Below are 56,819 nucleotides of genomic sequence, written 5' to 3' on the forward strand. Positions count from 1 at the left end.
AGCTCGATCAGCGACGTGCGGTCCTCCGCGACCTGGTGCGTCAGGTGCAGCCACCGCAGCCACATGCGCAACGCGACCACCCGCCGGGCGAGCGTCGTCTCCTTGTGCCCCAGCTCGCTCTGCTCGACGAGGTATTCCTGAACTAGCTCCGGGGTCAGTCTCGCCCAGTCGTCGATTTGCCGGCGGTGCAGGAATTCGCCGAAGCGCAGCAGGTCGCGGCGGTAGGCTTCGACGGTGTTCGCGGACAGGCCGAGTTCGACGTTCTGGTAGACGCGGAAGCCGTCGAGCGCGTGGGCGAAGGCCGCCGAGCAGATCGGCGTCTCTCCCCGGCGGCGGTGATTGGCTGGATGGGAACCGGCGTCCACGACTGGCCTCGCTTCCATGCGAGCGGGTATTCGCGTTCCACGCGCCGCGCAGTGTATCCGGCCCGGCGGGGGCGAGCAAAGCTCCAACCCGGGAGGGCGAAGCCCAGATTGGGGAGGGCGAAGCTCCTGCTGAGCCGGGGGAGAGCCAAGCTCCTGCTTTGCTGCCCGTGACACCGGCGTCTCGCCGACGCATTCTCCGCATAAGACCGGGCTTCTGGTGCTGCCCGCCCAAGGGTGCCAAGCGGTTTTTTTCGCGCGTCCTATTTCGCACACTTCGTTATTGGGACGTTGAAGCGGTCAGCGTTCAGCACTCGGCGATCAGCCAGACGCGCGTCCGCAGCTCCGAGTTTAGAATAACCGCCGAGGACGCAGAGGTCGTGAAGGAGTACTAGGATTGCTAGATTCTGGCGGCCTGGGCGTGGGAAAGTGGACACGTGGGGAAAAGGGAAAGCGGGCGGCGGAGCACGGTCCGAGCCGCGAACGGCAGTGAGCGAACGTTCGGCACGCCGTCGCGTACGCGAATGCCGTCGCAACATGGTTCTGGCCCACGGCTTGCGGCTTGTGCCTCACGGCTCAGTGGCCACGGATTGACACAGACAGCCACGGATCAGAAGCGGATGTTGAGGAGAACGCGGGCGGGTAAAGTAGAGCGTATGGCGGAGAGCGAGTACAAGCACTGCCTGCGCTGCGGGTACATCCTGGATCACCTGCCCGCGCCGCGCTGCCCGGAATGCGGCCTGGAATTCGATCCGAATCAACCGGAAACGTACAGGTGTCCACAGCCCCGCCAGTCCGCGCGGCCATATTTCATCGTGGCGTGCACCGGCGGTTTGATGCTGTTGGCTGCGTATTTCGTCACGCGCATATCGGAATACAGCTGGGCGTGGGTTCCAGACTGGGTCGCCTGGACCCTCTACTTGGTGCCGGTTGTCGGTTGGGTCCTGTTGTGGTGGATATTCCTCCGCGGCGTATATCTCCTCTTTCAACGTCAGCGATTCCGCAGGTTCGGCCTGTTCATAGTAGCGCTGGTGATCAGCGCCATCGGCGGTCCTGGAACGTGCTTGCTCACCGCGTTGGGCGGGCCGTGAGGCCCGTGGCAAAGCCGCGAAGGGGGCGAGAAATGGCGGGACGATAGGAGACAGAAGAGCGACGCAGCGACGGAGGGCACACAAGTCGAGCCCGAAGCGCGCGAGGGCCCCACGCCGGCGTCCCATCAGAGCCCCGAGCGCGAGCGAGCGGGCGCCGCGCAGCGCGATTCGAGCAGCGAGCGAACCGTGGGCGCTACGCCGGCGCAGTTCGGCCCGGCGCCCCGTTGGGGCTTATGGGAATCATGCGGGCGAACGGGCTGCGGTCCCCAGGGTTGCACCCTGGGCTACAGCCGCGCGCCCCTGCGGGGCGATACACGCGGGTCCGGTGGAGCGTGACTGGGGCTAACCGCGCGGGTCTACCACGCGCCCCAGGAACAGAATTGTCCCGGTCTGCGTGTCGCGGATGACGAACAGAAACGGGCGATCGATCTTCAGTTCCAGGACGCCACGGGGCTCCTCCGATTTCGCCTCGGGCAACGCTGTCGCCGCCGCTGCCTCCGTGCCCTCCTCATCCACCCGCACGAACGCCTCATGCAACGCCGCGCCGATCCAGAGGTTCTGCGGGCTCATGCCGGTGAAGTCCGCGCAGGCGGGATCGAACGCCGCCGGCATGCCCAGCGTGCTGAGCGCGTCATTCAGACGGAATTTTGCGCGGACGGTCCACTTGGGCACGCTCAGCCGGAGCGCTTTCTGCTTCAACTGGTCAACCAGACTCTGGATCGCGTTGGGCGTGAGGCGCTGCTCAAAGGAGGTGAACTGGCCCGCGTCGGGCACGAGCAGCAACATGGCCAGCGACGACCGGGCGTAAAGCAGCTCGACGGCCTGCACAGCGTCCCCGGCCGCGTGGCGGAATGTCGCGGTTTGCGACATGGTGGGCACGGAGACTTCACTGCCGTCCAGCGGCTTGAAGGGCTGGGCGCGCGTCGCGCCTTTCGCAAACGGCAAGTTCCATTTCGCCTTGAAGTAGATGGCGTTAGCCAGCGTCAGCGACGCCGCGCGCACATCGGCGGGCGACACGAGGTTCTGAATGCGCTTTTCCGTCCGCTGGCTGATCCAGTCGTTGATGGCCTGGGCCGCGGCGTCTGCCTGGCGGAAGTCCAGCAGCCGCACGCCGGCCCCATAGTCGCGGGCCAACGATTCGAGAAACGGAGCCTCGAACGAGTCACCTTCCTGGGCAAAGAGCTGGTTGACGATGTCCAGTCGCGGAGGCTTCGGTCTCGGGTCGCCGGGCTCCACGCCAGGGGGAGTCGCCAGCAAGCGCTGCACGAGCGTGTTCATCGCCGCGTGCGGGTCTTCGGCCGGCAAATGCAGCGTGCGCTGCATCTGAGTCGCCGTTTCGCCGCGCGCCCCGGCGTACGTCATCGCCAGCGCGACCGAGATGCTCAGCGGCGAGACGGCCAGGTTGCCCGGCTGGCCGCGTACCTGGGCGTAAAGCTCCAGCCCGAATGCGGTGTTGCCCTGCGCAAGCTCCTGGAGAGCGGGCCTGCCGACCTCCGGCGCCGCCCGCGGTACATCGGCCTTGACCAGCTTGCCCGGAGGCTCGGCCGTCACAGCCGCGGAGCAGCCGCAAAAGGCAACCGTCAGCCCGAAGAACGTCACAACGGGACTTCTACGCGTGCTCATGGCTCATCTCCCGACCCAAGCCCCTGTCTCCCGTGAGAATCACCGCGTCGGAGCGATCGACGTCTCTCGTTTGGTCTTGCGCGGCTTTATGGCGGATCTTTGTGAAGCCATTCTACTGCACCCCGGGAGTAGGTACACGTCGCAGGATTCCTTCTGTCTGCGCGCATCCGTGCCCTGCCGTGCGCGGCGTCGCCGCGCTGCGCGGAGTTGTTCGCTGCCGCTGTGCACTCACAGGTGCTTTGGGTCGCCGGGGGACGATTCCGCGCCTATGCTATGCTGCTATGTCAGTTTTGGCGGCGATATCCATCTTCCGACTCATCGTGTTCGGCCTGCCCGTGCTCGCCGTCATCTGGTGGTTCTGGGCGGATCGGCGGCTGCGGCGGCTGCCCCGCGGTGGACGCTGGCGCATCGCTCTGGCGGCCTTTGTCGGCGGCAACCTCGTGGTGTATGCCTGGGTGATCCTCTCGCGGTTCACCGGGCACGGGGCCGCCATACCCGGCTTGCTGCTCGAAATCTGCTACCTCTGGCACCTGCTGATCCTGCCGCTCACGATCATCGTGCTGACCGGCGGCACCGCGCTCGGCGCCGCCGTGCGCGGCGGCGCGTGGCTGCGGCGGTCGCTGCGCGCGCGGCGTATGCCGAACGTCGGGGCCGAAATCGCTGACGATCCCGCCGATCGGCCGGCCGCCGAGGACAGGCCACCCCGCCCCACGCGGCGACAGATTCTGGTTGCCGGCCTGACCGCCCTGCCAGTGCTGGCAACCGGAGCCGCGCAGGCGAAGGCCATGTCGCAGCTCAGCACGTTCCGAATCCGCCGACTGGATGTTGGGTTGCCGACGCTGCCGGCGGCGCTGGACGGGCTGACGATCGCACATTTGAGCGACCTGCACGTGGGCCGGTTCACGAACGGGCCGATTCTCGATGACGTCGTAACGCGCACGAATGCCCTGGGCGCCGACCTGGTGCTGTTCACCGGCGATCTGATCGATCATGCCCTCGCCGACCTGCCCGCCGGTCTGGACGTGCTGCGCCGCATTGCGCCCGCCGAGCGGCTGTTCATGTGCGAGGGCAACCACGATTTGTTCGAGGGGCGCACCGAGTTTGAGGGACGCGTTCGCCGGGCGGGCGTGCCGCTGCTGGTGAACGAGGCCGCCATGCTGGAGATTCGCGGGGAGCGCGTACAGGTGCTCGGGCTGCGCTGGAGCGGATACGGAGGCTCCATCGACGACGACGTGGATCATCTGTTCGCGCTGCGGCAGCCGGATGCCTTCACCATTCTGCTCGCCCATCACCCGCACGCGTTCGACCGGGCGGCGGCGGCCGGCATCCCGCTGACACTCGCCGGCCACACGCACGGCGGACAGCTCATGCTGACCAGCGACATCGGCGCGGGGCCGGTCCTATTCAAGTACTGGTCCGGGCTGTATCGCCAGGGGGCGGCGGCACTCGTCGTGTCGAACGGCGTGGGGAACTGGTTCCCGCTGCGCGTCAATGCGCCGGCGGAAATACTGCACCTGAGGCTGCGCAGCCGTAAGCCGTGAGCCAGGCAGCACGAGCCATCAGCCGTCAGCCTTCAGCTACCGGAAATCCTGACATTGGCGAAACGGCGGTGGCACGAAGTCCGGCTTCGTAGCTGCGTGGCTTCGTCGCTCTCCACCTTCGTGTCTTTGCGCCTTGGTGGTGCTCTTGACCGCGGGGTCCGTGGTCAGAATTTCGAGCCGGTAAAGTTGGGGGCGAGGTCTTCGTTGGTCGTCTGCGCGTTGCGGAATTCGACCTGCAGATCGCGATTCAGCACGTTGATGCCGCCGCGGTGCGGGCCGATGACCTGGCTGCCTTCCCACACGATCAGGTCGCGTACGTACGTGCCGCGCAGGATGACGATCCGCTGGGCGTCCTCCGCCGGGTTGCCGGTCAGTTCCAGCTTCAGCTTGCACAGCATGCGGCCGTCGAGAAACCCGAAGTGCTCGCGGAAATACCAGTACGCCTTCGCATCCAGCACGATTCCGTTCGGCTGGTTCGCCGCCGCCGGGCGATACGTGTAGCGGTATGCACCGCCGTGACGCGGCCAGCCGGTCAACGCGGACGGGCACACGAAGACGCCCGGCTCCGCGCCGAGATACTTTGGCATCAGCACGTTTGGCAGCGACATGGGCCAATTCGTGCGGTCGAACGGATCGAGATCGGCGTCGCTCCATTGGCCGCTGCCGAAGCCGGGGACGTTATACGGGCTGCGCGGCGGGCGACCGGTGCCGTTCGTCATGGGCGATTCGACGTACGGCACGCGGCCGTTCCACTCGGACCAGTATTCATAGATCGCCGTGCCGAGCTGGTAGAGGTGTGAGGCGCAGACGGTCGTCTTCGCCGCCGCCCGCGCCCGCCCGAGCGCGGGCAGGAGGATCGATATCAGGATCGCCAGGATGGCGACCACCACGAGCAGTTCGATCAGCGTAAACGCACGCTTGCACATCGTTCGGCCTCCGGCCGGAGTGGCCGGCGTTCTGCCCCCACCCTGCCCTCCCCCTGAAAGGGGGAGGGATCATCGGCGCGCCGATTACGGTTGGCTTGTCAGCAGCAGCACGAAGGGGTTGATGTCACCGAAGTCCACCGCGTCGTCGCCATTCACGTCGTTTACACACGCGAACGTGCAATCTTCGGACTGGATGCCGCTGGCTGCCCAGGCTGCTTCTCCTCCAGAGAGCGCCGCCACGAACGGATTGATATCGCCGAAGCCGAGCACGCCATCGCAGTTGACGTCACCGTGCCGAAAACCACCGCACACCGACGCTGCTCCGATCAGCACGAGGTCATAGCCCACTGTGTCGGTGTACACGGGATCCATGCTGTTGTTGATGCCAAAGCCGGCCGACTCCAAGTAGACATAGCGATCTGCCATCGCCGGCACGCGCGGCAGGACCACGGCGTCGAGATACGCGCCGAGGTCGCCGCTGTAGTCGGTCAGCGGCAGGCCGCCGTTGCCATCCAGGTTGCCGTTGCCGGGGTTCATGTAGGTGTAGACGTCCGCGCCGACGCCGGCCGCGATCGTGGCCGTGCCGCTGCCAAGGCCGTTTGCCGTGTTGAACGTCTGGCCAATGTGCGCCGTATCCACCGCGGGCCACGCGGTCGGGCCGAGGCCCTGCCCGGCCAGCAGTGGGAATTCATCGCTCAGTGCGTCGCGCAGCACCAGCCATCCGCGCAGCGAACCCAGAAACTGCATCGTCCCGAGCACGTCCGGCGACGACGTGTACGGGTCAATCGAATCCTCCCACAGCTCGAACCCGAGGTCTTCCACGCGATACACGCCGGTGAGTGTGCCGCCGGTGCCCGCGAACGGCGTAAGCGTCCCGCTGCGCGTGTCGATGCCCGCGTTGATGGGCCCGGTCTTGGTGCCGTCCGCCTGCGTGCCGGCGATGGTCACGAGGATCGTGCAGATGTCCGGACCGATGTTGGGACCGCCCTCGTTGCAGCCGGTCGCGTCGACGTCGGCCAGGGCGATCGTCTGCGCCGCCCGATCCGGCAGCAGTTCGATGAAACTGTCGGTCCCCGTAATCTCGGCCGGCGTCGCTGGCGGCATCGGAACCAGGCTGCGGGTTGCGTCGTTCGGATCGCCGTCGAGGTCCAGCAGCGGGCCGCCGAGGAACTCGATGCCGAGAATCGGCACGCCGCCGGCATAGGGAATCGTTCCCCGGCGATAGAGCATACTGAGTGAGCCGAGGTGGTTCGGATCGTACATGGGGTAGGTGCCGGTCGCGCCGACGTACGGCACGAGCGGCCCGACATCGGCCGTCCCAGCGAGGCGGTCGCCGTCATAGACCGGCCCGGGAATGCCGCCCGGAATGCTGAGGTTGCGCTGGGGGCCGGGATAGTGCCGGGCGTCGGCGCCGACCAGCAGGTAGTATTTTTCCGCGTGCGCCGACCCACCGCAGGCCAGCGCGACGAGTACGGGTATCGTCAGACGAGTCATCTTCAGTCAACCTCCGTTGTGGGAGACGTTGCCAGGCCGGGCGCACGCGCGCGTGCGACGCGAGCCGGCACGGACCATCGCCGCGGCGACGGCCAGTCAGGTGCCTGCGTGAACGAATGCTCCCCGTTGTGCGGTCAGGCCGGCGGCGCGCGGTTGATGTGTCCGGCGCAGACGGCCAGCAGATAGCGCGGGCGAGGCACGCGCTGCTCCACGTGCGCCAGGAGGCGATTGCGACAGTCGCCCATGCGATGACGCAAGGCACGCGGCCGGCCGGCGCGCGATTCCGGTAAGCGCGTGTCGAGCGGAGCACGCAGCACGGTCGCGACGCTGCCCACGACCAGCGCTGGCATGAAGGATGCGTCGAGGGTCTCGCCGCCGATGAACAGACGGCGCGCGGCGCCGGCATGCAGCAGCGCGATCACGCACGCCGCCGCCAGCCACGCCCGCCGACCCCGCGGCAGACGCAGCCAGTGCACGTCCAGCAGCTTGAACAGGAAGAAGAGCTGGGTGGCGGTCAGGAGGACCGCCCGGCCGAGATCGAGCCGCGCGCCTCCGGCGCCGTCGACGCCGAGCGTGGCGCACCAGCCCGGCAGGTGCGCCAGGATCATGAGCGCCCAAAACGCGCGCTGCAGCCCGACACGTGCGCGGTGCGCGTCACGGCGACAAGAGTGCGCTGCCCCTCCCGGCCCGATGGCAGTGAAACCGCTGGCGGCCCGCATCATGGCAGTATGTTAACGAATGGCAGGCAGGACGGCAACGCCGTCGCGGCGTGGGCCGCACGACTGAATTCAACGTGGCGGGTGACGCTGCATGCGGACGCTTACGTCGTCTCGGCACTCGCGACCGGCACGTCGGGCTTGGCCCCGCCCTTCGGCGGCGCGTCGACGCCCTCGAAAACGAAGTGCCGGCCCTCGGACCCGGTCTCACCGGTGACCGAGACGCGGATGATGCCCTTGCCGGCGTACTTGTTGCGCAGGATGTCCTCGCTGAGCGGGTCTTCGATCATCGTGGAGATGGTCCGCCGCAGCGGCCGCGCGCCGAATTTCTCGTCGGTGCCCTTCTCGACGAGGTATTCCTTCGCTTCCGGCGTGAGCTCGAGCGTGAGGCTGCGTTCCTTGAGTCGCTTGGCGACCTTGCCCAGTTCGAGGTCGACGATGTTGAGCATGTCGGCGTGCGTGAGCTTGTGGAAGACGACGACCTCGTCGATGCGGTTGATAAACTCGGGGCGGAAGTTCCGCTCGAGTTCGTTGACGAGCATGTCCTTCATCTTCTGGTAGTTGATGTCCTCGTCGCGCTTCATGAACCCGAACGGATCGGAGCTCATGATGCGGTCGGCGCCGATGTTGCTGGTCATGATCAGAATCACGTTGCGGAAGTCCACGTGGCGGCCGAACGAGTCCGTCAGACGGCCTTCCTCCATGATCTGCAGCAGCATGTTGAACACGTCGGGGTGGGCCTTCTCGATCTCGTCGAGCAGCACGACCGCGTACGGCCGGCGCCGGATGCGCTCGGTGAGCTGACCGCCCTCCTCGTAGCCGACATAGCCCGGCGGGGCGCCGATCAGCCGGCTGACGTTGTGCTTCTCCATGTACTCCGACATGTCGATCGTGATCATCGCGTCTTCGTCGCCGAACATGAACTCGGCGAGCGTCTTGGCGAGCAGCGTCTTGCCCACGCCCGAGGGGCCCAGGAAGATGAACGAGCCCATCGGCCGGTTCGGGTCCTTCAGGCCGCTCCGGCTGCGCCGCACGCTGCGGGCGATCGCGCTGATCGCCTCGTGCTGGCTGATCACCTTCTTGTGCAGCTCGTTTTCCAGCTCGAGCAGCCGCGCGGCCTCTTCCTTCTCCAGGCGCGTCAGCGGGATGCCGGTCATGCGGCTGACCACCTCGCCGATGACGATCTCGTCGACGATGCCCTCGGCCTCCTGCGCGTTGTCCTTCCATTCGCGCTGGATGTTCTCCCGCTTCATGCGCAGCGTTTCGCACTTGTCGCGCAACTCCGCCGCGCGCTCGTAGTCCGCGTTCTTGACCGCCTCGTCCTTCTCGCCGCTGAGCCGCTCGATCTCACGCTCCAGGTCGGCCAGGTCCGGCGGCATGGTCATGCTGCGAATGCGCACGCGCGCGCCCGCCTCGTCGATCACGTCGATCGCCTTATCGGGCAGCACGCGCCCCGTGATGTAGCGGTGCGAAAGCTCGGTCGCCGCCCGGATCGCGTCGTCGGAGATCTGCACGCGGTGGTGCGCCTCGTAGCGGTCGCGCAGGCCGCGGAGGATCTCCAGCGTGTGCTCCATCGAGGGCTCGTCCACGTGGATCGGCTGGAACCGCCGCGCCAGGGCCGCATCCTTTTCGATGTACTTGCGGAACTCGTCGAACGTCGTCGCGCCGATGCACTGGATCTCGCCGCGCGAGAGCGCCGGCTTCAGCACGTTCGACGCGTCGATCGCGCCTTCCGCGCCGCCCGCGCCGACCAGCGTGTGCAGCTCGTCGATGAACAGGATCACGTTGCGCGCCCGGCGGACCTCGTTCATCACCGCCTTGATGCGCTCTTCGAACTGGCCACGGTACTTCGTCCCGGCCACCATCATGGCCAGGTCGAGGATCACGATCCGCCGGTCGTGCAGCAGCTCCGGCACCTGCCGGTTGATGATCTTCTGCGCCAAACCCTCGACGATGGCCGTCTTGCCGACGCCGGCCTCGCCCAGCAGCACGGGGTTGTTCTTCATCCGGCGGCAGAGCACGGTGATGACGCGCTCGATCTCGGCGGCGCGGCCGATGCACGGATCCAGCTTGCCTTCGCGGGCCAGCTCGGTCAGGTCGCGGCCGAACGAATCCAGTGCCGGCGTCTTGCTCTTGCCTTTCTTGCCCGGGGCCTCGCCCGGCGGCGCGATCGCGCTGGCTTCCTCGCCTTCAACGCCCGCGCCGAGCAGATTCAGGACTTCCTCGCGCACGTCGTCCAGCTTCAGCCCGAGGTTCATCAGGACCTGCGCCGCCACCCCGTCCTGCTCGCGGAGCAGCCCGAGCAGCAGGTGCTCGGTGCCGACGTAGTTGTGGTTCAGGTTGCGGGCTTCCTCGATCGCGTACTCGATGACGCGCTTGGCCCGCGGCGTGTGCGGCAGCTTGCCCATCGTGACCATCTCGGGCCCGCTCTTGACGAGCTTCTCAACTTCCAGGCGGACCTTGCGCAAGTCAACCGCGAGGTTCTTCAGCACATTCGCGCCGACGCCCGAGCCCTCCTTCACCAGGCCGAGCAGGACGTGTTCCGTGCCAATGTACTCGTGGTTAAACCGCTGCGCTTCCTGATTGGCCAGCGCCATCACCTTCCGCGCACGGTCCGTGAAGCGTTCAAACATGCGTCCAAGTCCTCAGGCGGCAGTCTGATCACGTGCCGGATCGCACGCCCTCCGACCCGGCCGGGCTGTCCAGTATGTATGCCGCTCGATTTTAGGCGGCGCCGGTAGCGGCAGCAAGCACGATCGCACCGCCTGTGCTGTTATCGACCGCCCGCTGCGCGCGGCTCAATTGTATTGGATAGGGCGGGCGCACACGGTCTCGCCCTCATTGCGCCCGCAGCTTTTGCTCGTGGTCAGCGATCTGCCGGCGGTAAATCCCGTACCGATCCAGCCGCCGCACCTCCCGCCAGGCCAGCCGTGCGCGGCCGTCGTTGCCCGCCGCCGTCCAGGCCTGCGCCAGCCGATAAGCGATAAGCAGATCGTCGCCAAAACCGGACGCCAGTTCCTGCAGGACTTCCACCGCGCGCTCCGGCGCCCCGCCCGCCAGCAGTTCCTCCGCCGCCCGCAGTCCGCGCCGCCGGCGCTCCGCCTCCGCCTCGGCCCGTCGCCGCCGCAGTGTGCCGGCCAGGCGCACCTGCGCGCCCACGTACGCCCCGCCGGCCACGCCGATCGCCAGCGCCCGCAGGGTCTCCGAGTAGTCGTCCGGAAACAGCAGCACCGCCGCCAGGGCAAAGTTTGCGCATGCGGCGAACGCCACCCCGACGAGCAGCCCGGACACGGTCGATCCGAGCAGGATCAGCCCGGCGCCCGGCAAGAGCAGGTTTGCCAGCGGCGCCCAGCGCACCGTTCCCTCGGTGAGGGCGGGACGACTCATGACGCCCCTCCGGTTGCCGCCGAGACCGCCGCGGATCGCCCACACGCGGTCGCATAGAGTTCCCCCAGCCGCTCGATCATGGCGGCGATCGAGTGCTCGGCACGCACGTACTGGGCCGCCGCGGTGCGCAGCTCCAGGGCCTTCTGCGGCTGCTCGATGGCGCGGGTCAACAGGTACGCCAACTCGGCCGCGGACCCCGGCGTAAACTGCCACGCGGTGCGTTCCTCGATGAACCAGTCGGCCGGCTGATTCCGCGTCGCGATGACGAGCTTGCCCAGGCCCATCGCCAGCAACGGCACGATGGTCAGCTCCGGCTCGGCCGCCGGCAGCAGGCACGCATCCACCTCCGGCAACACCTTTTCCCAGAGCCGCGGCTCGTCCACCAGCGCGACGCACTCCCGCACGCGCCGCTCACGGATGCGACGCCAGATTGCACCCAGGCCCGGCCCGTCACTGACGAGGCCCACCTGCAAGTCGACGCGGTTGCGGCGTAGCTGTGCGACGGCGTCGATGACGAGCTCCAGGCCGTGCTCCTCCGCGAAACGACCCACGCACAGCGCGGTGAAGAGGCGCTCCCCGGAATCGGCGGGCGAGGTGTGCGGCGGAATCGCCACGGCCGGGGGAACCACCCGGCAGCGGGCGGCCGCGTGTGGAAAGCGTGGCAGCAACGGAGCCGCCAACGCTGACGACGCGAACACAACGTGCTCGCTTGCGCGTCGACAGGTCCGCAGGGCCTGCTCGCCGTGCGCGGTCCCAAACACGTGCGCCACGCAGGGCACGTCGGCCTGCCGGGCCCAACGCAGCAGCCACCCCAGCCCGGCCTGGCCCCACACGTGCACCACATTCGGCGGCGCGAGCCGCGCTGTGAGCAAGCCGTCCAGGCGCCAGGCACGCCAGCCGCCGACGTGCGGGACCAGATGACACTCCACCGGCGTGTCGGCAAGTCGAACCCCCAGCTCGGCATCGTCCGTGACCAGGGTCGTTTTCAGGCCGCGGGCAGACAGCGCCTGCATCACCTGCGCCAGCATGGGGCCGAGACGCAGGGCCGCGTCGCGCCCCACGACGTGAAGCACGTGGATCGCGAGATCCGCTGGTGGACCGGCGCGGGCCGCGTCATTGTCAGTCATGACGGTGCAGCATAGCACGACCGGGCAGCCGCGAACACGCGCATTCGGCGCGCCGAACGTCAACGGTCGGGAGCGTCCGCACCGACATCGGGCGGCGTGTCTTCGCGGTCCGCGGCCGCCGGTGTGGAGAGCACGCGGTGGAAGCAGAACACGACCAGCAAAAGGACAAAGCCCAGCGAGCACACCATGAACAGCCAACCAGCCGCGGTCATCGCGGGGCCTCCTCGTCCGTCGCCGCAGGGAACTCGCCGCTGCCCACCGGCCAGCGCCGACTGGCAATGTGCACGAGAATCAGGAGGAACACCAGGATCGTCAGCATGAAGCAGACTGCCAGCAGGGGCACGCCGCCGCCGCGCAGCGTCTGGACATAATCCGGAGCATTCTGCCAGCACCAGGTCACCAACACGATGATCAGAATCGCCGGCGTGACAAAGCGCATGAAGACGGTGAAAAACCAGCGCGGCGGGCGCAGACGCGCGCCCTCCAGGGCCACTGCGTAGCCGCGCCGCGCCCCCAGCACCCAGCCGAACACGACGATCTCGATCATGCCCAGGATCAGAATGCCCACCTGGGCCATCCAGAAATCCATCGTGTCGAGCGCCACCAGGCCCTTGCTGAAGTAGATGACGAAGAAGCTGCCCGTTGCCGTGATGAGGCCCAGTAGAGTCACCGAGGCCCGCCGCTCGATGTGCAGCGCCTCTTCGAGGAACGCGATCATCGGCTGCAACAGCGACACCGAGCTGGTGACCGCGGCCAGGAACAGCATGAAGAACCAGAGGAAGCCAAAGAACTGCCCGGCGGGCATGTACTCGAACACGACCGGCAGCGTGTTGAAGCCGATGCCGAACGTCCCGCCGACGGCCCCCGCCGCCCCAAGGAACACGAACGCCGCCGGGATCGTGATCAAGCCGCCCAGGCACACTTCAAAGAACTCGTTGGTCGCGGAAGCCGTCAGGCCGGCCAGCAGAACATCATCCTTGGGCTTCAGGTAGCTGGCGTAGTTCATGATGACGCCGAAGCCGACGGACAGGGTGAAGAAGATCTGCCCGGCCGCGGCCAGCCAGACTTTCGGGTCGGCCAGCGCGAAGGTCGCCACGTCGCCGGTGCCCGTCGGTTTGGGGTTCCACATGAAGCCCAGGCCGTTCAGCACGTTCAGGTCCGGGTGTGCCGGGTTCGGCGTACCCAGGGTCAGCACGCGCACCAGCACGACGAGCGCGCACAGGATCATGATCGGCATGGCGATGTTGCAGAAGCGTTCGATGCCCCTGGTGATGCCGTGGTAGATCAGGAAGAAATTGGCCGCGAACGTGGCGATGCAGAACCACACGCTGGGGTGCAGCCCACCTGCGAGCATGAGGCCGTCCTGGTCCGCGCCGACGAGCCGGGTGAAGAACTCCTGGCTCCGCAGGGAGAACTCGGTGTCCACGTCGCCCAAATCAACCCAGCCGAACAGGTAGTACCACGCGTAAGCCAGGCACCAGGATTCCAGCACGACGTAGTACATGTACACGATGGTCGGCATCATCAACCCGAGCACACCGACGTAGTGCCACTCCCGCCGGCCACCGAGCAGGCCCAGAATCGCCGGGCAGGAGTGATAGCCGAGGCGCCCCCCGAGCTTGCCCATGGTCCACTCGGCCCAGCAGATCGGGATGCCCAGGAAGATGAGTGCGCAGAAATACGGGATCATGAACGTGCCGCCGCCGTTCGCGACCGCCTGCCCGGGAAAACGCAGGAAGTTGCCGATGCCGACGGCGCAGCCCGCGACGGCCAGGATCACGCCCAGCCGTGTGCCCCATTGTTCGTTTGCCTGGGCCATACGCCGCTCGCTCCTCTCCAGGTATGCTGACATGTTGCGGAGAGAACGTGGACCGCACCAGAGCGCCGCGCGGGATTCTACTGGCCCCGCCGCGGGTCCTCAATCCAGCTTAGCCGACGCCGAGGTACGCCCGCCGCACGTCGTCGCACTGCTCCAGCCGCCGCGCGTCGTCGTGGTGCGCGATCCGGCCCACCTCCAGCACGTACCCGTGATGCGCCGTCTGCAGCGCCAGCCGCGCGTTCTGCTCGACCAGCAGGATCGTCGTGCCGGCGGCGTTGATCTCGCGGATGATCTGGAAGATCGTCTGCACGACCTGCGGCGCCAGCCCCAGCGACGGCTCATCGAGCAACAACAGTCGCGGTCGGGCCAACAGCGCCCGCGCGATCGCCAGCATCTGCTGCTCGCCGCCCGAGAGCGTCGCCGCGCTCTGGCTCAGCCGCTCGCGCAGCCGCGGGAACAGCGTCAGCGCCCGCTCGCGGTCGCGGGCCATCGCCGCGCGGTCGGTGCGGGCGTAGGCGCCCATCTCCAGGTTCTCGGCCACCGTGAGGTTGGCGAACACGCCCCGGCCCTCGGGCGCTTGGGCGATCCCCAGCCGCACAATCTCGTGCGGCGGCATGCCCGCGAGCGAATGGCCATCGAAGACCAGCGTGCCGGCGCTGGGCCGCACCAGCCCGGAGATCGTGCGCAGCGTCGTCGATTTGCCCGCGCCGTTCGCGCCGATGAGCGTCACGACCTGCCCGGCCTCCACGGTCAGATCGATCCCCTGCAGCGCATGGATCGCGCCGTAGTGCACGTGCAGCCCGCGGATTTCAAGCAGCGCCATGCGCGACCTCGCGACAACGTGACAAGGTGACAAGGTAATAAAGTAACGATGTGGGCCGCCGCGACCAACACCCACGCTGTTGGAGACGGTGTGCCTGGCCAACCGCTTCGGAATCGCTCGTCGGCACGCATTATCCCCTTATCCCCTTGTTGCCCGTGCAATCACGTGCTCTCCAGTTCACCCGGTCGCCTGCTCTCCTGTTCGCTTCCAAGGTACGCCTCGATGACCTTGGGGTCCCGCTGGATTTCCGCGGGCGTGCCGGTGGCGATCGTGACGCCATAGTCCAGAACGGTGATCCGCTCGCAGATGTCCATCACCACGCCCATGTCGTGCTCGATCAGCAGGATCGTGACGCCGAACTGCTGCCGCACCAGGCGAATCAGCTCGCGCAGCGCCTGCTTTTCCTGCGGGTTCATCCCCGCCGCCGGTTCGTCCAGCAGCAGCACTTGCGGCTCGGTCGCCAAGGCCCGGGCCATCTCCAGCCGGCGCTGGTCGCCGTAGGGCAGGTTGCGGGCCAACTCATCCTGCCGGTTGGCGAGGCCGAACGCCGCCAGCAGCGTGTCGCACCGTTGCAGGATGCCGCGCTCCGCACCGACGTGCCCGGCCGTCCGCAGCACGGTCGTCAGCAGTCCGTGCCGGGCGCGCAACTGGCAGCCGATCCGCACGTTGTCACGCACCGTCAGGTCGCGAAACAGGCGGCTGGCCTGAAACGTCCGGGCCAGTCCCGCGGCCGCAATCTGGAAGGGCCGCAATCCGATGAGCGATCGTCCCCGCAGGCGCACCGTCCCGCTGCCCGGCCGGTAGACGCCGGTGAGCAGATTGAAGACGGTGGTCTTGCCCGCGCCATTCGGCCCGATGAGACCCTGGAGATCGCCGCGCTGCAGGGACAGGCTGAAATGCTGTACGGCCTTCAGGCCGCCGAAGGCGATCGAGAGGTCGGCGATTTCCAGGAGCCCAGGCATGGTCAGCAGTCACACTCCGCCGCGCGGCCGGTCGGCCGGGTAACAAGGTGACCACGTGACAAGGTAACCATGTGGGCTCTCGCGGCGGAATTGAACCACAGCGCAGGGCCGAACGTGCGCAAAGAACTTGGCAGGCAGCGGCGGCACCCTTTGTTACCTTGTCACCTTTTCACCTTGGTACGTCGCGATGCTGTCACCTTATCACTTCATCACCGGCGGGCGGCGGCGGCGGAGATCCCAGATCTCGTGTAGCCCCAGCAGGCCTTGCGGGCGGAGGATCATCATCAGGATCAGCGCCAACGAGTAGATGATCATGCGCAGATCGGGCAGCGCGTATCGTGCCGGCAGGAACTGGTTTACGTGGTCCGTCACCGTCCGCAGCAACTCGGGCAGCAGCGTGAGCAGCACCGCCGCGAGCGTCGAACCGGAGATCGAGCCCATGCCGCCGAGCACGACCATGATGATCAGGTCGAACGACTTCTGGAAGCCAAGCTCGCCCGCGTTGATGGAGCCGATCGAGTGGCCGTAGAGCGCCCCCGCCAGGCCCGCGAAGAACGCCGCCAGCACGAAGGCCCGCACCTTGTAGCGCGTCGTGTGAATGCCCATGGCCTCGGCGGCGATCTCGTCCTCGCGGATCGACAGGAACGCGCGGCCATAACTCGAATACTTGATGCGACAGGTGACGATCAGCGTCAGCGCCACGAACGCGTACACCCAGAACAGTGTCGTGTAGAACGGCAGGCTGATGAAGCCGAGCGCGCCGCCCAGGCTCACGCTCAGCCGCCACGCCGCCGTCGCCTGAATCTCGTCCGCCCCGAAGAGCTGCGGCTGCGAGGCCTGCAACAGCACCCGCACGATCTCGCCAAAACCGAGCGTTACGATCGCCAGGTAGTCGCCGCGCAGACGCAATGATGGCAGCCCCACTACGTAGCCCGCCACCGCCGCCACCAGCCCCCCCACCAGGCACGCCACCAGGAACAGCACATCGCCGCCGCCCAGCAGGCCCCCACCCCATTCCCCCTGGCTGACGGTCCAGCTCAGCACGCCGCCGCGAAACGCCGCACTGCCGAAGAGCCGGAACGAACCGTAATAGGTCACCGCCGCGGCGGCGTATCCGCCCAGGGCCATGAAGCCGGCGTGGCCGATGGAGAACTGGCCGGTGAACCCGTTCACCAGCGTGAGCGACACGGCGAGGATGACGTTGATGCCGATGTCCAGGAGCACCTTGGTCGCAAAGGGACCGCTCGCCGGCTGCACCCAGAAATGCAGCGCCAGCGCGAGCGCGACGCCAACGAGCAGCGGCCCGGCGCTGCGCGGCACGGCCAGCGCCGCCGCGCCGCGTGACACGATTTTGGGCTGCGTCTGAATCACAGGCTCATGGGGCCTCCGCCAGTCGTCCACGTCCGTTCGGTTTCCGGCGACTCATACCTTCTCCACCGTCGAGCGACCCAGCAGCCCGCTCGGCCGGAACAACAACACGAGGATCAACAGCGAGAATACGTATACGTCCCGGTACAACGGGTCCAGGTATGCGGCGCCGAAGAATTCGAGCAACCCGATGAGGAAGCCACCGAACATGGCCCCGCGCACGTTGCCGATGCCCCCCACCACCGCGGCCACGAACGCCTTCAAGCCCAGCATGACCCACGCCACGTCGGCCGGCTGCTTCAGGGCCGCGGGGTATTTCATCCCGTACAGGAACCCGGCGGCGGCGGCCAGCGCGGAGCCCAGCACGAACGTGAACGAGATGATCGCACTCACGTTCACGCCCATCAGCGACGCGTTCTGCGTGTTGTAGGAGACCGCCCGCATCCCGCGCCCGATCTTGGTCCGGAAGATCAGCCACTCCAGCGCCAGCATTAGCGCCAGCGCCAGGCCCATCACCACCACGTCGACCAGCGGCAGTTTCACGCCGGCGAACTCGACGATCGTCACGTCCGGCAGCAGCCGCGGCATACTCTTCGGATACGGGCCGAAGAACACCCGGAGCTGCCCGGTGTTCTGGAGCAGCAGCGACACGCCGATCGCCGTGATCAGGACATTCAAGCGCGGCGCATGGCGCAGCGGCTTGTAGGCCAGGCGCTCGATGATGAACCCCACCGCGCCGCACGCCGCCATGGCCGCCACCAGCACGACGATTCCGGCCCACCACGGCGCCGCCGCCGGCCCCACGGCATCAAGGCCCAGCCCGAGCACGTGCGCCGCGACGACGAACGAGAGCCAGGCCCCCAGGACGAAGATGTCGCTATGCGCGAAATTGATGAACTTCAGGATGCCATACACCATCGTGTAGCCCAGGGCGATCAACGCATACAGGCCACCGACGGCGAACCCGTCGATCAGGGTTTGAATCAGCTTGGTCACGGCAACTCGGCCACCCCCTCCGGGCTACGGCGGCTCAATCGACGTCACATAGGAAGGCTTCCCGCCCTCCAGGCGCAGGATCACGGCCGGTTTGCGCGCGTTGCGCAACTCGTCCATCGAGATGATGCCGGTGACTCCGGGAAAGTCCTTCGTGGCCGCGATCGCCCGCGCCAGGTCCTTGCCGCTCAGCGAGGTGGCCCGCTCCATCGCATCCATGAGGATGCGGGCCGCGTCGTAGCCCGTCGCTGCCATGCCGTCCGGGATCTTGCCGAACTCCGTCCGGTAACGCGTCACGAACTCCTGCACGGCCGGCCGCTGTTCCTCGGGCGAGTAGTGATTGGAGAAGTAGCAGCCGTCCAGCGCGTGGCCGGCGTTCTTGAGGTCCTCCGCGTCCCAGCCGTCTCCGCCGAGCAGCGGCACCGTCAGCCCCAGCCGGCGGGCCTGCACCGCGATGTTCACCACCTCCGTGTAATAGCCCGGGATGAAGACGACGTCCGGCTCGGCTCCACGGATGTTGGTGAGCTGGGCGCTGTAGTCGGTGTCGCCGTCGCCGTAGGCCTGCTCGGAGACGATCGTCCCACCCAGTTCCGTGAAACTCCTCTTGAAGTAGTCGTTCAGCCCGGCCGAGTACGCCTGCGAGCGGTTGTACAGCGTGGCCGCCTTGGTCGCCTTCAGCACGTCGCCCCGCGCGAACTTCGCGCACGCGTACCCCTGGAACGGGTCGATGAAGCAGACGCGGAAGACCATGTCGCCGATTTCGGTCACCCGCGGGTTGGTCGACGAATGGCTGATCATCGGCACGCCGAAACGCTGCGCCACCTGCCCGCCCGCGATCGAGCGCGACGACGCCACCTCGCCCAGCACGGCGACGACCTTGTCCTGCGTAATCAGACGCGTAACCGCGGTGGCGGATTCCTGCTGCCGCCCCTGGTTGTCATAGGTGATGATCTTCACGGGCCGCCCGCGCACGCCACCGGCCGCGTTGCGTTCCTGCACCGCCAGCTTCATGCCGTTGTCCGACGACACCCCCCAGGTCGCTTCCGCGCCGGTCATCGACGCAAAGTGCCCCACCAGGATCGACTCGCCCGCGGCTCCGGCCGGCGTGGCCGACGCCGTCGTCGGCGCGCCCCCGGTGGGTGGAGCCGGCGTGGACGACCTCTCGCAACCTGCCAGGGACCAGAGCACCAAAACGGGGGCCAGCGCAGCCGCGCCGCAGCGCCGCCGAGAACGGATCATGGCAATTCCTCCTGGGCTAGCGATGCGATACGCGACGCGCCGGCACGTGTCAAGGGCCGCCTGCACGGATTCGCGGGCGCCGGCGCCGGCCGCCGCTACCGCAGCCCGCGCACGTGTGTAAGATAGCGTGGCGGCGGGGTCGCCGGCGCTGACTGTCGGCGTCGCCCGCCGTGAGGTGCTGTCGCATGACCCAGGGTTCACCGCCGATCGCCAAGCCGCGCAGCCGCGTGGCCGCGACGTTGAAGGCCCTGGTCCGCGCCCGCGTCACGGCCGGCCTGCTGGTGGTGCTGCCGATTTGGGTCACGGTGCTGCTGGTCCGCTTCGTCTTCGGCGCCATGCGCGACGCATCCCTGTGGGCCGTCCTGGGCGCCCTCGAAAACACGTGGTTTCAGGAACACGTCTTCAAGATCGCGACGCCGAATGAGACGCTGGAGGTCGAGCAGCTTCTCCGCGACCACCCCTACCTGGACTGGGGCCTGGCGGTCTTCTCCGTCCTGCTGACCATCCTGCTCCTCTACGCGATCGGCCTGTTCGCGGCCAACTTCTTCGGCCGCCGCATCATCGGCTGGCTCGAGACCCTGGTGGACAAGGTGCCCCTCGTTAAAACCGTCTACCGCTCGTGTAAGCAGATTCTCAACACGCTGGCCGGCGGGCAGGCGCAGTCGTTTCAGCGCGTCGCGCTCGTCCCCTTTCCCAACGAGCTCACCCGCTCCGTCGGCTTCATCACCAACAACCTGACCGACGCTGTCACTGGCGACGAGCTGTGCTCGATCTTCATCCCCACCACGCCCAACCCGACCACCGGGTTCGTGTTCGTGCTCAAGCGCGCGGACATCATCGAGGTCAACTGGAGCGTCGAGGAGGCGATCAAGGTGATCATGTCCGGCGGTTTGCTCTCGCCCGATTACGTGACGATGGTCGTACAAGCTGCGCGGCGCCCCGGCAGCGCCGCCGGAGAGGTCCACCGCGCATGAACCCACCAGCCCCCGGTTCTGGCCACGCTCCCCGTCGCGGCAGCCGCGTCGGCGCCACGCTCCGTGCCCTGGTCCGCACGCGCGTCACGGCCGGCATCATCACGCTGCTGCCGATCGTGATCACGTTGTGGGTGATCCGGCTGATCTTCGGCTGGATGCGCGACGCGTCGCAATGGGCCGTGCAGGCGTTCCTGCTCAGCCCCGCCGGTCAGCCGTACCTGGAGAAGCTCCGTTTCAATTTCGTCAAGTGGAGCCGCCTCTCGGAGCTGGGCCTGCCCCACCAGGAACAATTCTTCGAGCTGATGCCGTGGCACGTGCAGTGGGGCATCGCCATCTTCTCCGTCCTGCTCACCATCTTTATCCTGTACATCGTCGGCCTGTTCGCCGCCAACATCTTCGGCCGGCGCGCGATCGACATGCTGGAGCAACTGGTTGATCGTGTCCCGCTGATCAAGACCGTCTATCGCGGCCTGAAGCAGATTCTGAGCAGCTTCTCCGGCGACCAAACCAAGACTTACCAGCGAGTCGCCCTCGTGCCGTTCCCGCAGGACCGGATGCGCTGTGTCGCGTTCATCACCAGTACCTTTCAGGATTCCGTGACCGGGGAGGACCTCTGCACGGTCTTCATCCCGACCACGCCCAACCCGACGACCGGCTACCTTCAGGTCGTCCGGCGCAGCGAGATCACCGAGCTGAACTGGAGCGTCGAGGACGCGATCCGCACGATCATGTCCGGCGGGATCCTGCGGCCGGACTTCCTGACCATCCTGCCGAACAAGGCGCTACCCGACGACCAGCCCGGCACGGGCACCCCCGCTGATCCCGGCCCGGCAAGCGGCTGACACGCGCGCCGGGCGCGGTATCATCAACGTCGCGCGGCCGGCCCGGCATGACGCGAGCCACGTCAGCCGGGGTTGGGCGCGCCCATCTCGGAGGAACGGGACATGTCAAGCTCAGACGTATGGCAGCGACGTGGACACGCGGGCAGCGTGGTCCGTATCGCGGGGCTGGCGCTCGGTGCGGCGCTCTTCGCCCTGCTGTGCGGCTGTCCGTACCTCGCCGACGCACTGGCCTACAATCAGACCTTCGAGAACTGGCTTGCCAGCACAGAAAGCTGGCCGGACGTGGCCGTGCAAATCGTCAATGAGACGTCGGCCACCGCGAACGTGCACCTCATCTCCGCCGGCCTCGCTCCAGAGGCCCCTTCGTTCTTGAGTTATGGCGGCGAGGGCGATTCCTATTACCCTCTGCACCAACGCAGTGTACTCATCGGTCCGGACGGCACGGCCACCGGCACGTTGAAGTGCGGCGAGGTGCTTGCCGTCGCAGTCAAAGCACCATTCGATCTGGACGCGGCGATGTTCGTCTACACCACCGACACGAGTGACCCGTACAACCTCTATCTCGAACCCGGCAACTGCGCGCTCGACGGTGTCGGCGTTTCTCCGAGCGCTTTCGCTGGCGACATCTACGCGCTCGTGCGCTACGTGCGCCCGACGGAAGATGGCCTGGATTGCACCACGCAGACGCTGGTCATCACGATCACGGCCGCCGGCAGGCCCAGCGTCGTCAATCCGGACACCGGCGAAGTCATAACGAACGCACGCCTCGGCGCCGCCATCGTGAGCATCGAATAGCTCGCCGCCGCGCGCCCCATCAGAACCCCGAGCGGCAGCGAGCGGGTCCGCGCAGCGCGCCCGCCATCCTCGGCTGGTCGCACACAGACGCGACCTGCCCTACCCCCCACTTTTCTCCCGCCGCACACGCCGCCAATGATCCACCGACAGCACCACGAGGACCAGAACGCACAACCCCTTCCAGACCAGCAGCCACCAGGGTTTCCACCACGCACCCGTGTGAGCCTCGACGAGGTCGCTGACGCCGAACGCGCACAGCGTCACCGCGGCCTGCACGCAGCGCACCCGCAGCAGGCCAGCCTGCCGAATCGCCGTCACCGCAAAACCCAGGCCCATGACAATCCACACCCCAGCTTCAATGCGGTTGGCCAGTACAAACTCGTCCATGGCCGCCGCTCTCCTTCCATTCTCTTGCCCCGCGCCCCAGCCTGTCCCGCTTTATCACCTTCTCACGTGATCACTTCATCACCCCGCCGGAAGGCTGACGGCTATTCAGCTCGTCAATTCCGCCTCAACCCGCTCACACACGTAGTGATACGCCAGCGCGTGTACTTCCTGGATCCGGTCACTCGACTTGTGCGGCGCCCGGAACACATGCTGACACAGCCCCGCGAGCTTCCCGCCGGTCTGACCCGTGAAGCCAATCACAGTCGCCCCCCGTTTCGCCGCCAGCTCCACCGCCCTCAGCACGTTCGGCGAATCGCCGCTCGTGCTCAGCGCCCATACCACGTCGCCGGCCTGCACCAGCCCTTCGACCTGCCGCGCGAACACGCGTTCGAACCCGAGATCGTTGCCGACCGCCGTCAGCGTCGATGTGTCCGTGCTCAGCGCTATCACCGGCAGCGCCTGTCGCTCGCGCTTGAAGCGCCCGAGCAGTTCCCCCGCGATGTGCTGCGCATCCGCCGCACTGCCGCCGTTGCCTAGCGTGTACACCCGCCGTCCGCCGCGCAGGCACGCCACGATCGCCGCCGCGATACCGTCTAGCACGGCCCCCTGCTCCGCCAGCGCGGCCACGACTTGCTGGTGTTCGCGCAATATGGTCGGCCAATCGCGGCTCATCGCGTCTCCTGCGTCTTGCCATTCAAGCAGCCCGCGATCCGCTGCATCTCGCGCGTCGTGTTGTACCCCTCGACGAGCTGCACGAGCACCACGCGTCCGCCGCGCGACTCGACGAATTCCTGCCCGACGACGTTGCCGGTCCAGTCCGCGCCTTTCACGAGCACGTCGGGGCACACGTCCGCGACGATGCGCGCCGGGTCGGGCTCCCCGAAGATGACGACATAATCAACCGATTCCAGACCGGCGAGCATGCGCGCCCGGTCGGCCTGCGTGCGAAACGGTCGGCCGTCACCCTTGCCCTGCGCGCGGACGGAGGCGTCGCTGTTGAGCCCGACGACCAGCACGCTGCCGAGCGCCTTCGCCTTCTCCAACAGCTCGACGTGCCCGGGATGCAGGATGTCGAAGCAGCCGTTCGTGAACACAATCGTCTCGCCGCGTTGCCGCCGGGCGTCCAGTTCCCCCTTCAATTCCACCACGCTCCGCAGCTTGCCGCGCCCGCGTCCGGCCCCGTGCGTCAGCTCGTCGCGCACTTCCGCCTGCGTGATCGGCACGCACCCGAACTTGCTGACCTCCAGCCCGCCGGCCACGTTCGCCAGCATCGTCGCCTGCTCGAACGTCGCCCCCGCCGCGACCGCCACCGCGAACATCGCGAGCACCGCATCACCAGCGCCCGTATTGTCGTAAACCGCGCGCGGCGTCGTGGGGAAGCGCTGCGCCGGATGGTCTTGCCGCAGCAGTAGCGCCCCATCGCGCCCCAGCGTGACCAGCAGCCCGTCGAGTCTGTACCGCCGCATGAGTTCCAGCCCGGCGGTTTCCAGCTCCGCGTCTGTCACACGCCCGCCCCACGCGATCTCCAGCTCCGCCCGGTTCGGCGTCAGCAGCGTCGCGCCGGCGTAACGCTCCCACACGGGCGCGCGGGCCGGATCGACGCACACCGGCTTGCGTTGCTGCCGCGCTGCGGTGATGATCGCCTGGCACGTCCCCGGCGAAAGCACGCCCTTGCTGTAATCCTCGAGGCAGACGACATCAACGGCCGCCAGATGCCGCCGGACGTGCTCCAGCAGTCGCTGCTCATCCTCCGCCGCCGGCGGCCGCACGACTTCGTCGTCCACCCGCAGGATCTGCTGGCGGTGGCGGTGTTCCGCGAGGCCGATCATGCGTGTCTTCGTGATGGTCGGCCGGTCGTTCACCCGCAGCAGTCCCGACGTATCGCAGCCGGCGTCACCGAGCGCCTTATCGACGCGGTCACCGAACGTGTCTTTGCCGAGCAATCCGCAGCAGACTACGTGCGCGCCGAGCGCAACCACGTTCAGCGCGACCGAGCCGGCCCCGCCGACACGATCCTGCCGCTCGATGACCCGCAGCACGGGCACCGGCGCCTCGGGGCTGACCCGCTCGGCGTCGCCGAAGACGTAGCGATCGAGCATGAAATCGCCGACCAGCAGAATCCGCCGTCCGGCGAAGCGTTCGACAACGGCAAGCAACTCAGTCTGCATGCGTGTTCCTGGTTCCGCGCCGCCAGTATACCCGGCGCGTCATATCTGCGGGATCGTCCGGCGAATCTCGTCCAGCAGCGCCCGCGTCCCGTGCGCATCGCACCAGCGGTGAATGTAGTCCCAGTCAAGCCGGTCCTGTTGCACGGCAATCACGTTTCGGGCGTCGTCGTAGTCCTTGCCGCGTCGCGCTAACTGCGCCCAGTAGAGCTTTGTGACGATCACGTCCTCCGCTGTCGGCAGATACACTTCGCGTCCCAGAAACGGCTCGCGGCGACGGCGTGCAAAACGCGCCTGATCGTGCGGATCCTCACCCAGCAGAAACAACTCGATCTTGAAGCGCGAGCCACGCACCTTCACGATGTAGCGTGACGTCGCGGTGACCGTCTCGAATGACATCTGCGGATCGAGCTGGAAATCCGTGCCCAGCTCGCCGCGCAACTTAGCGATGCCGCCCGGCGGCAGTTGCACCACGATATCCGCGTCGTGCGTCGACCGCGCCACTCCGTATGCGTTGGACGAAAACGACCCAACCAACATGTACGGGATGCGGGCCCGCTCTAGTGTCTCGATCATCTGCACGACCGCAGCGTTGCTCGTCATCAGGCCGCCCCCAGACGCCGGGCAAGCCGCAACCGTTCTTCGAGCAGTTCCTCGACGCGCGCCTCGTCCGCATCCGGGTGTTGAAAGCGGATTCCGTCGCGCATGCGCTCGCAGACGTCGTCGAATAGCTCGCCGCCGAGGCGCATCTTCTCTTCCGGCGACATCTCGCGCGCCCGCGAGACCTCGCCACGGAACAGGTCGTCCGTGAGTGCCCGCATCGGTTCCATGGCTCAGCTCCGCCTCGATTCTACCCGGTTCGGGCGGGTTACGCAGCGCAAGCGCGGGTGCGCAAGCCGTCTCAACCGACAAGTTCCTCCGGGTCCAAAGGCGGCGTGGGTGCGGTCGAGAGCAGCGCCTGCCAGAGCCGCGTCAGGTCCGCCTGGCTGACCCCGCTCAAGAGCAAGTCATCCGTAGCGCGCGCGTTCGACAGGATTATTCTCACACTGCGCCAGCCGTGCACAACCACGCATAGCAGTCCGGGAGCGATCGGGTAGTCGTGAATCAGTGGTGTGCGCCGCAGGAACCCGTATCTGAGCAGTTGTAGCCGCCCGGGGGCCGCCCGGAGATAGCGTGGGCGAATGGCGAAACCCCAAAACAAGACCGCCAGCACAACGAGCACAGCGACCAGTTCTGCCCAATACCGTCCGATGACAGGTGGTATGCCACTCCGGGCAGATGCCGTCAGGCCCACCGCCAGGAGGAGGAGAAACAAGAGTGCGCCCATATTGATCTGCGTGAGCGTGCTGATTCGTGACTGACCCACGACCAGGGGTTCGAACCGAAGGTCACTCCGAGCAGGTAGATCAAACGCTCCCATGCATACGAGCGTCGCCGGGTCCGTCACGGAACTCCGCAGTGTCTTGCGAATCTCGTCGAGGCTGGGCGGCAGGTCCACGAACCACCACCGGCTGGCAATCCAGCCGCCCGCGTGATCTCTGTCACTCTCCTCGTACTCCTCCAGCCAGCGTCGCCGACGCATGTTGAATTTGCGCCGCGCTACCGTCTCAGCGATTGCAGCAACCACGAATAAGCTCGGGAAGCCGATCTGATAGAGCGTGTTCGCCCATGCAAACCGAAATGGCGCCGGCGCGATGAGGAGCCAGACAAACACCCAGACCGTGCACAACATGCGCACCGGCAATGGCGACACCTTCGGCGGCGGCACTCTCACGACGCGCGGCGGTGACCGCGCGCTCGTGTCCGTGCCCGCCGAAACTTCAACCCCGCTCATGCAGCGTGTCCTACACGGCCGCGCATACCTGCTTCGCCGCGCTCGTCAGGTCTGTCGCCGGCAGAAGCTGCGGCAGGTTCGCCTCTTTCAGCACCTTGCGGGCCTGCTCGACGTTCGTCCCTTCCAGCCGCACGACCACCGGCACGTTGAAGCCCACCTCGCGGCCGGCCTTCACCAGCGCCTGCGCGATCACGTCGCACTTCGCGATCCCGCCGAAGATGTTGACCAGCACCGCCTTCACCTTCGGGTCCGCGAGAATGATGCGAAACGCCTCCACCGCCGCGTCGCACGTCACGCTGCCGCCCACATCCAGAAAGTTCGCCGGCTCGCCGCCGTGCAGCTTGATGATGTCCATCGTCGACATCGCCAGCCCGGCCCCGTTCACCAGGCAGCCGATGTTTCCGTCGAGCGCGATGTAGCTCAGGTTGTGCTCCTTGGCCCGCAGCTCCGACGGGTTCTCCTCGCTCTCGTCCGCCAACTCGGCAATGTCCGGGTGCCGGAACAGCGCCGCGTCGTCAAAGTTGAACTTCGCGTCGATCGCCATGATCTCGCCCGTCGGCGTCTGCACCAGCGGGTTGATCTCGGCCAGCGTGCAATCCTTTTCCACGAACAGCCGCGACAACTTCAGCATGATGTCCACGGCGGTCTTCGCCTGCAGCCGCTGCAGCCCAATCGACTCCGCCAGCGCCCGCGCCTGGAACGTCTGCAGGCCCAGATGCGGGTGGAACCACGCCTTCTTGATCGCATCCGGGCTGCGGGCCGCAACCTCCTCGATCTCCACGCCTCCCTCCGCGCTCGCCATGATCACCGGGCACCGCCGCGCCCGGTCAACCACCACGCCGAGGTAGTACTCCTTGGCGATATCGACCGCCGCCGCCATCAGGATCTTGCGGACCCTCACGCCCGTCGGCCCAGTCTGCACCGAGACCATCGGATTGGCGAACATCCGCGTCGCGTGCTCGGTTGCCTCGCGCGCCGAGCCGACCAGCTTCACATAGCCCGCCTTGCCACGTCCGCCCGCGTAAACCTGGGCCTTGACGACCACCGTCTCGGCCGCCAAGAGCCGGAACGCCTTCGCGGCCTGCTCGGGGGCGTCGATGACCTGACTCGCCGGCACCGGAATCCCCGCCGCCTGCAGCAGGGCCCGCGCCTGGTACTCGTGAATCTTCATAACTCAGGGGCTCCGTGAAACCCGGCAGCCGTCCCAGCGGGCCGCCGGCGAGCAGTGTATCCGGCCCGACCGGGCAGCGCCAAACGACGGACAGCCGCCACCTTACTCGGACGTAGCCGAATTGCGGAGATTTCGGTGTCAGAGTCGCCGGGCATTCGTGATAGGATGCACGGAATTACTGCGCGTTCGGGAAGTTCTAGTACCTACGCTCGACACCTCCCTGGTGGGATGGGACCGCCAGGCCGGGCGTAGGCGCAGTGACGCACAGTGCTTCCCAGTCTGGAGGACTCACGTGTCGAACAAGCATTTCGGGTGCGCGGGCATACTACTCGGTGTAGCGCTGATGATTTCGACCGGCGCGACCGCCGACGTGCTGGACGTGCCAGCCGACCAGACGGTCAGGTTAACCGGCGGCAGCTACGAGTACGAGACGGTGAATATCCTCGGCACGTTGCTCTTGCAGGGCGACGTGACGATGACCGTCACCGGACCAGCACTCCCGTCCGGTAGCGTGTTCTACAACTTCGGCGAGATCCGCTGCGACCTCGTGGACGGCGCCGACGGCGTGAACGGCGTGAAGGGTGACGATGGCGCCGACGGAGCCGATGGCCAGTACCACGTAGGCGGCAGCGGCAGCCCCGGCGAAAATGGTGGGGATGGCGCGGTCAGCACCGCCGGACAAAGCGGCCAGCGCGGGCAGGATGGCTACAACCTGACGATCATCGTGCACGGCAAGGCCACGATCGACTTTGGGGCGATCAACCTCAACGGCACCGATGGCGGCAGCGGCGGCTGGGGTCCGCCGGGCGCCAACGGCGGCCGCGGCGGCGACGGCGCGACGGGCGCCGACGAAGACGCCCAGGGGAATTACGTTTCCGGTAACGGCGGCAACGGCGGCGACGGCGGCAAAGGCGCCAACGGCGCGGACGCAGGGAGCGGCGGCCACGGCGGCAACGGCGGGAACCTCATCCTCACGGTCTACGGCGACCTCGAGCTGTACCAGGGTGACAATGCCGGCATCTGGGTCAACGGCGGCATGGGCGGGAGCGCCGGCAGCCTCGGTGACGGCGGCGACGGCGGCTCGGCTGGCAAGGGCGGAAACGCCTGTCTTGGCCAGACCGGCGACGGTGGCAACGGCAACGCCGCCGGTATCCCGGGTCGCCCGGGAGACGGCGGCGACGGCGGTCAGGCCGGCACGGTTGAGATTCGCGTTACTGGCGATCTCGTCTCCGGGGCCAGCAACGGCGGCAGTATCAGTGCCCTCGGCGGCTCACCCGGCAGCGGCTCGTGGGCTGGCGGCGGCGGCGACGGCGGACACGGCAATTGCGCCGGCGATCGCACCGACCTCTTCATCACCTGCACCGGCACTTGGGGTACGCTGGGGTCACCGAGCACCTGCACCGATGCGAGCGCAGCCGGTGCCGCCGGGGCCCCCGGCGACGGCGGCAGTATCCTGATCCACGTCGGCGGCGAAATTCGTGCGTCCAACCCCGGCTACGACGCCCTGCGCCTTTCCGTGGAGGGTGCGGACGCCATCGAATCGCCAGCGGCCGGCTGGCCCGGCATGCCGGGCGGTTGCAGCGGGTGCGACTATGAGCACTGCCAGCAACAGGAACCTTTCGACGGCCATGCCGGCCCTGGTGGTCTCCCCGGCGGTGACGCCGGCACGGTGACGGTACGCGCTGTCGTTGCCATCCAAGATCCCGTCGTAGTGGATGCGCAGGGCGGCAATGGCGGCAAGGGCGGCCACGGCGGCGGCTACGCCTTCCGAAATGTCGGCGCGTACAACGTCACGGACTACAGCCGACCCGGCCCGGGCGGCGCCGGTGGCCGCGGCGGCAAGGGCGGCACCGTCACCCTCGAAGCCCCGACGATCAACGTCGTTGATGAGGACATCGTCGTCACCGGCGGCCTGCCAGGTGAAGGCGGCGACGTTTACGTGGCCTCCTACGTCGAGCCCGCGACTCCCGGCAGCGACGGTGCGGCCGGTGATGTCGGGTCGATCACGCGCAACCTGACCACGCCGCCACCGCCGGATCCCACCGATCCCAACGAACCCACGGATCCCAACCACTCCATAGACCCGAACGACGGCAGTCCCACGAACCCGGCGGCGCCCTCACCCCTGTGCGCTACCACTGCCGTGGCACTCCCGGCGCTGCTTGGACTCGCGGTGGCGGCACTCCGTCGACGCCGGCCGTAGCTGGGTTACGCAACGACTTGACACTCGGATGGCCTGCTCTGCTGGCGGAACCGACCCTGCCGGCGATAATGCGTGTGTCGACGCCTGGCTCATCTGCCGAGCAGGGCGCTGGCAGCATGCGTTACACCGGCAACCAGGATGCTGCGCGAAGTCATCGACACCGCCTCGCTGGAGGATTTCGTCTACGGGCTGGCCCGCGCCGCCCGGCTGCGCGTGTGCGTCTATGACCGGCACGGCGAATTGGTTGTCGCGTCACCCGCCGACAACGACTTCGCGCTGCTCACGCGGCATGTTCTGCAGCGCCTGCCCGCGAATATGCCGCTGACGCCCGTGCCGGCCCACGACCCACCGGGGGCCGTCGCATTCGTCGAAAGCCAGGCCATCTGGTACGTCGTCGCCCCCGTCTATGCCGACGACCGCCAGGCCGGCTTCGTAGCCATCGGCGAATTCCGCGCGCAGCCCCCGTCACCGGAGCACTGGCCGCTGCCGCCGGGCACCCACGGGCTCGACCGCACCATACTCCAGCGCGCCTGGGAGAAGCTGCCCGAGCTGGATCGCCGCGGGCATGCCCTGGCGGTCGTGACCGCCCGCTGGGGCGCGCGGCAGCTCGCGCAGTGGGGTCGCCGCGAGGCGCGTCTGATGACTGCCACCGAGCAGGTCGCCCTCGTCGGCGACATCGCCGACCTGCTCACCGGCGAGCAGGACCTGCAGAAGGTCCTCAATCGAATCGTCGCGGACACCGCCCGCGTCATGCAGTGCCCCGCCAGCAGCATGCGCCTGTACGACCCGCAGACCAACGAGCTGCGCATCACGGCGGTCTACAACCTGCCGGCCGATTACGTCGGCAAGGGGGCCGTCCGGCGCACATCCAGCGCCGTGGATGACGAGGCCCTGCGCGGCGGCTGCGTCTACATCGAGGACGCCCGCGAAGACCCGCGCGTCCAGTATCCCGACGACTTTCGCCGCCAGGGCATCGTCAGCATGCTCACCGCGGGCATGATCTATCGCGGCCAGCCCGTGGGCGTCATTCGCGTGTACACGCGCCAGCGCCGCCGCTTCCGCAAGGCGCAGCGTGACCTGCTGCGCGCCGTGGCCTACCAGGCCGCCACCGCCATCGTTCACGCCCAACTGGTCACTGAACGGCTGCGCAACGCCGAGACGCAACGCCAGCTCGCCTTGGCCGGCGCCCTGCAGGAGCGCATGATCCGCATCCCGCCGCCGCGCCACCCGCGCGTCGAGACCGCGCTGGCCTTTCACTCCACCTTCGCGCTGGCCGGCGACTTCTGCGACTTCTTCACGCTGTGCGATGACCGCCTGGTCGCGGTCGTCGGCGACGTGGCGGGCAAAGGCATCCCCGCATCACTGCTGATGTCTTACGTGCGGGGCGCCCTGCGGGCGGCGGCCGACGGTTGCCTGAGCCCCGGGCAGTTGCTCACGCAGCTCAACCGTCACTTGTATCGCGAAACGCTGGCGCGCGAATTCGTCACGTTGCTGATGGTCGCCATTGATGCCCCGGCCCGGACGCTGACCTACGCGAACGCCGGTCACGAGCCGCTGCTGCTGCTGCGCGACGGCGAGGTCACGGCCAGCGAGGAAGCCGACCTCGTCCTGGGCATCGCGCCCGACGAGGTCTACCACGAGCACACGCTGGCCCTCCGACCGAATGACCTGCTCCTGCTCTATACCGACGGCGCGAACGAAGCCCGCAACTTCGCGGACGAGGAGTTCAGCCGCGCCCGCCTGTGGGAATCGCTGCGCACCTACGGCGGTCTCGCCCCACAGCAAGTGCTGAACAACATCGTCTGGGATATCCGCAGATTCGTCGGCCTGGCGGAGCAATCCGACGACCTCACGCTGGTCGCGCTGCGCATCCGCCAGTGACGTCGGCCCCCCTGCTCCTCCCCCTCTCTCGAGGAGAGCAGGGCGAGGATACCATCGCTGTGCCTTAGCGCGCGTCCACCGTCACCGACCCGTTCGACGTCTCTGCCACCAGCTTCCCGCCACCCCCGTTCACCACGCCGCTGAACCGCGTCCGAGTGGCTTGAATCGACTGCATCACGGCCTTGGGCAGATCCACCGACACGCGCCCGTTGCTGGTCTCGCACCGCATGTCTGCCGCGAGTGTCTGCGGCACGGAGGCGTGAATATTGCCGTTGCTCGTGATTAGCTCGATCTGGGCCGCCTCGGCGGTGGCCGCGACCAGCCGAATGCCGCCATTCGACGTGCGCGCCACACACCGGCCGCTGACGTCCAGTGCTTCAATGCCCCCGTTGGAGGAACGCGCCTGCACGGCACCGGCGACACGCCGCGCCACGATGCCGCCGTTGGACGTGCGGGCATCCAGCGTGCCCTGCACGTCGTCGGCCTGCACGCCGCCGTTCGACGTCTCCAGCGACACATCACCCGTCAACCCCGCCACGCGGATCGCGCCGTTGCTCGTCCTGATACGCGCGGCGCACGCCTGCGGCACCTCGATGGTCACGCACGCGCCGACGTTGCGGCCGGCCAGTTCCTCCGGGTAGCGCAACTCGACCAGGAACGTATCCGCGTTCTGTGGATCGCGCCCCGTGAAGACCTCCATCTGGCCCAGGTGCTCCTCCGCCTGGGCGAAGGTGTCGCCGCATACCTGCTTGCGGATCTTCAACTGGATCTGGTCCACCGGCGCCGAACGCAGCTCGACCGCCCCGTTGCGCACCTGCACCGCCACCTGCCGGTACTCCTCCCACGGTAGTGTGAGCGTGAGATCACGCGTCGCCCGCACCGCGTTCGTGCAGCCCGCCGCCCAAGCCGCCACCACCAGCAACACGACCGCCGCAGCCCGTTTCATGTTTCACTCCTGCAACACACCCGAACAGTACCCTGTGGACGTGGCGCACCGCGACGCCGCGACCCCCATCAACGTATTCGACCGTCGGAGAACGCCCTTCGTTAGCCAACGAAAAAAACGAGCCCGGCCCCAGGCCGGGCTCGCCCACGGATATGGTCTCAGGCTGGAAAGGCCGGGCGCGGTTACTGAATCTCGACCGTCGCGCCGGCGTCCTCCAGCTCCTTCTTCCACTTCGCTGCGTCGTCCTTGCTGACACCCTCGAGCAGGGTCTTCGGCGCCTCATCGACCAGCGCCTTCGCTTCCTTCAGACCCAGATCGCTGCGCGCCGCCCGCACCACCTTGATCACGGCGAGCTTCTTGTCGCCCGAGCTCTTGATCACGACGTTGAACTCGGTCTTCTCTTCGGCCGCCGGCGCGCCACCCGCCGCGCCACCGGCACCCGGCATGGCCGCCATCATGACCGCGCCGCCCGCCGCCGGCTCGATCCCGTAGGCCGACTTTAGATAGTCCGCCAGTTCCTTCGCCTGCATCAGCGTCAGGGCGGCGATCTTGTCGCCCAGGTCTTTCGTCGCTGCGCTGAATTCCTTGGCCGGTGCTTCCGCCATGGTATCACACTCCGTCAGAAACGTCCTGGATCGCCCCGATAGCTGAGACCCCGCCGGCCTCATTTAATCCGCGTCGCGGAGCAGTCGGGTCGCATCCGTGATTCGCTATTGCGCCCCACGCGGGCCGCCCAAGGGCGTGCCCAGGCTGGCGCTGTCAGTTGGCTTCGGCCGCCGCCACGGCGGCGCCGGTATCGTTCTTCTCCAATTTCTCGATCAGCGCCTTCAGGCAGCCGGCCAGGTTGCGGCCCGGCGCCAGCGCCGCGCCGATCAGGTTGCCGGCCGGCGACAGCATGATGCTGACGATCCGACCCTGCAGGTCGCGCTTGCTGGGCATCTTGGACAGGTCTTTGACGGCGACCTCATCCAGGTACTCACCTTCCAGCACCGCCCCGCGCAGGCGCAGGTTCTTCGCCAGCTTCGGCAGCCACTCGTCGAGCCGCTTCGCCACGTCGATCGCCGATTCTCCACCGGTCACCAGTGCCACCGGCCCGGTCGCCGCCGCCGCGAGGCTCGCCAGCGGGCCCTGCGCACACGCGCGTTTGAAGAGCGCCGTCTTTACGACCTCCAGGCGCATCTGGTGGGCATGCAGGTCGCGGCGGAAATCATTGGTCGTAATGCCGTCGGCGCCGAGCAGCTCAACCCACACGGCGTTGCTTTGCTCCGCGTAGCGTGACGACAACTCGCGGGTGATCATTTCCTTGACTGGCTTGCTCATGCCCTGTTACTCCGTCGCACCCGTCGCGATGTCCAGATGCACCGCCGGCGTCATGGTCCCGCTGATGCAGACCTTCTTCATGTACTGTCCCTTGGCCGTCGCCGGCTTCAGCCGCCGGATGTGGTCAAGGAACGCCGCGATATTGGCCTTCAGGTCTTCCTCGGAGAAACTCAGTTTGCCGACGACGGCATGGATGTTGCCGCCGGCGTCGTTGCGGAACTCGACCTTGCCGGCCGAATATTCCTTGACGGCGGTGACGATGTCCTGGGCCACGGTGCCGCTCTTGGGCGACGGCATCTTGCCCTGCGGGCCGAGCACGCGGCCCAGCTTGCCGACTTTGCCCATCAACGATGGATGCGCGACGGCGACGTCGAAGTCGGTCCAGCCCTTCGCCACCTTGTCCACCAGCTCGTCGGCCCCGGCCTCGATCGCGCCCGCCGCCTTGGCCGCCTCGACATCCGCCTCGCCGCAGAAGGCGATCACCTTCTTGCTGGCGCCGATGCCCTTCGGCAGGCTGATCGAACCGCGCAGCATCTGGTCGGCCTGCCGGGCATCGATGCCCAGGTGGCAAACCAGGTCCACGGTCTGATCGAACTTGGCCTTCGAGAAGCTCTTGAGTCGCTTGACGCCTTCGTCGAGCGACACGAGCTGCGAGGTGGTCTTTTCGGCGTCTTTCTTGTAACGCTTGCTGCGAAATCGCATCGCAAAGCTCCCACTAAACAACCCGGCCCGTGGTGCGGCCATTCAATTGTCAAATGCTCAGTCGACGATCTCGATCCCCATCGACCGCGCCGTACCCGCCACGATCTTCGCCGCGGCGTCCGCGTCGAACGCATTGAGGTCCTTGGCCTTCGTCGTCGCGATCTTGCGCACGTCCTCGCTCGTCACCCGACCCACCTTCGTGCGGTTCGGCTCGCCCGAGCCCTTCTCCACGATCGCCTGCGTGGCGTCCAGCGGCTTCGCCGCTTTCAGCAACAGCACCGCAGCCGGCGGGCTCTTCACGATGAAGTCGAAGCTCTTGTCCTTGTAAACGGTGATCTCGACCGGGCAGGTCATCCCGTCCATCTGCCGCGTGCGCTCGTTGAACTGCTGCACGAACTGCCCGATGTTCACGCCGTGCTGGCCGAGCGCCGGCCCCACCGGCGGTGCCGGCGTCGCCTTGCCGCCCGGGGCCTGCAACTTGATCTTCGCGATGACCGCCTTCGCCATGGTCCGTTCCTGCTCGCCGCTGCCGCGCGTCGCAACCCGGTCGTGGGCCGCCGCGCGGCAAGATCAGTAAGTATAACGCGCCGTCGGCCCCGATTCCAGCCGCCAACGCCCCTTTTTGCGCGCCCGGTACCCCCGCCGTGCGCTCACAACTGCTCTACCTGCCAATACTCGATCTCGATCGGCGTCGGCCGGCCGAAGATCGCCACGATCACACGCACCGTCCCCTTCTGCGTGTTGATCTCGTCCACCGAGCCCTCGAAGTTCTCGAACGGGCCCTCGGTGACCTTGACCTTGTCGCCTTTCTTGAACGCCAGGTTCGCCAGCGCCGGCGACTCCTCCGGTCGCACGGTCGCCGCCAGCATCTTCTCCACGTCCGGCAGCGGCATGGGCGAGGGCTTGCCGCCCGACCCGATGAAATCGCCGACGCCGGTGGTTTCCTTGATGACGAACCAGACATTTTCGGGGATGCGTCCGTCGCTGTCGGTCGCCATCTCGACGAAGACGTAGCCCGGGTACAGCTTGCGGTGGTAGACCCGCGACGTGCCGCCGCGGACGCGCTTCTCGCGCTGCGTTGGCACCAGCACCCGGCCGACGCGCCCCTCGAGCTGCTCGATCTTCACCTTGCGTTCGAGCGCCTCGCGGACCTGGTCTTCCTTGTTGGACGCGACGCGCAAAACGTACCAGCCCATGCCCGGGCGGACCAGCTCGGGCTTCTCCGCGGGCGCGGGCTTGCCGTGGTGCGCGGCGGCCTTTTCCTCGGCAACGGGCGCCGTCGGCTCGGTCACCACCGACTCGGTCCCCGCCCTGCTACCTTCTGTTTCCGCGGGGGCGGGCGACTCGCCGGCGTCGGCCGGGGCGTCCGGCGCAACCGGCGTCAGTCCTTCGTCGGTCCCGGCTATCATTGGTTTCCCGCCCCGAAGAGGTGGCGCATCAGGTCAAACTTCAACACGTGAATCGAGGAAAAGAACACGATGAAGACCACGTCCACGACTGCCAGGATGAACGCCAACGCGAGCACGGTCACGATCACGACCTTGGTCGCGCCCCACACCTCCTTGCGTGTGGACCAGTTCACCTTCTTCATCTCGCCCTCGGTCGCGATCAGGAAATCGACGACCTTCGGTTGGCGCCCCACCAGCCAGAAAATCAGGTATGCCGCCAAGACCAGCACGATTACCGGGATCGCCGTGCGCAGCGTGTAATTACGTTCGATGAAGTCAAACAGGGCGAGCCGGTTCCAGACGAAGTCGGCCAGCGCCACCGCGAGGACGCCCGCCCCGATCGCCGTCCCCCACCGCACGCGCAGGCCCTGCCCGGCTTTCAGAATCCTGAACGGACCCGCCCCGCCGCCTGTGTACTCATGGCCGGTCGTGGGCGGTGCCGGCGGTCGCGCCGGCGGCGCGCTGTCGCGTTCCACGCTGCTTTCGGGTTGGACCTGCTCTGCCATACTTCGTCACGCTCCGGGGGTGTCGACGCTGCGTCACCGACCCACATCAACCTGGGGACCGCCGACCCGGCCGCTGGCCGCCGACGGGTACAACTTCGCGGTCTGCGTCACCGCCACGGGCCGCCCAACGTACCAGGAGCGGAGGGACTCGAACCCCCAACCTGCTGATTTGGAATCAGCTGCTCTGCCAAATTGAGCTACGCTCCTAAGAACTACTTACGCTTGAGCTTGTGCACCGTGCGCTTGCGCAGGCGCGGGCAGTACTTCTTCAGTTGCAGCTTCGGGACACCGCCGAGCACGTTGACGGTCGTCCGATAGTTCAGATCGCCCGTTTCCGTGCACTGCAACCACACCGATTCTCGTTTCTGCGCCTTGGCCATGCCATCCTCTCACGCCAAACACACCGCCGGTCCGGCCGGGCCGAACTCCGCCGCGCCCGGCCCCCAGCCTGCTGATCGAGCCGCGCCGGTTGCGGCGACTACTCGATGATCTTGGTCACTACGCCGGAGCCGACCGTGCGGCCGCCTTCACGAATCGCGAAGCGCAGCCCATCCTCCATAGCGATCGGGTTAATGATCTCGACGCGCATCTGAATGTTGTCGCCCGGCATGCACATCTCAGCCTTGCCGCCGTCACGGGCCTGCAGCTCCATGATGCCGCCGGTCACGTCCGTGGTGCGGAAGTAGAACTGCGGGCGGTAATTGGGGAAGAACGGCGTGTGCCGGCCGCCTTCCTCCTTCTTCAGCACGTAGACCTCGCCCATGAACTTGGTGTGCGGCGTGATGCTGCCCGGCTTCGCGAGCACCTGGCCGCGCTCCAGCTCCTTTTTCTCAACGCCGCGGAGCAGCAAACCAACGTTGTCACCGGCGATGCCCGAATCGAGCGTCTTGTTGAACATTTCGACGCCGGTCACGACCGTCTTGCGACCCTTCGGGGCGTGCAGGCCGATGATCTCGACTTCGTCGCCGACGCGCACCATGCCGCGCTCGATACGACCCGTGCCGACCGTGCCGCGGCCCTTGATGCTGAACACGTCCTCGACCGGCATCAGGAACGGCTTGTCCTGCTCGCGCTGCGGCTCGGGGATGTTCGTATCGAGGGCCTTCATCAGCTCGACGATCGGCGTGTAGCCCGCTTCGTTCTTGGCGAAGGCGGCCTTCAGGCACTCGGTGGCCGAGCCGCGGATCACGGGGATGTTGTCGCCGTCGAACTCGTACTTGCTGAGCAGCTCGCGCACTTCCATCTCGACCAGCTCGAGCAGCTCGGGGTCGTCCACCAGGTCCACCTTGTTGAGGAAGACCACCAGCGCCGGGACGTTGACCTGGCGGGCCAGCAGCACGTGCTCACGCGTCTGCGGCATCGGTCCGTCGGCCGCGCTCACGACCAGCACGGCCCCGTCCATCTGGGCCGCGCCCGTGATCATGTTCTTCACGTAGTCGGCGTGCCCGGGGCAGTCGATGTGCGCGTAGTGGCGATTCTCGGTCTCGTACTCCACGTGCGCTGTTGCGATGGTCAGAATCTTGGTCGGGTCGCGGCGGCCGTCCTTCTCGGACGCCTTCGCGATTTCGTCGTACGACTTGTACTCACCCAGACCGCGGGCCGCCTGGACGGCGGTCATGGCGGCGGTCAGCGTGGTCTTGCCGTGGTCCACGTGTCCGATGGTCCCGACGTTGACGTGCGGTTTAGTACGTGAAAATACGCCCTTGGCCATTACAAGCTCTCCACTCTCGGTCCGGGGGGAACTCTGCCCGGGGTGGCACGTCCACGGCCACCATCACCTGTGTTCCAATCGGTCCTCAACAGCGTACGCGGTACGGCAGCCACCCATAGCGCCGAAAAAGCTGCTGATGGGGGTTGAACCCATGACCTCCTCCTTACCAAGGAGGCGCTCTACCACTGAGCTACAGCAGCGTTGCCCGGCAACGCACGATTTCGGCTGCCAGTCTGAACCCGGCTATGGGCCGGCCTGACGGACCGGAATTGAGCATTCTAAACCCCCGTCGCCGCTTGTCAAAAGGAAAAATGTGGCCCCCTCGGCCGACCGCGGGCATAATGGAAGGTGGGCCGGTAGCCGCCCGGCCCCGAGTTTATTGGCCACCGGAGCCCGGCCATGGATCCCAAGCCGCGCCTCTCGCTCGCCGACGTGCCCCACCGGCTGCGCGCTTTCCTCGACTCCCTCCCTGGGCGCTGGCGGACCTGGCGGGAGGGATTACGAGAAGATCCCGCCCTCTTCTGGCAGGGCCCCGTGCCCCGGGTCATCGGCCTCGTGCTCATCGGCGTCCTGCTGATCGTCGGGCTGCGCTGGCTGGTCGCCGCCGCGACGCCCGCGAGCACAGTCAGCGTATTCGAGGAGGCAACGCCCTGGGCGACCCTCTACGTTGCGTGCACCAACCCCGCCTGCCGGGCCGCGTACTCGACGCAACAGCCGATGGACTTCAAGGCCTGGCCGCTGAAGTGTGTGAAGTGTGGCCAGATGACGGTCTACCGCGCCCAGGTCTGCCCAACCTGCCGGCACTGGTACGCCGCCCCGCCCGGCGGCGTCAAGACCTGCCCCCGCTGCGCGGCGCAGCGGGCCGCCGATCAGCGCAAGGCAGAGCCCAACGCCCCCGCCAAGAAATCCGACGACGCCGAAGATCCGTGGTGAGCCGACCCCGGGACGGCGCGGCCCCCGCCGGGGCGTGTGTGGCACGGGCGTCCCGCCAGTGTAGGGCGGGCAAAGCTCTTCCGGAGCCGGGGAACGCAAAGCTCTGCTTTGCCGCTCATCTTCGCCCGCGGGGCGCGCGACGGTTGCCGGCCGCCCGCTCGGCGTCCGCCTGACGGAGCTTGTGAATGATCTGTTCGGGACTGTGACGTTTGCGTTTCATCGAGAGCCACCTCCCACGGCCGCGGCTACGCCGCGGCCGGCCAATCGACTTTCATACCACCTGGATCAGATTTTGGGGAGCAGGCCAATCTTGCTAATCCGGGAACATCATAGCGATTTCCGGTTGACGTCCGGCGGCGCGCGGAACGTTCGCTCAGTACTGTTCGCGGCTCGGTTGGCGGACGCGGGCGCGGATCCTCGCTTGCGCTTCGAGCTCGGATTATTCGCCCTCGTCGCTTCGTCGCTCCGGCTCAGCCGGAGCTTGGCTCTCCCCTACGTCGCTACGTCGCCGCGTCGCTTTTCTGTTCCCTGTTCCCTGTTCCCCGTTCCCTGTTCCCCGCCGCCCCTCGATCCCTCGATCCCTGGATCCCTCGCTCCCTTTCCAAACCACGGCCCCGCGCGGCGGTCACCACGCGGGGCCGATGTTGTGCGAAACTCACGTGCGTCGCAGGCCTGCCACTTCGGCTCACCCACCGGCGCGGGCCTACTTCTTCGGTTCACCCGCCGGCGCGGGAGCGGGCTCGGCGGCCGGTTTGCCGGCCGGCTTCGCGGCGGGCTCCGCCTCGGCCGGCGCCTCCTCCGTCGTGGCCTCCGGCGCCTTCGGCTTAGGCGGCTCCTGGTAGTTGGTGACTTCCTTCGTCAGGCTGGCCTTGCCGTCGAACGTCGTCATGGAGCACGACGAGCGGTAGAAGTCCAGCGTCTTGGCGACCCGACCGATCTTGTTGATCACGCTCAGCAGCGTCACCACCGCCGGATCCTTCGCCGCTTCCGGCGGCATCATCATCTGCATGATGCCGACCATCGCGAACGACTGCGCGAGCTCGTCGCCGAGCTTGGTCAGGTCCTTGAACGCGAACGCCGTCACGTCTTTGCCCAGCGGCAGCCCTTCCTTCTGGAAGCGCTCGCTCTTGGAGAAGTTCTCGCCCTGGCCGGCCCCCGTCGCGAGCGCGGCCTTCACCGCTTCCGGGCTGTTGGCCACAAACAGGTGCCCGTCCTTTATGCCCAGCACCGGCTTGCCCAGGCCCGGCAACATCGCCAGCATGGCCGGCAGCATGATCCGCTTGAAGCCGTCGGCGCCTTCGATTGCGGCATCCTCGACGCCGCCGCTCTGCGGCACCAGCATGTCGTTCAGGCGTGTCAGCAGGTCCGCGAGGGCCGCATTGGCCTTGGCCTCATCGCGGACGCCCAGAATGAAGACCCATTCCGAGACGTACGCCGAGCTGCGTGCCGACGTGAACGACACGTAGTTGCCCACCAGCCAGGAGAGCAGCTTCTCTTCGACGTTGAACTGGAATTCCTCCTGCTGCGCGTTCCACTGGGCCACCAGGTCCTTACCCTGGGGCACTTCGCGCGTGATGAAGTCCAGCGCCAGCTTGTACAGCGCGGCGAAGTCCAGACCGCTGCCGACGCTCACCGCCGTGGCATCCTGTGGCACGAACTTCAGCGGATCCTTCACCGGGCCGTTGCCGTAGACGACCTTGAACATCGGGCGGCTCTTGGCATCCTCGCGCAGCACCTTGATCTGCTCACTGGTCGTCTGCATGCCGTCGGTCGACGCCACGCCGGCGATCTGGTCCCACAGGTCGAGCTCGTCGACCACCTTCGGCAGAAACGCCAGCGGGCTGACCGGCGTCTCACCCTCGGCCGGCTGCGTATCCGGCGGCATCATCTGCGCCGCCATTTTCGCGAACTCGCGCATCTGCGACATCACCTTGCCCGCGTCGATGAAGTACAGGCTGTCCTTCGGGGCCGGCAGGCGCTTGAACGCTTTCTGGAAGCGCTCGCTCGCCAGCAGCGCCCCGGCACCAGCCTCGGTCTGGCCGCTCAGCAGGGCCAGCGACTGCTCGACCAGCGTCGCCCCCACGCCCATGACCAGTACATCCTTGTGACGCGCGAGCGTCAGGCTCATCGGCGGCATGGAGTTCGGGATCGAGAGCTTGTGCGTGACCGTCTCGCCCTCGCCCTCGGTGTTCAACACGAACGTGTCCGGCGGGGCCAGCGTGGTCAGTTCCTTGAGGATCGCTGACAGCCCGTCGAAGCCCTTGGACACCTGGTCCTCGGCCGGCATGGCCAGGAACACGAACTCGGCGCCGGCCGGCATGCCGATCTTCAGCGCGAAGGCGAACTCACGCGCGCACAGTTGCGACCACGGGATGCCCGCGGCCAGGTCGGTGATCTTCTGCCATTGCGCGTCGAACTGCTCAACGTCCTCGCCGGCGTCCTGCATCGCCCCGCGCATCAGGCGCTTGAAGTCGCGGTCGAAGCCCTGCTTCTCCACCGCGGCCCAGACCCGCTCGAACTGTTTCTGGACAAACTCCTGGCCGGCGTGATCGCGCGTGTGGTAGGCCACCATCGCATCCGCCGGAATCGCGCGCGTCAGCCGGAAGTCGTCAATGCCGCCCGCCACCGCTGGCTGCGCCACCACGAGGCCCAGCAGCAACGTCAGACTGCCAATCACCCAAGCACCCTTGCATTTCATCTCGGTCGCTCTCCTTCCGCATGGTCGCGTTGGACGTCCGTGCCCCAGCGGTCACACCGCCGGCGGGCTTCCGACCGCGCGCGGCACCACCGCTCGGTCTTTCGGCCAAACGCGGGTATGTTAGCGTCACCGGGCCCGCGCGTAACTAGAGCGCGCCCCAGAAACAGGCGTTCCCACAAAATCCGACATTCCCGGCGCGGCATACCCGTGTCGCCCCCCCGGCCCGCAGGGCCTGGCGCCGCGCGCCCCAGAGGAGCCCCCTGCCGGCCCGCGCGGTAACATGACCGCCGGACCACTGCGCAGGTGGCCGCGCACGTTCTGCCTGGGAGGCGCGGATGAGTTGGCACGACCCGCAGGGACCGTGGGCCCGCGGCATGCGACGGCGAAGGTGGAGCGTGCTCGCCATGTTCGGCACGGCGGTCGCCATGGCAGCTCTGGGACTCGGTGTCGCGCTGGATCAGAAGTACCGTGCGCCATCCCTAAGCCGCGCACCCGGGCGCGGCACACTGTCCCATGCGTGGGTCGGCCTGCCAATGCTGCTGGCAGCCGGCGCGTTGGCCGGCATGGCCAGTTGGAGCCACCGGCGGGAGCGCCGGGTGGCGCGTCTGGTTCCCGCACATGACGGTCTGGTCTGCCCGAAGTGCGTTGCGGTCATCCCCGCGGCCGAGTGCCCGGCCCGATGTCCGCGCTGCCGCCGCGCCTATACCGTGGCAGAGCTGTGCGTGTACTGGGAGCAGTACGCGCTCGCAGCAGGCAGTGTTTCCCGATCGACCCACGCCCGCCAGGCAGGCGTGCCGACTGCGCTCGATGCCCGGCGCCGGACGGCACTGGCACGCGCCGGCTTCCTGTTGGTCCCCGTCGCATTCGTCCTCATCCCGCTGATCTGGCTCAGGCTCAGCGTGCTCGGCAGCCTGCATCACAATGCGTCGCTGATCCTCATGTTCCTGGGACTGGGTGGGGGTTTCGCGCTGTGCATGCGCTACCGGCGTCGAACCGGCGATAGCAAGCACTGCGCGGCGTGCGACTATCAGCAGGCCCCGACCGGCGGCAACCCGCCGCACTGCCCCGAGTGCGGCGCCGAATGGAGCGCCCCGGGCGGCGTCGTCCATGGTCGGCGCACCGGCCAACCGTGGATGCTTGGTTGCGGCGTCGCCCTCGTGCTTGTGGGAGCCGCGGCGGGCCTTGTGCCGCTCACGCAGCACAAGTTCGACCCGTTGCTGGGGCTGATGCCCACCAACGCGCTCATCAGCGACATCGTGAACAGCCGCAGCTTCACCCGGGAACAATGGACCGAACTCAAGTCGCGAACCCTGACGCCCACCCAGGAGCTGCGCCTCGCGGAGGGATTGCTAGACCGACGCGTGCGCACCGGACACCTCTCCGGCGACGATCATACCTGGCTCGAACAAGCGCTCGCGGCCGGACGACTGCCGGAAAGTATCCGACAGCGCTATTACGACGAGATGTTCGTCGCCTGGCTCGATGCTCCCTCACAGGTGCGCCGTGGGCAGCCGTTTCACGTGGCGCTCGGCTCCGACGCCCGGAACGCCGATAACCCCCTGGGTGCCGAAGCACTCGTGTTCTTCAGCGGGTTCTTCATCGGCGATGACGCGACGCCGCAGGCACGCCGCGTTCAGCCTGGGCTGGCATCGCTCCTGGACACGACTCCCTTCGGCATGCAACCGGAGGAGGCGGCCCGGCTGCCTGAAGAGCGGCGCCAGCCCGCGCATCCGGAGTACATCCCCCTGGCACAGCTCGCGGCGCAGCACGCCGGTCCGCTCCGCGTGCGTATGCTGCTCTGGTTCGTGGTTGCCCCCGCCGGTACTCAGTCGCTGCGCATCCAGTGGCAGGACGATCTTACGCCGGTCATGCCACCCAACGTGGTGTACTCCAGACGCATCGAGCTCGAACGCGTGATCGAGGTCGTCCCGTAGGCCTACCGCTACCGCTTCCGCCCCTGCGGCCGGCGGTGCTGGTGCATGGGCGTCCATTCGCCCGCGTCGCGGCGACCCGCGGGCGCTTCCGGACGAGCCTTCGCGGCCGGCACCTTCAGCTCCGGCGAGTCCTTCAGCTCCTTGATGTGGTCGCGCAGCGCCGCCGCCCGCTCGAAATCGAGTTCTTCCGCCGCCTGCAGCATCTCGGCCTCGAGCTGCCGGATCAGGTCCTCGCGGTCGTAATCACCCTCTTCGGCGTGCACGGCCTCGCGCACCCGCCGCATCGCCGCGACTTCGCCAAGCAGACCCGTGCGGATCGCCTTGTGGATCGTGTCGGGCGTGATGCCGTGCTCCTCGTTGTAGCGCTGCTGCACGGCCCGCCGGCGGTTGGTCTCGTCGATGGCCCGCTGCATGGCGACGGTGATCTTGTCGGCGTAGAGAATGACGTGGGCATCCACGTTGCGGGCGCAGCGCCCAATCATCTGGATCAGCGACGTCTCGCTGCGCAGGAAGCCCTCCTTGTCTGCGTCGAGGATCGCGACCAGCGACACTTCCGGCAGGTCCAATCCCTCGCGCAGCAGGTTCACGCCGACCAGCACGTCGAAATTGCCGAGCCGCAGATCGCGCAGAATCTCGATTCGCTCGAGCGTCTCGATCTCGCTGTGCAGGTAGCGCCCACGCAGCCCCGCCTGTTGGATGTACGATGAAAGGTCCTCCGCCAGCCGCTTTGTCAGCGTCGTGATCAGCACGCGCTGGCCGGCCGACACGCGCTGCTGGCAGCGCTGCAGCAGGTCCGGCACCTGCCCGCGCGCCGGCTGCACCTCGATCGACGGATCCACCAGGCCCGTCGGCCGGATGATCTGTTCGACGACTTCGCCCCCACACTGCTTCAGCTCGTACGGCCCTGGCGTGGCGCTGACGAACAGCGCCCGCTTCCACATGCCCTCGAATTCCTCGAACCGCATTGGCCGGTTGTCGAGGCAGCTCGGCAGCCGGAACCCGTGCTCGACCAGCACGACCTTGCGGTTGCGGTCGCCGTTGAACATCGCGCCGATCTGCGGGATCGTCACGTGCGACTCGTCCACGATCAGCAGGAAATCGTCCGGGAAGTAGTCGACCAGCGTGTATGGCTTCGAGCCCGCCGGCGTGCCGTTGAGGTGCCGCGAGTAGTTCTCGATGCCGCTGCAGTAGCCGACCTCCTGGAGCATCTCCAGGTCGTACTTCGTCCGCGCCAGCAGCCGCTGCGCTTCGAGCAATTTGCCCTCGTGCCGCAACTGCATGACGCGCTCATCCAGCTCCTGCTGGATCGCCGCCACGGCGCGCTCGAGGTTGTCCTCGGGCATCACATAGTGCACCGCCGGGTAGATGAAGACCTGCTCGCGCTCCTGGAGCACGGCACCGGTCAGCGGATGCACCAGCACGATGCGCTCGACCGTCTCGCCGAACAGCTCGATGCGGATCGCGTGCTCCTCGTACGCTGGCGTAAGCTCGATCACGTCGCCGCGGACGCGGAACGCCGCCCGTTTCAGTTCGGTGTCGTTGCGCTCGTACTGCAGGCGCACGAGCTTGCGCAGCAGCTCGTCGCGCTCCCACGTCTCGCCCACGCGGACGTTGATGACGCTAGCCTTGTACTCATCTGGCGAGCCGAGGCCGAAGATGCACGAGACGCTCGCGACGACGACCACATCACGCCTGGAAACAACCGATGAGGTCGCTGCCAGGCGCAGGCGATCGAGGTCGTCGTTCCGCGAGGCATCCTTCTCGATGTAGATGTCGCGCTGCGGGATATACGCCTCGGGCTGGTAGTAGTCGTAATAGCTGACGAAATACTCGACGGCGTTGTGCGGCAGCAACTCGCGGAACTCCTCGTAGAGCTGGGCCGCCAGCGTCTTGTTATGCGAGATCACAAGCGTGGGCAGCTTCAACCGCTCGATGACGTGCGCCATCGTGAACGTCTTGCCCGAGCCCGTCACGCCCAGCAGCGTCTGGAACCGCTTGCCGCCCTGGAACCCGGCGACGAGCTTTTCGATCGCCTCCGGCTGGTCCCCGCGCGGTGTCAGCGGCGAGATGATCTGAAAATCGGTCATATTAGCATTATACGGGATTTCGACTGCCCCGAGCGCGTGGCGGATTCCCCTCCCGGGGTAACCACCAAGGCGCGAAGGCACCAAGACGCGTACACACAGAACCGGGGACCGCGGCTCAGCGAGACGCTGGCCCTCTTTCTCCACGTCCTGGCTGTGCCAGACCTGCGACCCTGTCACCCGACGTGCGGGCTAGCGTTGTTACCTTGTTACCTGCGCCCCTTGTTACGGCGCCTCGGCCTGGCCGCGCCAGACCGTAAAGAAATCTGAAGCTGGGGCGTCCCTGGGCCACCCGAGTGCACGCTGCTCGTTATTTCAGTGCCGGCTCCGTCACGTCTACGATCCCGACGTCCACGCCTTGCCCGCCACGGGTTTGGTGGCAATGCACGGCGATGATGTTCTCGCCCACGCGCAGCGCGCCAGGCTCAGTCAGCGGCACCAGCACGTAGTTCGTCACGTAGCCCTTTATCGCTGCAGCCTGCTTGCCGTTTACGAACACCTCGCAATCCTCGTCGTGATAGATCTTGAGTTGCGGCTGGGCCGGCAGCGCCTTCAACTCGACTTTCCGCCGGAGCCAGATGTCCGCGGTGTCCCACTTCGTACGGACCACGGCGCCGGGGGTGCCGTCTGCGCCGAACCCGGCCGGACCACGCTTCCACTTCGTGTCGTCGAATGTCGGCTGCATCCACTCCGCCGCCGGCTGCTCCGTGGTGTAGCCCCACTCGATGGCTTCGGCTTGCGCCGTGGGCACGACGACGCGCACGACCGGCGGCGGTCCGTACGTGGTGCGGTTGGCCGCGGCGATGCGCTCGGCGTCCATCTTGATCACCGCGCGGTCATAGGTCATGAGGCCATTGACCTCGATCTCCACGTCGGTCGTCTGCGTGTAGACTGCGGCCGACAGCCCCGGCTCGGCCTGCAACGCCCGCAGCATCGGAATCAGCCGCAGGTAGGCATCCGTCAATTCGTCCGGCGATGCGAACTTGACGTATCCCCAGTTCTTCTCCGCCTGCCAGGTATGCCCCGACACGGGCAGACCCAGGCCGCCAAATTCACCCAGCACCCCTGCACGCTTCTCTTCCGCCGGCGGCGCGCCGGGTCCGGGGTAAACGTGGATATCGTGCACGTCGCCGACGCCCATCTCATGCCAGCCGCTGGCCGAATTGACCAAGCGCGTCGGGTCCCACTTGCGCACCTGTTCGACAATCCGCGCCGTGTCGTACTGGCCCCAACCCTCGTTGAACGGCACCCACATCACGATGCAGGGATGGTTCCGATACGCGTCGATGACGCGCTCCAGTTCCAGCTCGAACTGCCTGGACGAATCCGCAGGCCGTTGCCAGTCTTTGGGCGTATCGACCTTGTCGCCGCTCGGCATGTCCTGCCAGACCAGCAGGCCGAGCTTGTCGCACCAGTAGTACCACCGGTCCGGCTCGACCTTGACGTGCTTACGGGCCATGTTGAAGCCGAGCTTCTTCGTGAACTCGATGTCGTAGCGCAGGGCCTCGTCCGTCGGCGCCGTGTACAGCCCGTCCGGCCAGAACCCCTGGTCCAGCGGCCCGAACATGAACATCGGCTTGTTGTTCAGCATCAGCCGCGTCCGGCCAAGCTCGTCCTTGCCGAGCGAGATCTGGCGCATGCCGAAGTAGCTGGTCACCTCGTCATCGTTAAACGTCACCCGCAGATCGTAGAGGTACGGCGTCTCCGGCGACCAGAGCTTCGGGTCGGGTATCTTCAGGCGCGCAACGCCGAGGCTCCCCTTCACCTGTGCCACTTCCTTGCCCTGGTCCAGAACCACGACCTGGAACATGTCGCGGTCAATTTCACCGAAGGGCCGCACTCCCTGGAACGCGACCTCCACCTCCTGGGCGTCGACGTCGGTTACAATTTTGAGCGCTGCGATGTACCTCTGTGGCACCGGCTCCAACCAGACTGTCCGCCAGATACCCGTGGTCGGCGTGTACCAGATGCCTTCCGGCTTGCTGACCTGCTTGCCGCGCGCCTGCGGCCCTGTGTCCGTCGGGTCCCAGACGGCGACCACCAGCTCCTGCGGCCCGGGCGTCTTCAACGCGTCGGTGACGTCGAACGTGAACGGATCGTACCCGCCCTGGTGCTGGCCCACTGCTTTCCCGTTGACCCACACGGTCGCGTCCCAATCGACCGCGCCGAAGTGCAGCAGCACGCGCTGGCCCTGCCAGTCCGCCGGCACCTCGAACGTCCGCCGGTACCACACGCGCTGCTTCTCATCCACCCGCTGCATCACGCGTGACAGCGCCGACTCGATCGGGAACGGCACCAGGATCTGCCCGTCGAACTTCGCCGGCCGCTCTTCCGCTTTCGGCCGGACGGCGTAATCCCACAAGCCGTTCAGGTTCTGCCACTTGGCCCGCACCATCTGCGGCCGCGGGTACTCCGGCAGCGCCCGCTCCGGCGTAACGTCGGCTGCCCAACGCGTCATCAGCGGCCCCGTCTTCGTTCCGTCATCGGCCCCCGCGGCCGGCACAAGGCACGTAACCATCAACAGCACGATCAGTCCACCAATCCGTAGCATGGGCTCTCTCCGTCGCTCACGTATCCACCGTGCTTTGCGGAAACTCAGGCGGCATCATGCCGTAGACCGCCGCGTTCGGCAACCGGCCGGACGGCTACGCGCTGCGCTGCGGATCCAGTACAATCCCGGTTTCGGCTGGGGTTGCGATGTGCAGCGAAACACGTCCCCCGCCGAGCAACCAGCGGCCTCTGCCGGGAGCCAGTCCAATGAAGATCCTCATCGCCGACAAGTTCGAAGCCTTCGGAATCGCCGAACTGAAAAAGATCGCCACCGAGGTCACCTGCGAGCCGGACCTCAAGGACGCGACCCTCACCAAGCGCGTCGCGGAGTTCGACCCCGCCGTGCTGATCGTCCGCTCGACGAAGGTCAACGCCGACACGCTCCAGGCCGGCAAGCAGCTCAAGGTCGTGATCCGCGCCGGCTCCGGCTACGACACGATCGACGTCGCCGCCGCCAAGCAGCGCGGCATCAAGGTCTCCAACTGCCCCGGCATGAACGCCGTCGCGGTCGCCGAGCTGGTCATGGGGCACATGATCAACCTGGATCGCCGGATCGCGGACAACGTGGCCGAGCTGCGCGCCCACAAGTGGAACAAGAAGGAGTTCAGCAAGGCCCGCGGATTGAAGGGCAGCACGTTGGGCATCGTCGGCCTGGGCCGCATCGGCATGGAAGTCGCGAAGCGCGCCCTCGCGTTCGACATGCACGTGCTCTGGTACGACGTGGTGCCGAACCTCAAGGGGCCCGACCACCCCAAGGCCCGACGGGTCGATCTGGACGAGTTGTTCAAGCAGTCCGACTACGTCACGCTGCACGTCCCCGGCGCCGGCGACACCAAGCACCTCGTCAACGCCCAGCGCCTGGCGACGATGAAACCACACGCCGCGATCATCAACACCAGCCGCGCGTCGGTCGTCGACGAGCCCGCGCTGATCGCCGCCCTGAAGGAAGGCCGTATCCGTGCGGCCGCGGTGGACGTGTACGAGAACGAGCCCGCCGCCGACGCGAAGACGTGCGAGTCGCCGCTGACCAATCTGCCGAACCTCTACGGCACGCACCACATCGGCGCGTCGACCGAGCAGGCGCAGACGGCCGTTGCGGAAGAGACCATCCGCATCGTTCAGGAGTTCAAGAAGACCGGCAAGGTCATCAACTGCGTGAATGACTAGACAACGAGCGCACGCTCATCCTCGCGACGGGGTGGCACGGCCCGGCGCCGCCGGGCCGTGGGCTCGTAACAAGGTGCGCAGGTGACAAAGTGACAATGTGAGCGCCGCCGGCGCGCGACCCAGTCCGGCGCGGCCGGGCCGTGGCCCCCGTCGGTTGGCTCTTTTCCGCCCGCCGGCTAGAATCCCGTGCCTGGGATCGCATGACGACGCGCCTGTTCGCAGTACTCCAGCCGAGGATGAATCCGTGCCCCGCGAGCCGCTCAAGATCCCCTGCCGGGTAGAGTCCCTCTCGATCCTCGCCCCCGACGGCCAGGTCGACAAGGCTCTCGAACCGCAACTCAGCGACACCGACCTGGTGCGCCTGTACCGCACCATGCGCCTGTCACGCCGGTACGACGAACGCTGCCTCCAGCTCCAGCGCCAGGGTCGCATGGGCACGTACGGCCCCAGCAAAGGTCAGGAAGCCGCTTCGCTCGGCGTCGCGTACGCCATGCAGCCAAACGACTGGTTCGTCCCGACCTTTCGCGAGACGGCCGGCCTGCTCTGGCGCGGCTGGCCACCGGCCAACGGCATGCTCGTCTGGGGCGGCCACGAGGCCGGCAACGTCATGCCACGCGAGACCCGCGTGCTGCCGATGTGCGTGCCGATCGCATCCCAGTGCCAGTACGGCATGGGCATCGCCTGGGGCTGCAAGCTCCGCGGCGAAGGCGAAGCCTGTGTCGCGTTCTGCGGCGACGGCGGCACGTCGGAAGGCGACTTCCACGAGGCCCTGAATTTCGCCGGCGTCTACAACTTGCCGCTGGTCGTCGTGGTCCAGAACAACGGCTGGGCGATCTCCGTCCCGCGCAGTTGCCAGACCGCGTCGCAGTCGATCGCGCAGAAGGCCGTCGCCTACGGCTTCGACGGCCTCCAGATCGACGGCAACGACATCCTCGCCATGATCGCCGGCACGCGCGAGGCGCTCGAAAAGGCCCGCACCGGCGGCGGCCCCACGCTCATCGAGGCGGTCACGTATCGCATGATGATGCACACGACCGCCGACGATCCGAAGAAATATCGCAAGGAGGAGGAGGTCAAGGAGTGGGAGCCGCGCGACCCGCTGCTGCGCTTCACCACGTACCTCCACCGCAAGAAGCTCCTCAGCGCCCAGGTCGAGCAGGTCATCGACGAGGAAGTGACCGCCGAGATCGATGAGGCCATCCGGAGTTACGAAGCGTACCGCACGAACCCGCTCGAGCTGTTCGACCACATGTACGCGGAGCTGACACCCGAGCTGGAGCGGCAGCGCGCCGAGCTCCAGGCCTACCTGAGCCGCCAGCCGGCCGACCGTCCGCAGGCGGACCTGTCGCGCGTCTAGCCGGAGACCCACCATGGCCCAACTGACAATGGTGAAAGCTCTCAACCTCGCGCTCGCCGAAATCATGCGCACCGATCCGAACGTCGTGGTGCTCGGTCAGGACGTCGGCCAGGACGAGGGCGTCTTCCGCGTGACCGAAGGCCTGCTCCGCGAGTTCGGCCCGCAGCGCTGCATCGATACGCCGCTCGCCGAGGCCGCGATCGTCGGCGCCAGTATCGGGCTCGGCTTCACCGGCTTCCGCCCGGTGTGCGAGATGCAGTTCGACGGCTTCTCGTTCCAGGCGTTCCACCAGATTGAGAACCACGTCCGGCGGTTCCGCAATCGGACGCGCGGTGCGTACACCTGCCCCCTGGTGATCCGCATGCCATACGGCGGCGGCATCCGCGCCATCGAGCACCACAGCGAAGCGCCGGAGGCCACCTACGCGCACCTGGCCGGATTGAAGGTCGTCATCCCGTCCGGGCCGCGCAACGCCCGCGCGCTGCTCCGCGCCGCGATCCTTGACCCCGATCCGGTCATCTTCTTCGAGCCGAAGGCGTCCTACCGCGCGTTTCGCGAGGAGGTCCCCGACGAGCCCGAGACCATGCCCATCGGCAAGGGCGTGATCACCCGCTCCGGCAAGGATGTCACGCTGATCTCCTACGGCGCCACCGTGCGCGCCACGCTCGACGCCGCCGAGGAGCTGGCCGACGAGCATGACGTGGATGCCGAAGTACTCGACCTGCTCTCCGTCGCCCCGCTCGACGGCCACCTGATCAACGAGTCGGTCCGCCGCACCGGCCGCGCCGTCGTGGTCCATGAGGCCCCGCGTCACTGCGGCGTCGGCGCCGAGGTTGTCGCCCGCATCGTCGAAGACAGCCTCATGTATCTCGAAGCCCCCGTCCGCCGGGTGACGGGCTTCGATACGATCATCCCGTATTTCGCGAACGAGCTGACGTACCTGCCCGACGCCGGCCGTGTCGTCCAGGCGGCGCTGGAAACGGTGCGCTTCTGAGCGAAGGCGGCTTCAGGACCAGGCGACGCAGCGTGCAGCGCGCCGGGCTCGAATCATAATCCCACCCAATGCCAGCAGTAGCAGCGAACCCGGCTCGGGGACGAGCCCGGCCAGCCCGATCAGGCCCGCCATGCCGCCGCGAACCACCTCGATGCCGAACTCATAGTCGTAGTCGGGGTTGTCCATCGTGTCGGTGAGCTGGTGATAGGCATCGTTGGTGTGCATGTACCAGTTCTCCGGCGTCGTGTGCTCGCCGAAGCGGATCGCCTGGTAGTCGTAGGACCAGAACGAGCCGTGGTCGGAGTTGCCGTAGGTGTCATTCCAAGTCTCGACGTCGATGGACGTGTACTGGTTGAACTGGGCGACGAGGTATTGCCCCAGCCACGCCGACGGGCCGTTCACGCCGATGTCGAGATCGTAATCCGGGTCCGGGTCAACGTTGTCCCAGCCTGGATGCAGGATCATGTCCAGGTTAATGGTCGCGACGAAGTTCTCACCGTAATGGGTGCTCACATACCGGGCGCTGCCAAGCAGGCCCTCCTCCTCGCCGGCGAAGGTGATGAAGCGCAGCGTGCCCGCGAACTGGAACTGGGACAGGATCTTGGCGGCCAGGAGCACGGCCGACGTGCCGCTGCCGTTGTCGTCGCAGCCGGGGGCGAGCAACTGGTTCATCTCGTGCCAGGTGTCGTAGTGGGCGCAGATGACATAGATATCATCGGGGCGCGTCGTGCCGGGCAGGTCGGCCACGATGTTCGGCGCGTGCAGTGTGTGGAACCACTCCTGCGTGACATTCAGCCCGTAGGAGGCAAACTGATCGGTGATCCAGTTGCCGGCGAGCGCCGCGTCGGAGCCGAGCGAGTAGCGGTTCGTGAGGCAGTACGGCGGGTCCGTCGTCACCGGATCCACGCCGGTGAGCACGCGCAGGTACGACTGGTATTGCGCGATCGTCGCCTGGCCGAGGATGTCGGCGATCGCATCGGCCGGGGCGGGCGCAATGCCAATGCCGAGGACGAGCACAACAACGGCGCTCCTGCGCATACCCTGGTCTCCACGCCCCCGCGATGTCTCGAGATTGTCACATTCGGTTATATGACCTGCGTTGTGCGCGGGTCAAGGATTGTCCGGCGTGCGCAGCAGGAGCACCGGGATTTCCGTGCGGCGGCGGATTTCGTTCGCCACGCTGCCGAGCAGCACGCCCTTGATGAGACCGTGGCCGTGCGTGGACATGGCAATCAGGTCGCACTCCTCACGCGTGGCCAGCGCCACGATCTGCGTGGCCGGGTCCCCGCACGCCAGCTCCGCCACCACGGCGAAACCCTCGCTGGTCAGTTCCGCGCATCGCCGGTCGAGGTAAGCACGGTCGCCACGAATCTCCTCGGAGTCTTCGAGATTGAGCTGGTCCTGGTTGCGCGCGGCGAAACCGTCGGCGACGTGGATGAGAATCAGCCGCGAGTTCATCAGCCGCGCCAACGGCCGGATGTGCGCGAGGATCGTCTCGTCCACCGGCGAATTCTCGAGCGGGATGAGAATGGTGCGGTACATCAGCGTTCATCCTCGGCCGGGCTCTTAACCCGACGTCCACGCGTGAATCGTCTCATACAACAGATACGCATTCAACCCCGCAATCACCATGGTGATGAACCACGCCGTGCTGGCGAGCCAGAGCGGGTTCGTGAACGCACCCATCTTGGCGCGCTGGCCCGTGAACAGCACGAGCGGCACGACCGCGAAGCTCAGTTGCAGCGACAGGATCACCTGGCTGAGGATCAGCAACTCGCCGACGCCGCGCTCGCCGTACAGCCCCGCCACGATCACCGCCGGCACGATCGCGATGAGGCGCGTCATCAGCCGCCGGACCCACGGGCGCAGGCGGATGTTGAGAAAGCCCTCCATGACAATCTGGCCGGCGAGCGTGCCCGTCAGCGTCGAGTTCTGCCCGGACGCCAGCAGCGCGACCGCGAAGAGCGTGCTCGCCAGCGGGGCCCCGAGCACGGGCGCGAGCAGCGCGTACGCATCGCCGATGTCGGCCACGTCCTCGTGCTCCGTGCCATGAAACGCGGCCGCGCTGAGCACGAGAATGGCGGCGTTGATGAAAAATGCGATCAACAGCGCCACCGTCGAGTCAATCGTCGCGTACTTGATCGCCATGGCCTTGCCGGCGTGCGTGCGCTCGAACGCCCGTGTTTGGACGATGCTCGAATGCAGATACAGGTTGTGTGGCATCACCGTCGCACCCAGGATGCCGATCGCGATGTAGAGCATGGCGGGGTTGGTCACGATCTCTGTCCGCGGAACGAGGTTCGCGACGAAGGCCCCGAGGTCCGGGCGGGCATAGACAAGCTCGACCGCGAAGCACGCCCCAATCGTGACGATCAGCACCGTGACCAGGCATTCGAGCACCCGAAACCCCTTGTGCTGCATGAACAGCACGATCATGACGTCGAGCGCAGTGATGCCGACGCCGAAGACGAGCGGGATGCGGAACAACAGATTCAACGCAATCGCGGACCCGATCACTTCCGCGAGGTCACACGCAGCGATGGCCACCTCGCACAGCACCCAGAGCGCAAAGCCGACCGGCCGGGTGTAGTGGTCGCGGCAGGCCTGCGCCAGGTCGCGTCCGGTCACGATTCCGAGCTTCAGCGACAGATGCTGCAGCAGGATCGCCATGAAATTGGAGATCAGGATGACGGAGACCAGCGTGTAGCCGAAACGCGCCCCGCCGGCGAGGTCCGTCGCCCAGTTGCCGGGGTCCATGTAGCCGACCGCGACCATCAGGCCCGGCCCGGTGAACGCCAGCAGCCGCCGCCAGAAGCTCGCGATATGCGGCATCCGCACGCTGGAATGCACTTCGGCCAGCGACGGCACGCCGGTCGCACGCCGCCAGCCCGGCTCCGGTGCCGGCGGCGTGGCGACGGTTTGGGTCAAGCTGCAGTCAGAGCTCGCTGGAGAGGTCTTATCCATCGCCGGATCCCGCAGGGGCCCGATGACCTGCGTGCGTACACGCTGGATGATATTCCGCTGACAGACTGAAGACGAATGCCGCCGGGTCGTCAGTGCATGGGTGGTATGAGCATCTTGCCCGTTCCTCCGGCGGGCGGTCGCCCGCACCACTCCTGTGACGGGTCACCCTCAAGCCAGCCCTACATTAACGTCCAGTGCCGGGACCGATCGGCGCCGTGGGGGTACCTTCCAGCGCTGCCGCCCAAGTAACACGCGCCAGCCGGGCCTGTTCGGCGATCGCGCGACGCAAGCGGATGAGCAGGAAGATCGCCATGACGGCAAAGACCAACACAGCAAGGCTCGCCGGCGCGAGCAGGCACACCGCCGCGCCGAAGCCCGCACCGGACGAAGTACCGCCTGCGGTCGTGAGAAACGCCGCCGCGGCGCCCCCAACCGCAATTACGCCGAGTGCGATGACATTGCCCCACCGCAACAGCCGGGCGCGCGCCGCCAGGGCCAAGTCGGGAATGCGGCGTGCGAGTCGCTCGTAGTACATGAATGTAGTGAACATCGTCACGAGTCCGACAACCTGGTCGCCTGCTGCCAGCCATTGGAGCAGTGTCGAGGTCATAGACCCGGTGGCGGCCGCGGCAGCGACCTCCGCCGCGTCGAATACGAGTCCGATCACCAGCGACGCGCGCAGAACCTTGCGGGCGGTGAGATTCGGGTCTTCGCCGATGCCGCTGGGATCGGGCTCCGTCACCAGCCACGTACCGTAGAAGGTGATCAGGGCTACGCCGAAAGCGAGTGCCACCTGTAACAGCGAACCCTGATTCTGCAGAACGGCGGCTGCCACGACCACCACGATTCCACCCAGGATCATCCAGAGCAGAATCGTCAGCCCCAGCGCCACCTTGTCGAGCCAATTCGGGTCGGCAAAGCGCAACAAATCGCCAAGCGTAGACAGGCCGACGGGCGTGCCGCACTCGGGGCAACGGCCCTCCTGGTGCAATCCGCGCAAGTTGTAGCCGCAGCGCTTGCACTCAAGGTCACTGATCAACACGCCCTGGGCGTCGATCAGACCGGAGCCCACTGGAACAGACGTCATGTTCGTCCCAATTGTTCTGGCGCCACACTACGCGCGCGGCGATTCAATCAAGCCCCCCACGTCCGCCGCAAACGCGCGACACGCCGCCGCCACCGCCGCCTGCCAATCGGCCCCGTGTTTTTCCGCGTATGGCGATTTGCCGAACGCGTAGATCACGGAGCGCGACGCGTTGATCACCGCTCCGCGGCCATCCGCCAAGAAGCACGGCCGGCAGCCTTCCGCCGTCGCCCCCTGTGCACCGTACCCCGGCACGAGAAACGGCGTGTACGGCAAGGCGCTGCGCAGGGCCGCCGTGCTCGCCGCGTCTTTCGGCGCCACCACGGCCCCCACGCATGACAGATCACATTCGCCCCGCAAATCCGCCGCGCCCCCCCACCGCGCCACCAGCGCCGCCATGTGCTCATAGAAGCGCTTCGGCGTGCCGAACTCGTGCACCTCGTCCGCGCCCGGATCAGACGGCCGCACCAGCACGTATACACCGCGCCCATGCGCCCTCGCCACCTCGATGAACGGCTTCACCGCGTTCTCGCCCAGATAGCCCGCGAGCGTGACGGCGTCCGGAACGCACGCCGGGTCGACGTCCGCAAACGCCGGCTTGGCGAGATGCCCGCGCGCGTACAGCTTGGCCGTCGAACCGATGTCGCCGCGCTTGATGTCGCCGATTACCAGCAGCCCGCGCTGGTGCGCGTACTGCA

Annotated in this window: 51 protein-coding genes and 2 tRNA genes (2 of these 53 cut by a window edge); 12 read left to right on the forward strand and 41 right to left on the reverse strand. The window is 67.0% G+C overall.

The genetic code is table 11. The annotated features are described in order from the left end of the window. Positions 1 to 383: the 5' end (the start) of a site-specific tyrosine recombinase XerD gene (locus tag KA383_04900; GenBank protein MBP7745449.1), read on the reverse strand. It extends 691 nt beyond the left edge of the window; the window shows 383 of its 1,074 coding nt (coding positions 1–383); it begins with the start codon at positions 381 to 383; its stop codon lies off the left edge, out of view. A 635-nt stretch (positions 384 to 1,018) separates the two neighbouring features. On the opposite strand from KA383_04900, the gene KA383_04905 reads away from it, so the two are divergent. Further along, on the forward strand, positions 1,019 to 1,453 hold the full coding sequence (locus KA383_04905) for a hypothetical protein (GenBank protein MBP7745450.1): 435 nt from the start codon (positions 1,019 to 1,021) through the stop codon (positions 1,451 to 1,453). 342 nt (positions 1,454 to 1,795) lie between these two features. Here the strand turns inward: KA383_04905 and KA383_04910 are convergent, their stop codons facing one another. Continuing rightward, complete coding sequence (locus tag KA383_04910; GenBank protein MBP7745451.1) at positions 1,796 to 3,076, reverse strand: serpin family protein; 1,281 nt, start codon at positions 3,074 to 3,076, stop codon at positions 1,796 to 1,798. 281 nt (positions 3,077 to 3,357) lie between these two features. Here KA383_04910 and KA383_04915 point away from each other — a divergent pair, with 281 nt between their 5' ends. Next, positions 3,358 to 4,617 carry a metallophosphoesterase gene (locus tag KA383_04915; protein MBP7745452.1) on the forward strand — a complete coding sequence of 420 codons (1,260 nt, stop codon included), beginning with the start codon at positions 3,358 to 3,360 and terminating at the stop codon, positions 4,615 to 4,617. Between the two features lie 164 nt (positions 4,618 to 4,781). On the opposite strand, the gene KA383_04920 is transcribed toward KA383_04915, so the two are convergent. The 13 genes from KA383_04920 to KA383_04980 form a co-directional block, all read right to left on the reverse strand. Beyond that, a complete protein-coding gene (locus tag KA383_04920; GenBank protein MBP7745453.1) occupies positions 4,782 to 5,543 on the reverse strand; it encodes a prepilin-type N-terminal cleavage/methylation domain-containing protein in 762 nt (253 codons plus the stop codon). A gap of 84 nt (positions 5,544 to 5,627) precedes the next feature. Further along, positions 5,628 to 7,037, reverse strand: a complete 1,410-nt coding sequence (locus KA383_04925; GenBank protein MBP7745454.1) for a hypothetical protein — start codon at positions 7,035 to 7,037, stop codon at positions 5,628 to 5,630. Between the two features lie 134 nt (positions 7,038 to 7,171). Then, on the reverse strand, positions 7,172 to 7,645 hold the full coding sequence (locus KA383_04930; protein ID MBP7745455.1) for a hypothetical protein: 474 nt from the start codon (positions 7,643 to 7,645) through the stop codon (positions 7,172 to 7,174). Positions 7,646 to 7,857: 212 nt separating this feature from the next. Beyond that, positions 7,858 to 10,386, reverse strand: a complete 2,529-nt coding sequence (locus KA383_04935; protein ID MBP7745456.1) for an ATP-dependent Clp protease ATP-binding subunit — start codon at positions 10,384 to 10,386, stop codon at positions 7,858 to 7,860. 205 nt (positions 10,387 to 10,591) lie between these two features. Continuing rightward, positions 10,592 to 11,140 carry a hypothetical protein gene (locus tag KA383_04940; GenBank protein MBP7745457.1) on the reverse strand — a complete coding sequence of 183 codons (549 nt, stop codon included), beginning with the start codon at positions 11,138 to 11,140 and terminating at the stop codon, positions 10,592 to 10,594. Continuing rightward, entirely contained in the window at positions 11,137 to 12,267 is a 1,131-nt protein-coding gene (locus KA383_04945) for a glycosyltransferase family 4 protein (protein MBP7745458.1), read from the reverse strand. The genes KA383_04940 and KA383_04945 overlap by 4 nt, the downstream gene beginning before the upstream one ends. A gap of 59 nt (positions 12,268 to 12,326) precedes the next feature. After that, positions 12,327 to 12,479, reverse strand: coding sequence for a hypothetical protein (locus tag KA383_04950; protein MBP7745459.1), 153 nt, complete (start codon positions 12,477 to 12,479; stop codon positions 12,327 to 12,329). Then, on the reverse strand, positions 12,476 to 14,086 hold the full coding sequence (locus KA383_04955; GenBank protein MBP7745460.1) for a sodium:calcium symporter: 1,611 nt from the start codon (positions 14,084 to 14,086) through the stop codon (positions 12,476 to 12,478). The genes KA383_04950 and KA383_04955 overlap by 4 nt, the downstream gene beginning before the upstream one ends. 109 nt (positions 14,087 to 14,195) lie before the next feature. Next, the gene (locus KA383_04960) at positions 14,196 to 14,909 is read right to left on the reverse strand and encodes an ABC transporter ATP-binding protein (protein ID MBP7745461.1); all 714 of its coding nucleotides are present in this window, start codon (positions 14,907 to 14,909) and stop codon (positions 14,196 to 14,198) included. A gap of 161 nt (positions 14,910 to 15,070) precedes the next feature. Beyond that, complete coding sequence (locus KA383_04965; protein ID MBP7745462.1) at positions 15,071 to 15,871, reverse strand: ABC transporter ATP-binding protein; 801 nt, start codon at positions 15,869 to 15,871, stop codon at positions 15,071 to 15,073. 201 nt (positions 15,872 to 16,072) lie between these two features. Next, a complete protein-coding gene (locus KA383_04970) occupies positions 16,073 to 17,170 on the reverse strand; it encodes a branched-chain amino acid ABC transporter permease (protein MBP7745463.1) in 1,098 nt (365 codons plus the stop codon). Positions 17,171 to 17,293: 123 nt separating this feature from the next. Then, positions 17,294 to 18,235 (reverse strand): branched-chain amino acid ABC transporter permease, encoded by a 942-nt coding sequence (locus KA383_04975; GenBank protein MBP7745464.1) that lies wholly within the window; start codon positions 18,233 to 18,235, stop codon positions 17,294 to 17,296. 24 nt (positions 18,236 to 18,259) lie between these two features. Continuing rightward, positions 18,260 to 19,471 (reverse strand): ABC transporter substrate-binding protein, encoded by a 1,212-nt coding sequence (locus tag KA383_04980; GenBank protein ID MBP7745465.1) that lies wholly within the window; start codon positions 19,469 to 19,471, stop codon positions 18,260 to 18,262. 185 nt (positions 19,472 to 19,656) lie between these two features. Here KA383_04980 and KA383_04985 point away from each other — a divergent pair, with 185 nt between their 5' ends. The 3 genes from KA383_04985 (at position 19,657) to KA383_04995 (ending at position 22,082) form a co-directional block, all read left to right on the forward strand. Beyond that, positions 19,657 to 20,445, forward strand: coding sequence for a DUF502 domain-containing protein (locus KA383_04985; protein ID MBP7745466.1), 789 nt, complete (start codon positions 19,657 to 19,659; stop codon positions 20,443 to 20,445). After that, a complete protein-coding gene (locus KA383_04990) occupies positions 20,442 to 21,287 on the forward strand; it encodes a DUF502 domain-containing protein (protein ID MBP7745467.1) in 846 nt (281 codons plus the stop codon). Before KA383_04985 ends, KA383_04990 begins: the two co-directional genes overlap by 4 nt. A gap of 102 nt (positions 21,288 to 21,389) precedes the next feature. Continuing rightward, a complete protein-coding gene (locus KA383_04995; protein MBP7745468.1) occupies positions 21,390 to 22,082 on the forward strand; it encodes a hypothetical protein in 693 nt (230 codons plus the stop codon). Positions 22,083 to 22,181: 99 nt separating this feature from the next. On the opposite strand, the gene KA383_05000 is transcribed toward KA383_04995, so the two are convergent. From KA383_05000 to sucC, 7 genes are all read right to left on the reverse strand, one after another. Beyond that, positions 22,182 to 22,469 carry a hypothetical protein gene (locus tag KA383_05000; GenBank protein ID MBP7745469.1) on the reverse strand — a complete coding sequence of 96 codons (288 nt, stop codon included), beginning with the start codon at positions 22,467 to 22,469 and terminating at the stop codon, positions 22,182 to 22,184. A 105-nt stretch (positions 22,470 to 22,574) separates the two neighbouring features. Beyond that, positions 22,575 to 23,141, reverse strand: coding sequence for an SIS domain-containing protein (locus KA383_05005; protein MBP7745470.1), 567 nt, complete (start codon positions 23,139 to 23,141; stop codon positions 22,575 to 22,577). Then, a complete protein-coding gene (locus tag KA383_05010) occupies positions 23,138 to 24,637 on the reverse strand; it encodes a bifunctional heptose 7-phosphate kinase/heptose 1-phosphate adenyltransferase (GenBank protein MBP7745471.1) in 1,500 nt (499 codons plus the stop codon). Before KA383_05010 ends, KA383_05005 begins: the two co-directional genes overlap by 4 nt. A 39-nt stretch (positions 24,638 to 24,676) precedes the next feature. After that, entirely contained in the window at positions 24,677 to 25,237 is a 561-nt protein-coding gene (locus tag KA383_05015; GenBank protein ID MBP7745472.1) for a hypothetical protein, read from the reverse strand. Then, positions 25,237 to 25,464 (reverse strand): hypothetical protein, encoded by a 228-nt coding sequence (locus KA383_05020; GenBank protein ID MBP7745473.1) that lies wholly within the window; start codon positions 25,462 to 25,464, stop codon positions 25,237 to 25,239. The genes KA383_05015 and KA383_05020 overlap by 1 nt, the downstream gene beginning before the upstream one ends. Positions 25,465 to 25,535: 71 nt before the next feature. Further along, on the reverse strand, positions 25,536 to 26,468 hold the full coding sequence (locus KA383_05025) for a hypothetical protein (GenBank protein ID MBP7745474.1): 933 nt from the start codon (positions 26,466 to 26,468) through the stop codon (positions 25,536 to 25,538). A 10-nt stretch (positions 26,469 to 26,478) separates the two neighbouring features. Further along, positions 26,479 to 27,639, reverse strand: coding sequence for an ADP-forming succinate--CoA ligase subunit beta (sucC, locus tag KA383_05030; GenBank protein MBP7745475.1), 1,161 nt, complete (start codon positions 27,637 to 27,639; stop codon positions 26,479 to 26,481). A gap of 292 nt (positions 27,640 to 27,931) precedes the next feature. On the opposite strand from sucC, the gene KA383_05035 reads away from it, so the two are divergent. Both KA383_05035 and KA383_05040 read left to right on the forward strand, forming a co-directional pair. Then, complete coding sequence (locus tag KA383_05035; protein ID MBP7745476.1) at positions 27,932 to 29,842, forward strand: hypothetical protein; 1,911 nt, start codon at positions 27,932 to 27,934, stop codon at positions 29,840 to 29,842. 138 nt (positions 29,843 to 29,980) lie between these two features. After that, positions 29,981 to 31,723 (forward strand): SpoIIE family protein phosphatase, encoded by a 1,743-nt coding sequence (locus KA383_05040; GenBank protein MBP7745477.1) that lies wholly within the window; start codon positions 29,981 to 29,983, stop codon positions 31,721 to 31,723. A gap of 64 nt (positions 31,724 to 31,787) precedes the next feature. On the opposite strand, the gene KA383_05045 is transcribed toward KA383_05040, so the two are convergent. The 11 genes from KA383_05045 to KA383_05095 all read right to left on the reverse strand — a co-directional run bounded on the left by KA383_05045 (position 31,788) and on the right by KA383_05095 (position 38,556). Next, positions 31,788 to 32,669: a DUF4097 family beta strand repeat protein gene (locus KA383_05045; protein ID MBP7745478.1), complete on the reverse strand. Its 882-nt coding sequence runs from the start codon at positions 32,667 to 32,669 to the stop codon at positions 31,788 to 31,790. A 182-nt stretch (positions 32,670 to 32,851) separates the two neighbouring features. Continuing rightward, positions 32,852 to 33,274 (reverse strand): 50S ribosomal protein L7/L12, encoded by a 423-nt coding sequence (gene rplL, locus KA383_05050; GenBank protein ID MBP7745479.1) that lies wholly within the window; start codon positions 33,272 to 33,274, stop codon positions 32,852 to 32,854. Positions 33,275 to 33,428: 154 nt separating this feature from the next. Further along, positions 33,429 to 33,989, reverse strand: coding sequence for a 50S ribosomal protein L10 (locus tag KA383_05055; GenBank protein ID MBP7745480.1), 561 nt, complete (start codon positions 33,987 to 33,989; stop codon positions 33,429 to 33,431). A 6-nt stretch (positions 33,990 to 33,995) separates the two neighbouring features. Continuing rightward, positions 33,996 to 34,691, reverse strand: a complete 696-nt coding sequence (locus tag KA383_05060; GenBank protein ID MBP7745481.1) for a 50S ribosomal protein L1 — start codon at positions 34,689 to 34,691, stop codon at positions 33,996 to 33,998. A gap of 57 nt (positions 34,692 to 34,748) precedes the next feature. Beyond that, positions 34,749 to 35,198 (reverse strand): 50S ribosomal protein L11, encoded by a 450-nt coding sequence (rplK, locus tag KA383_05065; GenBank protein MBP7745482.1) that lies wholly within the window; start codon positions 35,196 to 35,198, stop codon positions 34,749 to 34,751. 143 nt (positions 35,199 to 35,341) lie between these two features. Beyond that, positions 35,342 to 36,100, reverse strand: coding sequence for a transcription termination/antitermination factor NusG (nusG, locus tag KA383_05070; protein MBP7745483.1), 759 nt, complete (start codon positions 36,098 to 36,100; stop codon positions 35,342 to 35,344). Beyond that, entirely contained in the window at positions 36,097 to 36,645 is a 549-nt protein-coding gene (gene secE, locus KA383_05075) for a preprotein translocase subunit SecE (GenBank protein MBP7745484.1), read from the reverse strand. The genes nusG and secE overlap by 4 nt, the downstream gene beginning before the upstream one ends. Positions 36,646 to 36,778: 133 nt before the next feature. Continuing rightward, positions 36,779 to 36,852: transfer RNA gene (locus tag KA383_05080), tRNA-Trp, on the reverse strand. Between the two features lie 5 nt (positions 36,853 to 36,857). After that, positions 36,858 to 37,025 carry a 50S ribosomal protein L33 gene (rpmG, locus tag KA383_05085; protein MBP7745485.1) on the reverse strand — a complete coding sequence of 56 codons (168 nt, stop codon included), beginning with the start codon at positions 37,023 to 37,025 and terminating at the stop codon, positions 36,858 to 36,860. Between the two features lie 98 nt (positions 37,026 to 37,123). Next, complete coding sequence (gene tuf, locus KA383_05090; protein MBP7745486.1) at positions 37,124 to 38,356, reverse strand: elongation factor Tu; 1,233 nt, start codon at positions 38,354 to 38,356, stop codon at positions 37,124 to 37,126. Positions 38,357 to 38,484: 128 nt separating this feature from the next. Continuing rightward, positions 38,485 to 38,556 (reverse strand) — tRNA-Thr (locus KA383_05095). Between the two features lie 199 nt (positions 38,557 to 38,755). On the opposite strand from KA383_05095, the gene KA383_05100 reads away from it, so the two are divergent. Beyond that, positions 38,756 to 39,289 (forward strand): hypothetical protein, encoded by a 534-nt coding sequence (locus KA383_05100; GenBank protein ID MBP7745487.1) that lies wholly within the window; start codon positions 38,756 to 38,758, stop codon positions 39,287 to 39,289. A 703-nt stretch (positions 39,290 to 39,992) separates the two neighbouring features. On the opposite strand, the gene KA383_05105 is transcribed toward KA383_05100, so the two are convergent. After that, positions 39,993 to 41,987, reverse strand: coding sequence for a hypothetical protein (locus tag KA383_05105; protein MBP7745488.1), 1,995 nt, complete (start codon positions 41,985 to 41,987; stop codon positions 39,993 to 39,995). Between the two features lie 335 nt (positions 41,988 to 42,322). On the opposite strand from KA383_05105, the gene KA383_05110 reads away from it, so the two are divergent. After that, positions 42,323 to 43,921, forward strand: a complete 1,599-nt coding sequence (locus KA383_05110) for a hypothetical protein (protein MBP7745489.1) — start codon at positions 42,323 to 42,325, stop codon at positions 43,919 to 43,921. A gap of 8 nt (positions 43,922 to 43,929) precedes the next feature. Here KA383_05110 and uvrB read toward each other — a convergent pair whose 3' ends face one another. Then, positions 43,930 to 46,008 (reverse strand): excinuclease ABC subunit UvrB, encoded by a 2,079-nt coding sequence (gene uvrB / locus KA383_05115; GenBank protein MBP7745490.1) that lies wholly within the window; start codon positions 46,006 to 46,008, stop codon positions 43,930 to 43,932. Between the two features lie 307 nt (positions 46,009 to 46,315). Continuing rightward, positions 46,316 to 48,556, reverse strand: coding sequence for a beta galactosidase jelly roll domain-containing protein (locus tag KA383_05120; GenBank protein MBP7745491.1), 2,241 nt, complete (start codon positions 48,554 to 48,556; stop codon positions 46,316 to 46,318). 206 nt (positions 48,557 to 48,762) lie between these two features. Between KA383_05120 and KA383_05125 the strand changes: the two genes are divergently transcribed. The 3 genes from KA383_05125 to KA383_05135 all read left to right on the forward strand — a co-directional run bounded on the left by KA383_05125 (position 48,763) and on the right by KA383_05135 (position 52,073). Beyond that, positions 48,763 to 49,722: a hydroxyacid dehydrogenase gene (locus tag KA383_05125; GenBank protein ID MBP7745492.1), complete on the forward strand. Its 960-nt coding sequence runs from the start codon at positions 48,763 to 48,765 to the stop codon at positions 49,720 to 49,722. Between the two features lie 244 nt (positions 49,723 to 49,966). Next, positions 49,967 to 51,079, forward strand: coding sequence for a pyruvate dehydrogenase (acetyl-transferring) E1 component subunit alpha (gene pdhA, locus KA383_05130; protein MBP7745493.1), 1,113 nt, complete (start codon positions 49,967 to 49,969; stop codon positions 51,077 to 51,079). A gap of 13 nt (positions 51,080 to 51,092) precedes the next feature. Then, on the forward strand, positions 51,093 to 52,073 hold the full coding sequence (locus KA383_05135) for an alpha-ketoacid dehydrogenase subunit beta (protein ID MBP7745494.1): 981 nt from the start codon (positions 51,093 to 51,095) through the stop codon (positions 52,071 to 52,073). A gap of 12 nt (positions 52,074 to 52,085) precedes the next feature. Here KA383_05135 and KA383_05140 read toward each other — a convergent pair whose 3' ends face one another. The 5 genes from KA383_05140 to pyrF all read right to left on the reverse strand — a co-directional run. Continuing rightward, positions 52,086 to 53,111, reverse strand: coding sequence for a M28 family peptidase (locus tag KA383_05140; protein ID MBP7745495.1), 1,026 nt, complete (start codon positions 53,109 to 53,111; stop codon positions 52,086 to 52,088). 72 nt (positions 53,112 to 53,183) lie between these two features. Continuing rightward, positions 53,184 to 53,615 (reverse strand): universal stress protein, encoded by a 432-nt coding sequence (locus KA383_05145; protein MBP7745496.1) that lies wholly within the window; start codon positions 53,613 to 53,615, stop codon positions 53,184 to 53,186. Between the two features lie 24 nt (positions 53,616 to 53,639). Next, a complete protein-coding gene (locus KA383_05150) occupies positions 53,640 to 55,037 on the reverse strand; it encodes an Nramp family divalent metal transporter (protein MBP7745497.1) in 1,398 nt (465 codons plus the stop codon). Between the two features lie 184 nt (positions 55,038 to 55,221). Then, the gene (locus tag KA383_05155; GenBank protein ID MBP7745498.1) at positions 55,222 to 56,124 is read right to left on the reverse strand and encodes a hypothetical protein; all 903 of its coding nucleotides are present in this window, start codon (positions 56,122 to 56,124) and stop codon (positions 55,222 to 55,224) included. 27 nt (positions 56,125 to 56,151) lie between these two features. Continuing rightward, positions 56,152 to 56,819: the 3' portion of an orotidine-5'-phosphate decarboxylase gene (gene pyrF, locus KA383_05160; protein MBP7745499.1), read on the reverse strand. The gene runs 265 nt beyond the window's last position; only the last 668 of its 933 coding nucleotides appear in the window; the start codon falls outside the window, past its right edge; the stop codon is at positions 56,152 to 56,154.

It is taken from the genome of Phycisphaerae bacterium, assembly GCA_017999985.1.
Classification (GTDB): domain Bacteria; phylum Planctomycetota; class Phycisphaerae; order UBA1845; family Fen-1342; genus JAGNKU01.

Bases quoted from the DNA above. Each gene is read 5' to 3' on its own strand.
- KA383_05005 (MBP7745470.1), bottom strand. From the start codon at position 23,141: ATGAGCCGCGATTGGCCGACCATATTGCGCGAACACCAGCAAGTCGTG.
- KA383_04945 (MBP7745458.1), bottom strand. From the start codon at position 12,267: ATGACTGACAATGACGCGGCCCGCGCCGGTCCACCAGCGGATCTCGCG.
- KA383_05015 (MBP7745472.1), bottom strand. From the start codon at position 25,237: ATGACGAGCAACGCTGCGGTCGTGCAGATGATCGAGACACTAGAGCGG.
- KA383_05100 (MBP7745487.1), top strand. From the start codon at position 38,756: ATGGATCCCAAGCCGCGCCTCTCGCTCGCCGACGTGCCCCACCGGCTG.
- uvrB (MBP7745490.1), bottom strand. From the start codon at position 46,008: ATGACCGATTTTCAGATCATCTCGCCGCTGACACCGCGCGGGGACCAG.
- KA383_05025 (MBP7745474.1), bottom strand. From the start codon at position 26,468: ATGAGCGGGGTTGAAGTTTCGGCGGGCACGGACACGAGCGCGCGGTCA.
- KA383_05060 (MBP7745481.1), bottom strand. From the start codon at position 34,691: ATGCGATTTCGCAGCAAGCGTTACAAGAAAGACGCCGAAAAGACCACC.
- KA383_05145 (MBP7745496.1), bottom strand. From the start codon at position 53,615: ATGTACCGCACCATTCTCATCCCGCTCGAGAATTCGCCGGTGGACGAG.
- KA383_04955 (MBP7745460.1), bottom strand. From the start codon at position 14,086: ATGGCCCAGGCAAACGAACAATGGGGCACACGGCTGGGCGTGATCCTG.
- KA383_05155 (MBP7745498.1), bottom strand. From the start codon at position 56,124: ATGACGTCTGTTCCAGTGGGCTCCGGTCTGATCGACGCCCAGGGCGTG.
- KA383_04980 (MBP7745465.1), bottom strand. From the start codon at position 19,471: ATGATCCGTTCTCGGCGGCGCTGCGGCGCGGCTGCGCTGGCCCCCGTT.
- KA383_05020 (MBP7745473.1), bottom strand. From the start codon at position 25,464: ATGGAACCGATGCGGGCACTCACGGACGACCTGTTCCGTGGCGAGGTC.
- KA383_04960 (MBP7745461.1), bottom strand. From the start codon at position 14,909: ATGGCGCTGCTTGAAATCCGCGGGCTGCACGTGCACTACGGCGCGATC.
- KA383_05125 (MBP7745492.1), top strand. From the start codon at position 48,763: ATGAAGATCCTCATCGCCGACAAGTTCGAAGCCTTCGGAATCGCCGAA.
- tuf (MBP7745486.1), bottom strand. From the start codon at position 38,356: ATGGCCAAGGGCGTATTTTCACGTACTAAACCGCACGTCAACGTCGGG.
- nusG (MBP7745483.1), bottom strand. From the start codon at position 36,100: ATGATAGCCGGGACCGACGAAGGACTGACGCCGGTTGCGCCGGACGCC.
- KA383_05140 (MBP7745495.1), bottom strand. From the start codon at position 53,111: ATGCGCAGGAGCGCCGTTGTTGTGCTCGTCCTCGGCATTGGCATTGCG.
- KA383_05135 (MBP7745494.1), top strand. From the start codon at position 51,093: ATGGCCCAACTGACAATGGTGAAAGCTCTCAACCTCGCGCTCGCCGAA.
- KA383_04940 (MBP7745457.1), bottom strand. From the start codon at position 11,140: ATGAGTCGTCCCGCCCTCACCGAGGGAACGGTGCGCTGGGCGCCGCTG.
- KA383_04935 (MBP7745456.1), bottom strand. From the start codon at position 10,386: ATGTTTGAACGCTTCACGGACCGTGCGCGGAAGGTGATGGCGCTGGCC.
- KA383_04910 (MBP7745451.1), bottom strand. From the start codon at position 3,076: ATGAGCACGCGTAGAAGTCCCGTTGTGACGTTCTTCGGGCTGACGGTT.
- KA383_04950 (MBP7745459.1), bottom strand. From the start codon at position 12,479: ATGACCGCGGCTGGTTGGCTGTTCATGGTGTGCTCGCTGGGCTTTGTC.
- KA383_04920 (MBP7745453.1), bottom strand. From the start codon at position 5,543: ATGTGCAAGCGTGCGTTTACGCTGATCGAACTGCTCGTGGTGGTCGCC.
- rpmG (MBP7745485.1), bottom strand. From the start codon at position 37,025: ATGGCCAAGGCGCAGAAACGAGAATCGGTGTGGTTGCAGTGCACGGAA.
- KA383_04990 (MBP7745467.1), top strand. From the start codon at position 20,442: ATGAACCCACCAGCCCCCGGTTCTGGCCACGCTCCCCGTCGCGGCAGC.
- KA383_05000 (MBP7745469.1), bottom strand. From the start codon at position 22,469: ATGGACGAGTTTGTACTGGCCAACCGCATTGAAGCTGGGGTGTGGATT.
- KA383_04965 (MBP7745462.1), bottom strand. From the start codon at position 15,871: ATGCCTGGGCTCCTGGAAATCGCCGACCTCTCGATCGCCTTCGGCGGC.
- KA383_04915 (MBP7745452.1), top strand. From the start codon at position 3,358: ATGTCAGTTTTGGCGGCGATATCCATCTTCCGACTCATCGTGTTCGGC.
- rplK (MBP7745482.1), bottom strand. From the start codon at position 35,198: ATGGCGAAGGCGGTCATCGCGAAGATCAAGTTGCAGGCCCCGGGCGGC.
- rplL (MBP7745479.1), bottom strand. From the start codon at position 33,274: ATGGCGGAAGCACCGGCCAAGGAATTCAGCGCAGCGACGAAAGACCTG.
- KA383_05040 (MBP7745477.1), top strand. From the start codon at position 29,981: ATGCTGCGCGAAGTCATCGACACCGCCTCGCTGGAGGATTTCGTCTAC.
- sucC (MBP7745475.1), bottom strand. From the start codon at position 27,639: ATGAAGATTCACGAGTACCAGGCGCGGGCCCTGCTGCAGGCGGCGGGG.
- KA383_05010 (MBP7745471.1), bottom strand. From the start codon at position 24,637: ATGCAGACTGAGTTGCTTGCCGTTGTCGAACGCTTCGCCGGACGGCGG.
- KA383_04925 (MBP7745454.1), bottom strand. From the start codon at position 7,037: ATGACTCGTCTGACGATACCCGTACTCGTCGCGCTGGCCTGCGGTGGG.
- KA383_05150 (MBP7745497.1), bottom strand. From the start codon at position 55,037: ATGGATAAGACCTCTCCAGCGAGCTCTGACTGCAGCTTGACCCAAACC.
- KA383_05110 (MBP7745489.1), top strand. From the start codon at position 42,323: ATGAGTTGGCACGACCCGCAGGGACCGTGGGCCCGCGGCATGCGACGG.
- KA383_05055 (MBP7745480.1), bottom strand. From the start codon at position 33,989: ATGAGCAAGCCAGTCAAGGAAATGATCACCCGCGAGTTGTCGTCACGC.
- KA383_04905 (MBP7745450.1), top strand. From the start codon at position 1,019: ATGGCGGAGAGCGAGTACAAGCACTGCCTGCGCTGCGGGTACATCCTG.
- secE (MBP7745484.1), bottom strand. From the start codon at position 36,645: ATGGCAGAGCAGGTCCAACCCGAAAGCAGCGTGGAACGCGACAGCGCG.
- KA383_05120 (MBP7745491.1), bottom strand. From the start codon at position 48,556: ATGCTACGGATTGGTGGACTGATCGTGCTGTTGATGGTTACGTGCCTT.
- KA383_04995 (MBP7745468.1), top strand. From the start codon at position 21,390: ATGTCAAGCTCAGACGTATGGCAGCGACGTGGACACGCGGGCAGCGTG.
- KA383_05045 (MBP7745478.1), bottom strand. From the start codon at position 32,669: ATGAAACGGGCTGCGGCGGTCGTGTTGCTGGTGGTGGCGGCTTGGGCG.
- KA383_04985 (MBP7745466.1), top strand. From the start codon at position 19,657: ATGACCCAGGGTTCACCGCCGATCGCCAAGCCGCGCAGCCGCGTGGCC.
- KA383_04930 (MBP7745455.1), bottom strand. From the start codon at position 7,645: ATGATCCTGGCGCACCTGCCGGGCTGGTGCGCCACGCTCGGCGTCGAC.
- KA383_05105 (MBP7745488.1), bottom strand. From the start codon at position 41,987: ATGAAATGCAAGGGTGCTTGGGTGATTGGCAGTCTGACGTTGCTGCTG.